Annotated in this window: 43 protein-coding genes and 1 tRNA gene; 28 read left to right on the forward strand and 16 right to left on the reverse strand. The window is 58.4% G+C overall.

The window, feature by feature from the left end; all coding sequences use genetic code 11:
• Window positions 1-151: 151 nt before the first annotated feature.
• Window positions 152-298: a hypothetical protein gene (locus tag A8B84_RS09710; protein WP_227513979.1), complete on the reverse strand. Its 147-nt coding sequence runs from the start codon at window positions 296-298 to the stop codon at window positions 152-154.
• Between the two features lie 125 nt (window positions 299-423).
• Window positions 424-1,626: a tyrosine--tRNA ligase gene (gene tyrS, locus A8B84_RS09715; RefSeq protein ID WP_064228569.1), complete on the reverse strand. Its 1,203-nt coding sequence runs from the start codon at window positions 1,624-1,626 to the stop codon at window positions 424-426.
• Between the two features lie 304 nt (window positions 1,627-1,930).
• Between tyrS and A8B84_RS09720 the strand changes: the two genes are divergently transcribed.
• Together A8B84_RS09720 and A8B84_RS09725 are read left to right on the forward strand one after the other, a co-directional pair.
• Window positions 1,931-3,340: an OapA family protein gene (locus tag A8B84_RS09720; protein ID WP_064228568.1), complete on the forward strand. Its 1,410-nt coding sequence runs from the start codon at window positions 1,931-1,933 to the stop codon at window positions 3,338-3,340.
• 7 nt (window positions 3,341-3,347) lie between these two features.
• Complete coding sequence (locus A8B84_RS09725; protein WP_064228567.1) at window positions 3,348-4,445, forward strand: anhydro-N-acetylmuramic acid kinase; 1,098 nt, start codon at window positions 3,348-3,350, stop codon at window positions 4,443-4,445.
• Between the two features lie 12 nt (window positions 4,446-4,457).
• Here the strand turns inward: A8B84_RS09725 and erpA are convergent, their stop codons facing one another.
• The 4 genes from erpA to argC all read right to left on the reverse strand — a co-directional run bounded on the left by erpA (window position 4,458) and on the right by argC (window position 7,156).
• Complete coding sequence (erpA, locus tag A8B84_RS09730; protein ID WP_201257883.1) at window positions 4,458-4,790, reverse strand: iron-sulfur cluster insertion protein ErpA; 333 nt, start codon at window positions 4,788-4,790, stop codon at window positions 4,458-4,460.
• A gap of 84 nt (window positions 4,791-4,874) precedes the next feature.
• Complete coding sequence (locus A8B84_RS09735; protein ID WP_064228565.1) at window positions 4,875-5,360, reverse strand: bactofilin family protein; 486 nt, start codon at window positions 5,358-5,360, stop codon at window positions 4,875-4,877.
• 1 nt (window position 5,361) lies between these two features.
• Window positions 5,362-6,102 carry a DUF6776 family protein gene (locus A8B84_RS09740; protein WP_064228564.1) on the reverse strand — a complete coding sequence of 247 codons (741 nt, stop codon included), beginning with the start codon at window positions 6,100-6,102 and terminating at the stop codon, window positions 5,362-5,364.
• Between the two features lie 16 nt (window positions 6,103-6,118).
• The gene (gene argC, locus A8B84_RS09745) at window positions 6,119-7,156 is read right to left on the reverse strand and encodes an N-acetyl-gamma-glutamyl-phosphate reductase (protein WP_064228575.1); all 1,038 of its coding nucleotides are present in this window, start codon (window positions 7,154-7,156) and stop codon (window positions 6,119-6,121) included.
• Window positions 7,157-7,310: 154 nt separating this feature from the next.
• Between argC and A8B84_RS09750 the strand changes: the two genes are divergently transcribed.
• The 6 genes from A8B84_RS09750 to A8B84_RS09775 all read left to right on the forward strand — a co-directional run bounded on the left by A8B84_RS09750 (window position 7,311) and on the right by A8B84_RS09775 (window position 13,514).
• Window positions 7,311-9,086 carry a chloride channel protein gene (locus tag A8B84_RS09750; protein WP_064228563.1) on the forward strand — a complete coding sequence of 592 codons (1,776 nt, stop codon included), beginning with the start codon at window positions 7,311-7,313 and terminating at the stop codon, window positions 9,084-9,086.
• Window positions 9,087-9,089: 3 nt separating this feature from the next.
• On the forward strand, window positions 9,090-9,512 hold the full coding sequence (gene hemJ / locus A8B84_RS09755) for a protoporphyrinogen oxidase HemJ (protein WP_064228562.1): 423 nt from the start codon (window positions 9,090-9,092) through the stop codon (window positions 9,510-9,512).
• Window positions 9,513-9,553: 41 nt separating this feature from the next.
• The gene (gene thiD, locus A8B84_RS09760; protein WP_064228561.1) at window positions 9,554-10,312 is read left to right on the forward strand and encodes a bifunctional hydroxymethylpyrimidine kinase/phosphomethylpyrimidine kinase; all 759 of its coding nucleotides are present in this window, start codon (window positions 9,554-9,556) and stop codon (window positions 10,310-10,312) included.
• Window positions 10,309-10,968 (forward strand): thiamine phosphate synthase, encoded by a 660-nt coding sequence (gene thiE, locus A8B84_RS09765; protein ID WP_064228560.1) that lies wholly within the window; start codon window positions 10,309-10,311, stop codon window positions 10,966-10,968. Before thiD ends, thiE begins: the two co-directional genes overlap by 4 nt.
• A gap of 15 nt (window positions 10,969-10,983) precedes the next feature.
• Window positions 10,984-12,264, forward strand: coding sequence for a glutamate-1-semialdehyde 2,1-aminomutase (hemL, locus tag A8B84_RS09770; RefSeq protein ID WP_064228559.1), 1,281 nt, complete (start codon window positions 10,984-10,986; stop codon window positions 12,262-12,264).
• A 329-nt stretch (window positions 12,265-12,593) separates the two neighbouring features.
• Complete coding sequence (locus A8B84_RS09775) at window positions 12,594-13,514, forward strand: lipase family alpha/beta hydrolase (RefSeq protein WP_064228558.1); 921 nt, start codon at window positions 12,594-12,596, stop codon at window positions 13,512-13,514.
• Window positions 13,515-13,548: 34 nt separating this feature from the next.
• Here the strand turns inward: A8B84_RS09775 and A8B84_RS09780 are convergent, their stop codons facing one another.
• From A8B84_RS09780 to A8B84_RS09795, 4 genes are all read right to left on the reverse strand, one after another.
• Window positions 13,549-14,820 (reverse strand): tetratricopeptide repeat protein, encoded by a 1,272-nt coding sequence (locus A8B84_RS09780; protein ID WP_227512751.1) that lies wholly within the window; start codon window positions 14,818-14,820, stop codon window positions 13,549-13,551.
• 104 nt (window positions 14,821-14,924) lie between these two features.
• A complete protein-coding gene (locus A8B84_RS09785) occupies window positions 14,925-15,299 on the reverse strand; it encodes a hypothetical protein (RefSeq protein ID WP_064228556.1) in 375 nt (124 codons plus the stop codon).
• Window positions 15,296-15,988 carry an anti-sigma factor family protein gene (locus tag A8B84_RS09790; protein ID WP_064228555.1) on the reverse strand — a complete coding sequence of 231 codons (693 nt, stop codon included), beginning with the start codon at window positions 15,986-15,988 and terminating at the stop codon, window positions 15,296-15,298. Before A8B84_RS09790 ends, A8B84_RS09785 begins: the two co-directional genes overlap by 4 nt.
• A gap of 10 nt (window positions 15,989-15,998) precedes the next feature.
• Entirely contained in the window at window positions 15,999-16,586 is a 588-nt protein-coding gene (locus A8B84_RS09795) for an RNA polymerase sigma factor (protein WP_162841251.1), read from the reverse strand.
• A 224-nt stretch (window positions 16,587-16,810) separates the two neighbouring features.
• On the opposite strand from A8B84_RS09795, the gene A8B84_RS09800 reads away from it, so the two are divergent.
• Window positions 16,811-17,746, forward strand: a complete 936-nt coding sequence (locus A8B84_RS09800; RefSeq protein ID WP_064228554.1) for a DUF4382 domain-containing protein — start codon at window positions 16,811-16,813, stop codon at window positions 17,744-17,746.
• Window positions 17,747-17,805: 59 nt separating this feature from the next.
• On the opposite strand, the gene A8B84_RS09805 is transcribed toward A8B84_RS09800, so the two are convergent.
• Window positions 17,806-18,387, reverse strand: a complete 582-nt coding sequence (locus tag A8B84_RS09805; RefSeq protein WP_064228553.1) for a tetratricopeptide repeat protein — start codon at window positions 18,385-18,387, stop codon at window positions 17,806-17,808.
• Window positions 18,384-20,714: a penicillin-binding protein 1B gene (mrcB, locus tag A8B84_RS09810; protein ID WP_064228573.1), complete on the reverse strand. Its 2,331-nt coding sequence runs from the start codon at window positions 20,712-20,714 to the stop codon at window positions 18,384-18,386. Before mrcB ends, A8B84_RS09805 begins: the two co-directional genes overlap by 4 nt.
• Window positions 20,715-20,871: 157 nt before the next feature.
• Between mrcB and A8B84_RS09815 the strand changes: the two genes are divergently transcribed.
• The 3 genes from A8B84_RS09815 to A8B84_RS09825 are packed head-to-tail and all read left to right on the forward strand — an operon-like array spanning window position 20,872 to window position 23,200.
• Window positions 20,872-22,422: a bifunctional aminoglycoside phosphotransferase/ATP-binding protein gene (locus tag A8B84_RS09815; protein ID WP_227512753.1), complete on the forward strand. Its 1,551-nt coding sequence runs from the start codon at window positions 20,872-20,874 to the stop codon at window positions 22,420-22,422.
• Between the two features lie 41 nt (window positions 22,423-22,463).
• Entirely contained in the window at window positions 22,464-22,832 is a 369-nt protein-coding gene (locus A8B84_RS09820) for a pentapeptide repeat-containing protein (protein ID WP_064228551.1), read from the forward strand.
• Window positions 22,829-23,200, forward strand: coding sequence for a Rieske (2Fe-2S) protein (locus tag A8B84_RS09825; RefSeq protein ID WP_064228550.1), 372 nt, complete (start codon window positions 22,829-22,831; stop codon window positions 23,198-23,200). The genes A8B84_RS09820 and A8B84_RS09825 overlap by 4 nt, the downstream gene beginning before the upstream one ends.
• Here A8B84_RS09825 and sfsA read toward each other — a convergent pair.
• Window positions 23,184-23,915 (reverse strand): DNA/RNA nuclease SfsA, encoded by a 732-nt coding sequence (gene sfsA / locus A8B84_RS09830; protein WP_064228549.1) that lies wholly within the window; start codon window positions 23,913-23,915, stop codon window positions 23,184-23,186. The genes A8B84_RS09825 and sfsA overlap by 17 nt on opposite strands.
• 179 nt (window positions 23,916-24,094) lie before the next feature.
• Here sfsA and dksA point away from each other — a divergent pair, with 179 nt between their 5' ends.
• From dksA to pgi, 11 genes are all read left to right on the forward strand, one after another.
• A complete protein-coding gene (gene dksA, locus A8B84_RS09835; protein ID WP_008940629.1) occupies window positions 24,095-24,535 on the forward strand; it encodes an RNA polymerase-binding protein DksA in 441 nt (146 codons plus the stop codon).
• A gap of 61 nt (window positions 24,536-24,596) precedes the next feature.
• On the forward strand, window positions 24,597-25,469 hold the full coding sequence (gluQRS, locus tag A8B84_RS09840) for a tRNA glutamyl-Q(34) synthetase GluQRS (RefSeq protein WP_064228548.1): 873 nt from the start codon (window positions 24,597-24,599) through the stop codon (window positions 25,467-25,469).
• Between the two features lie 50 nt (window positions 25,470-25,519).
• Window positions 25,520-25,696: a hypothetical protein gene (locus tag A8B84_RS21665; RefSeq protein ID WP_048497702.1), complete on the forward strand. Its 177-nt coding sequence runs from the start codon at window positions 25,520-25,522 to the stop codon at window positions 25,694-25,696.
• The gene (locus A8B84_RS09845) at window positions 25,686-28,649 is read left to right on the forward strand and encodes a sensor histidine kinase (protein WP_064228547.1); all 2,964 of its coding nucleotides are present in this window, start codon (window positions 25,686-25,688) and stop codon (window positions 28,647-28,649) included. The genes A8B84_RS21665 and A8B84_RS09845 overlap by 11 nt, the downstream gene beginning before the upstream one ends.
• Before the next feature lie 7 nt (window positions 28,650-28,656).
• Window positions 28,657-30,060: a sigma-54-dependent transcriptional regulator gene (locus tag A8B84_RS09850; RefSeq protein ID WP_064228546.1), complete on the forward strand. Its 1,404-nt coding sequence runs from the start codon at window positions 28,657-28,659 to the stop codon at window positions 30,058-30,060.
• 333 nt (window positions 30,061-30,393) lie between these two features.
• Window positions 30,394-30,738 (forward strand): hypothetical protein, encoded by a 345-nt coding sequence (locus A8B84_RS21880; protein WP_227512749.1) that lies wholly within the window; start codon window positions 30,394-30,396, stop codon window positions 30,736-30,738.
• Window positions 30,731-32,095: a polynucleotide adenylyltransferase PcnB gene (gene pcnB, locus A8B84_RS09860; protein WP_064228544.1), complete on the forward strand. Its 1,365-nt coding sequence runs from the start codon at window positions 30,731-30,733 to the stop codon at window positions 32,093-32,095. Before A8B84_RS21880 ends, pcnB begins: the two co-directional genes overlap by 8 nt.
• Window positions 32,095-32,592 carry a 2-amino-4-hydroxy-6-hydroxymethyldihydropteridine diphosphokinase gene (gene folK / locus A8B84_RS09865; protein WP_064228543.1) on the forward strand — a complete coding sequence of 166 codons (498 nt, stop codon included), beginning with the start codon at window positions 32,095-32,097 and terminating at the stop codon, window positions 32,590-32,592. The genes pcnB and folK (A8B84_RS09865) overlap by 1 nt, the downstream gene beginning before the upstream one ends.
• Window positions 32,593-32,651: 59 nt before the next feature.
• The gene (gene panB, locus A8B84_RS09870) at window positions 32,652-33,446 is read left to right on the forward strand and encodes a 3-methyl-2-oxobutanoate hydroxymethyltransferase (RefSeq protein ID WP_064228542.1); all 795 of its coding nucleotides are present in this window, start codon (window positions 32,652-32,654) and stop codon (window positions 33,444-33,446) included.
• On the forward strand, window positions 33,443-34,291 hold the full coding sequence (panC, locus tag A8B84_RS09875) for a pantoate--beta-alanine ligase (RefSeq protein ID WP_064228541.1): 849 nt from the start codon (window positions 33,443-33,445) through the stop codon (window positions 34,289-34,291). The genes panB and panC overlap by 4 nt, the downstream gene beginning before the upstream one ends.
• A 22-nt stretch (window positions 34,292-34,313) precedes the next feature.
• Entirely contained in the window at window positions 34,314-35,975 is a 1,662-nt protein-coding gene (gene pgi / locus A8B84_RS09880) for a glucose-6-phosphate isomerase (protein WP_064228540.1), read from the forward strand.
• Here the strand turns inward: pgi and folK (A8B84_RS09885) are convergent.
• Window positions 35,958-36,482, reverse strand: coding sequence for a 2-amino-4-hydroxy-6-hydroxymethyldihydropteridine diphosphokinase (gene folK, locus A8B84_RS09885; RefSeq protein ID WP_064228539.1), 525 nt, complete (start codon window positions 36,480-36,482; stop codon window positions 35,958-35,960). The two genes, pgi and folK (A8B84_RS09885), sit on opposite strands and share 18 nt — an antisense overlap.
• On the reverse strand, window positions 36,482-36,856 hold the full coding sequence (folB, locus tag A8B84_RS09890) for a dihydroneopterin aldolase (RefSeq protein ID WP_064228538.1): 375 nt from the start codon (window positions 36,854-36,856) through the stop codon (window positions 36,482-36,484). The genes folK (A8B84_RS09885) and folB overlap by 1 nt, the downstream gene beginning before the upstream one ends.
• 140 nt (window positions 36,857-36,996) lie before the next feature.
• Here folB and plsY point away from each other — a divergent pair, with 140 nt between their 5' ends.
• Window positions 36,997-37,587 carry a glycerol-3-phosphate 1-O-acyltransferase PlsY gene (plsY, locus tag A8B84_RS09895; protein WP_064228572.1) on the forward strand — a complete coding sequence of 197 codons (591 nt, stop codon included), beginning with the start codon at window positions 36,997-36,999 and terminating at the stop codon, window positions 37,585-37,587.
• 3 nt (window positions 37,588-37,590) lie between these two features.
• On the opposite strand, the gene tsaD is transcribed toward plsY, so the two are convergent.
• Window positions 37,591-38,646: a tRNA (adenosine(37)-N6)-threonylcarbamoyltransferase complex transferase subunit TsaD gene (tsaD, locus tag A8B84_RS09900; protein WP_064228571.1), complete on the reverse strand. Its 1,056-nt coding sequence runs from the start codon at window positions 38,644-38,646 to the stop codon at window positions 37,591-37,593.
• Window positions 38,647-38,884: 238 nt separating this feature from the next.
• Here tsaD and rpsU point away from each other — a divergent pair, with 238 nt between their 5' ends.
• The 4 genes from rpsU to A8B84_RS09920 all read left to right on the forward strand — a co-directional run bounded on the left by rpsU (window position 38,885) and on the right by A8B84_RS09920 (window position 43,114).
• Window positions 38,885-39,100 carry a 30S ribosomal protein S21 gene (rpsU, locus tag A8B84_RS09905; RefSeq protein ID WP_007153483.1) on the forward strand — a complete coding sequence of 72 codons (216 nt, stop codon included), beginning with the start codon at window positions 38,885-38,887 and terminating at the stop codon, window positions 39,098-39,100.
• 149 nt (window positions 39,101-39,249) lie between these two features.
• Window positions 39,250-40,977, forward strand: coding sequence for a DNA primase (dnaG, locus tag A8B84_RS09910; protein WP_064228537.1), 1,728 nt, complete (start codon window positions 39,250-39,252; stop codon window positions 40,975-40,977).
• A gap of 119 nt (window positions 40,978-41,096) precedes the next feature.
• Window positions 41,097-42,941, forward strand: coding sequence for an RNA polymerase sigma factor RpoD (gene rpoD, locus A8B84_RS09915; RefSeq protein WP_064228536.1), 1,845 nt, complete (start codon window positions 41,097-41,099; stop codon window positions 42,939-42,941).
• Window positions 42,942-43,037: 96 nt separating this feature from the next.
• Window positions 43,038-43,114 (forward strand) — tRNA-Ile (locus A8B84_RS09920).
• The last annotated feature ends 256 nt before the right edge of the window (window positions 43,115-43,370 follow it).

Here is a 43,370-nt window from a genome sequence, read left to right on the forward strand (position 1 = left end):
AATTTCGACGAGTCACTGTCCTGATATTTCATATCCGAAATACCTCGGCCAGCGCCCACACGAATTACTTGGTCAACTTTTTAAAGAGCGTTTGAGCTGTTGCTCAATCAAGGCCGCGTATTCTACATCGTTCCGCTGCCTTGTCAACCGTTTATTTTTCGATGTTTTCCGCTTCCGGAAAGCGCCGAAAAATGACCCGACTTACTGCTTGTTTCGAGGCGCGCATTCTACAGCGAACTGCTTGCCTGTCAACTGCTTTCTGAAGATTTTTAAAACTCATTTTCTTCAGCGCTTTCAAACAGTTATCCTTCGATTTCTGAGCCACCTCAGCGGTGCTCCCCTCGAAAGAGATGCGCATTCTACAGACCTGCCTGGGGGTGTCAACGGCGATTCTGAAAAAAACTCAAAATCGCCCAAAATCGATCACGCAGTAATCAGAACGCGGGCGATCTTCTTCTTGCCCGCCTGGATGACACAATCATCACCCTCTACAAACATCCGATCGCCTTCGAATTTCTGACCATCCACAAAGACCGCACCACGGCCCAGGACGTCTCTGGCTGCCGCGCCATTCTTTACCAAACCTGCCAGACGAAGCACTGACGCCATCGGAATCTCTGACTGCCCTTCCAGTGGCACCTCCACAGTCGGCACATTATCAGGAATCTCGCCAAGAGCAACGCGATTACCGGCAGACTTGTGGGCAGTGCGCGCTGCCTCCTCATCGTGGAACCGGGTAATAATCTCTTCCGCCAGCAACTTCTTATAGTCCTGCGGGTTGGCACCATCGGCGACAGCCTTACGGAACTCCTCCACCTCCGCAAGCGGCCGGAAGCTCAACAGCTCGAAGTAACGCCATAGAAGATCATCCGGCATGGAAAGCAGCTTGGTATACATCTCACCTGGCGAGTCATTCACGCCCACATAGTTGCCCAGAGACTTGGACATCTTCTGAACACCGTCGAGCCCCTCCAGAATCGGCATGGTAAGAATCACCTGGGGCGACTGGCCGTAGTGCTTTTGAAGAATTCGCCCCATCAGAAGATTGAACTTCTGGTCGGTCCCACCCAGCTCAACATCGGCCTCCATGGCAACAGAGTCATACCCCTGAACCAACGGATAGAGGAACTCGTGAATCGCGATCGCCTGCTCAGCCCTGTAACGCTTGGTAAAGTCATCCCTCTCCAGCATGCGGGCAACGGTGTACTGCCCCGCCAGCTTGATCATATCGGCGGCGCTCATCTTGTTCATCCAATCGGAATTGAACATGACGCGCGTCTTTTCAGGATCCAGGATTTTGAACACCTGCTCTTTATAGCTAACTGCGTTCTCGGCAACCTGCTGCTCCGTTAAAGGAGGGCGTGTGGCACTCTTGCCAGTGGGATCCCCGATCATCCCGGTGAAGTCTCCAATCAGAAACATCACTTCGTGACCGAGATCCTGGAACTGGCGAAGCTTATTAATAAGAACCGTGTGCCCAAGATGAAGGTCGGGCGCCGTGGGATCGAAACCCGCCTTGATCCGGAGCGGACGACCTTCCTTCAGTTTCTCGATAAGCTCATCTTCCGGAATGAGTTCGTCTACGCCTCGCTTGATTATCGCCAACGCTTCATCAATGGATGCCATGAACAACACGTCCCCGCTTTGATCTTGGAAAGATTCTGTCAGTTACAGACTTCAACAAAAGAAATCTGTGAGTTACCTGTCCCCCTGCTACAGTAAGCTGACCAGAAATTGACCAACACCGAGTTTGCAGGGCGGCGCATTATAACAACGCTGTCAAAAGAAATCCGGAGGATGGAACAGTAACCGTAATGTTCCACGCTGTCCCGCATGCATTTTATACGGTAATCTGTTGGACTATACTTGAACAACAGCTTTAATTAGGTAGTACAAGCTGCCGTAATGCCGATTAAAACGGGTGCGATACGTGCTAAAAATGTTTCCCAAAACTCACATTACCATTGCTGCTGCGGCCACGGTTGTTGTTACCGCCGCCGTCCTTATGAGCCCAAGCAGCAACGTTGAAGCGAAAAGGATGTCCTACGCTCTGGATCTGGAGCAGGGCACCGTTTCTGAAACAGGCGCCTCGACAGTGCAGGCGACAACCCCGGCCGCCCCTGTCACAGAAACCCAGCCGGAAGTATCCGAATCAGAGGTTGTGACAGAAGCCAGCCAGCAGGCGAACCTTGCTGCGCCGGAATTGCCCGCCGCCCCGAAAGAGCCCGAGCTCGACTGGCAAACCTTCGCAGTCAAGTCCGGCGACACCCTTTCTTCTCTGTTCAAGAAAGCCGGTTTCAATGACGGCATTATGCTCTCCGTGATTCACGGCGACGGCGAGGCGGACAAGCTACAGCGACTGTACGCTGGCGAAACTATTCGCTTTGCCACCTCCGAAGACGGCTCACTAGCAGCCATTGATCTGCAACGAAACCTTCTGGAGACTCTGAAGATTACGAAAGAGGGTGATAGCTTCAGCGGCGAGACTGAAGTTCGCAAACCGGAAGCACGGCCGGCCTTTGCGTCCGGCACTATCGACGGCTCTTTGTATCTTGCCGCTCGTGATGCGGGCCTCAATGACCGCCTGACCATGGAGCTGGCAGGCATCTTTGGCTGGGATATCGACTTTGTTTACGATGTCCGGAAGGGCGACCAGTTCGAAGTGGTTTACGAGGAACTCTACCTGGACGGCGAAAAGTTCGACACCGGTCGAATCCTGTCTGCCAGGTTTGTTAACCGTGGTGAAGAAAACCTTGCTCTGCTCTACACAGACAGCAACGGCGACGCTGATTATTACGCCCCGGATGGCAAGAGCATGCGCAAGGCATTCCTGCGCACGCCGATAAATGCCCGGATATCTTCTCCGTTCAACCTTCAGCGCCGCCACCCGGTGCTCGACGTTGTCCGCCCCCACGAGGGCACCGACTATGCAGCGCCTCCTGGAACCCCAATCAAAGCCGCAGGTTCAGGACGGGTAAAATTTGCCGGCTGGAAGGGTGGTTACGGAAGAACCGTTATCCTCCAGCACGGTGACAACATCACCACCCTTTATGCTCACATGAGCCGACTGGGCAAAGGCATCAAGAATGGCACCCGGGTCAAGCAGGGCCAGACTATCGGCCACGTCGGCTCCTCTGGAATGGTCACTGGCCCACACCTGCATTACGAGTTCAGGCTGAACGGGTCGCCGCGTAACTCGCGCACCGTCAAGCTGCCGGATGCCAAGCCCATTCCTTCTTCCGAAATGGCTCGATTCAAGAAGTTCACCGAACAACGAATCGCCCAGTTTGACGTTTTCCGCGAGAGCTACCAGCAACTCGCACTGGCTTCAGACGACTGAACGAAGAATGGAATCCTGGATAGGGTTGATGTCGGGCACCAGCATGGATGGCATTGATGCCGTGCTGGTGTCGTTCCAGAACAACACCGTTAAGATCCACGCCTCGCACACCACTCCCTACCCCGATCATATTCGCCACCGCCTGCTTGCCGCCAGCCAGAATCAGGCCGCACCCGACGAGGTCGGTGAACTAGACACTCTGGTCGGCACGCTGTTTTCCGAGGCGGCGCATGAGGTTATTCAATCTTCCGGCTTTGACCGAACGACGATTCGCGGCATTGGCAGCCACGGCCAAACGATTCGCCACCAACCCTCCGGCACAGCCCCTTTCTCCATCCAGATCGGCAATCCTTCCGTGGTTGCCGAAGCCACAAACATCACAACGGTCGCAGATTTCCGAAGAAGGGATATGGCCGCGGGAGGCCAGGGTGCTCCGCTGGTTCCAGCCTTCCATAAGGCCTTTTTCAGTTTGGATACCGAGAACCGCTGCATTCTCAACCTCGGGGGCATTGCCAACATCACCTGGCTTCCGGCAAGCGCGGACCTGCCGGCAACCGGATTCGACACGGGCCCAGCCAATGCATTGATGGATGCCTGGTGTCTGGACCAGACCGGGCTTCCGTTTGATAGCGATGGCCACTGGGCCAAAGAAGGTTCAGTCAACCAGGAGCTGCTTGATGACATGCTTTCCGATGCCTACTTCTCGAAGGCACCCCCAAAAAGCACGGGCAAAGAGCGGTTCAATCTTGATTGGGTCAAAACACTGGTAAGTCGCCACCCGGGCATTCCAGCGGAAGATATCCAGAGGACTTTGCTACAACTGACCGTTACCAGCGTCGTTAATCAGCTGCCTGAGACCGCAGACCTTCGGGTTTACGTATGCGGCGGTGGGGCGCGAAACCCGCTCTTGATGGAAGAGCTGGGCAAGGCACTGCCTGAAGCCCGACTCTCACTAACCTCGGAACTGGGTGTGGACCCTCAAATGGTGGAACCTGTGGCGTTCGCATGGCTGGCAAAGCAGGCGCTCGAAGGGAAGCCCGGGAACCTGCCGGACGTGACCGGGGCGGCCGGCCCTCGCATCCTGGGAGCCATCTACCCGGCCTGAAGCCTTTGCCAATCAGATGGAGAAGGAACTGCCACACCCGCAAGTGGAGCTGGCATTGGGGTTCTGGACCACAAACTGAGATCCCTGCAGGCCTTCCTGATAATCAATGGTGGCGCCCACCAGATACTGGTAGCTCATCGGATCAACCAGAAGAAAGACACCATCGCGCTCAATCACAGTGTCTTCCTCATCCTGGTGTTCATCAAACGAGAAGCCGTATTGAAATCCGGAACAGCCCCCGCCCGTGACAAAGACACGGAGTTTGAGTTCGGGGTTTTCTTCTTCCTCGATCAACTCACGTACTTTGGCAACGGCACTGTCACTAAAGAACAGCGGTGTGGCCATTTGTTGCTGAACTGCGCTCAAGTTCGCCTCCGGATTATCGTGAACAACTCAGGCGATTATGGTATTCCTGACTAAAACAATCAACTATTCGGACTTTCCACCATCGGCCGACTCCTCGGATCCCGAGTCCTCATCACCGTTGGCAACCTGCTTGTGCCCGGATCCGGCAGATTTGGCATCCTGGGATAGCAGACCGACAGGTTCCCGCTGATGTACCAGATTTCCGTTCACCGAGGCACCCATCGCCATCTCGATCAGGTTGTAGTACACGCTACCATTGATAGAGGCTTTTTCCGCCAGTTCAAGATGCGCCGATGCGTAAACATCACCGTTCACAGTACCGTTAATAATGACGTGGGGCGCGTTGATATCGCCTGTCACTTCGCCAACTTCCGAAACCCTGAGCACCGCGTCAGTGCCCTCATCAGCAACCACCTTCCCGCGAATACGGCCATCCACGTGAAGCCCACCGCTGAAATGCACATCCCCTTCCACGGTAGTCCGAGAGGAAATCAGAGTGTCAAAATGGCCGGTGGGCCGGCGCGGTTTCTGCTTTTTCTTGCCAAGCATGTCAGTTCTCCGTTAAATCGTCCCAGTTAAAGGTGCGCTCGGCTTGCGAGGATTTTCTTCCCTCCGCCTGGGCTACCACCTGGATCTCAAGCGGCTCAAATTCTTCCGGCAATTTCAGCGAACCTTCAACGTCCTGAAAATACCGGAAACGGAATTTCACACCGAGATCGGCTATATCCTCCGAGAGATCACGCAAAGCGATGACCTCTTTTTCTTCATCACGCAAACCGATGACATTGACCGCCACCACACCGGAAATGTAGCTCTTGTTGTTGCCGACCTGGGTCAGCACCAACTTGAAGTCATAGCTATCCCGATTACGGGCCGGAACCAGCGTAAAACTGTCAACCTGGAGCCCCTTGCTGGTTTCCGAAGGCGCCATGATGTTTTTATAGAAGGTCAGGTCCGATTGCAGTGATCCAATGCGGGTTTCCAGATCGACGATGGTTTTTCGCGCCTGGTTAAGAGCCTGCTCATCAATTGCGCGCCCTCGTTCCAGGTTGATCAGCTGTTGCCGGGCCTTGCGGAAATCCTCTCGCAGCGTTTCGACTTCATTCTCCAGTACCTGGTTGGACTCCTCAGCATTGGAGAACCGGAAACCACCCTGAGCCAGACCGGTTGCATAGCCGGCAATCGCCGCAACAACGGTAAAAACCAGCAGAATGGCCGTTCTGCGCAGGCGATAACCGGGGCGATGGCGAATAACGACATACTCTTCAGCAGGCTTTCGCTGTTCGCTCACAATCTTTCCCTGTGCATCAAGGCAGCAGCGCCGGGGCCTCAAGCCCCATGGTTTCTTTCAGGCCGAACATGATGTTCATATTCTGAACCGCCTGCCCCGCCGCGCCTTTCACCAGGTTGTCGATCACAGAGGAGACAATCACGATGTTGCTCTGTTCCTGCCTGTGCAGCGCCATACGACACTGGTTCGCCCCGCGCACACTGCGGGTTTCCGGATGGCTGCCAAAAGGCATGACATCGACAAAAGGCTCGTCGGCAAAACGCTCTTCAAACAACGCCTGCAGCCGATCAAAATCGGCCGGATTTTTCAGCTCGGCGTAGAGTGTTGCTTCAATGCCACGAATCATTGGAATCAGATGGGGAACGAAAGTCACGCCCACATCGCTGCCGGCCGCGCCGGACAGTCCCTGGCGAATCTCTGGCAGATGGCGATGGCCAGAGGCGCCATAGGCCTTGAAGCTTTCACCAACCTCACCGTGCAGCATGCCAATCTTGCCCTGCCGGCCGGCGCCGCTGGCGCCGGATTTGGCATCCGCAATCAACCGGGCAGGATCTACCAACCCTTGCTCCAGCAAAGGCAGGAAACCAAGTTGAACCGCGGTGGGGTAACAACCCGGGTTGGCAACCAGCTGAGCCGCACGTATTTCGTCCCGCACCACTTCCGGCAGACCATAGACCGCTTTTTCAGCCCATTCCGGGCTTTCATGGGCCATGCCGTACCAGTTAGCCCACACATCCAGATCCTTCAGACGAAAATCGGCGGACAGATCCACTACACGCACGCCGGCCGACATCAGTTCCGGAACCATTCTCATGGCTACGCCATGGGGCGTTGCGAAGAACACCAGATCGCAGGCTCCAAGCACGGCTACGTCAGGCTCAGAAAACGCCAGGTCGTAGTGCCCTCGCAAATTGGGGTACATATCCGCTACCGGCATGCCCGCCTCAGACCTTGAGGTAATGCAACTGACCGAAACTTCAGGGTGAACCGCGAGGATTCTCAGCAGTTCCACACCGGTGTAGCCGGTGCCACCAACGATGCCTACTTTAATCACCATTTTCTCCAGCGACGTCGTATCAGAATTAAGAGCTTTAACGCCGTAGTCTACCATGATAAACCAATGACTTATTGCAGCCCTCAGGGCGACCGTTACAATGTTGTCAGAATCCTTCTGACAGTCCACCCAAATCCACCGGACCTCTGGCCTCATGCAGAAAATCTGGCACCAGATTACCGAGCATCTGATCCCTGTTTTCCGGCGCCGGTTATCCGGTGTTGATGCTTTGCCGCAACTGGCCGTGCTCGGCCTGCTGTCCGGGTTGATTACCGGTGGCGTCATCCTGGTGTTCCGCCTGGCCATTGAGTGGCCGCTCGAGCATTTTCTTCCAGGCAATGGCTCCGAATCCTTCGAGGAACTGAATCTGCTGACCCGGGGGCTTCTCCCGCTCGCCGGGGCGCTCGGCCTGGGCTTGCTGATGCACCGCCTGGCCACCCACGACCGCAAGGTCGGGATCGTTCACGTTATGGAGCGCCTGAACTACCATCAGGGCTACATCTCCATACGCAGCGCAATTGTGCAGTTTATCTCGGGGGTGGCCACCGTGGTCAGCGGCCAGTCGGCAGGTCGTGAGGGGCCGGCCGTGCACCTGGGCGCGGCCTTTTCGAGCCTGATGGGACAATGGATGCGCCTGCCGAACAACAGCATCCGGACACTGGTGGCCTGCGGCTGTGCGGCGGCCATTTCAGCGTCATTCAACACGCCGATCTCAGGTGTCATTTTCGCCATGGAAGTGGTGATGATGGAATACACCATTGCGGGTTTCACACCAATCATTCTGGCGGCGGTAAGCGCAGCGATTGTTACCCAGGCGGTGTATGGCGCAGAACCGGCCTTCAGCGTGCCGGCGCTGACCATGAACTCGTTGACGGAGATCCCCTGGATACTGGCCATTGCCGTGATTATCGGCATCGCTGCGGCGCTGTTTATCCAGCTGGTCGACACCATGGGCAAGCACCACCACCGTCCGGTTTTGTTGCGCATTACCATTGCGGGCCTTCTGATGGTGCCATTCGCCATTTTCATTCCGGAAACCATGGGTATCGGGTACGACACAGTCAACGAAACCATTAATGGGGAGCTGGGGTTCTGGCTATTGCTCGGAGCTGGCGCCGCCAAGCTGGTGATCACCTCGCTTTCCATTGGTCTGGGCATGCCAAGTGGAGTGATTGGTCCCACGCTGTTCATGGGGGCAACCCTGGGCGGTGCCATGGGGTTGATTGGCGCACAGATTCTGCCGGAACACGCATCATCGGTTGGCTTTTACGCCATGCTGGGAATGGGCGCCATGATGGGTGCCGTGCTTCAGGCGCCGCTCGCTGCCCTGATGGCGCTGATGGAACTCACGCGAAATCCCAACATCATCCTTCCGGGTATGCTTATCATTACCACCTCGAGCCTGGTCACCAGCGAGGCCTTCGGCAAGAAATCACTGTTCCTGACCATCCTCAAGAACCAGGGGCTGAGCTACCAGAATTCCCCGGTAATTCAGGCCCTCCGGCGGGTATCGGTTGGTGCCATCATGGACCGAAGTATACTACGCACCGAGCGGCACCTGAGCGTCGAAGAGGCACGAAAGGCCCTGAAATCCGAGCCAAAGTGGCTGGTCGTTGAGGGCAGTAGCGGGCCCACCGCCCTGTTACCGGCCGTCGATCTGGCGAGATACCTGGAGGATACGGAAAAGCTGGTGGCCGAGGAGGAAGTCGAACCACCGGAGTCCATCGACCTGATGGACATTCCCGCCAATCGTCGTGACGTTGCCCCGGTACAGTACCAGGCCACCCTGGAGGAAGCCTTGAATGAGTTCGATGCAACTAACGCCGAGGCCCTTTACGTACAACGTCACGTGGCGCCCATGATCCAGCGGGTTTATGGCGTGGTGCTGAAAGCCGATATCGAGAGTTACTACCAATACCGACGGAGCTGACGAATGCTTTGGGTGAAAGCCTTCCATATTATTTCACTGGTGTGCTGGTTCGCCGGCATCTTCTACCTGCCCAGGCTGTTCGTCTACCATGCCGCCTGCGAGGACGAGCCCGGTCGTGAGCGCTTCAAGATCATGGAGCGCAAGCTTTACCGCGGCATTACCACACCCTCGATGGTCGCAACCTTTGTCTTCGGCGTCTGGCTGATCAGTTACAATGCATCCGGCTATTTCAGCCAGGGCTGGATGCATGCCAAGCTGTTACTGGTGGCAATTCTGATTGTTTACCATTTTTATTGCGGACACCTTGTAAAGGTCTTCCGGGACGACCAGAACACCAGAAGCCACGTGTTTTACCGTTGGTTCAATGAGCTGCCGGTCCTGATCCTGCTGGCCGTTGTTATCCTGGCAGTTGTCAAACCGTTTTGAGGAGCTGAGTCATTAAACGTTTTACCCGACCCCAGGTTCTTATTCTTTCCGGCCTCGACCCATCCGGCGGCGCCGGGATTCAGGCCGACATTCAGGCAGTCACCTCGCTGGGCTGCCATCCCTTGCCGGTTCTCTCGTGCCTCACCGTTCAGGATACCCGCAACGTGTATGGCGCCGAGCCGGTATCCGCAGACCTGATTCGCCAGCAACTCCAGTGCCTTGCTGAAGACACCCCCATTCACGCCATTAAAACCGGCGCCCTGGGCAACGCTGCGGTGGTGGATGTGCTGGTGGAGTTCATCCGTGAACACCCCGGTATACCAGTGATTACCGACCCGGTGATCAAGGCCGCAGGTGGGGGTGACCTGGCCGATGACGCACTGGTCAGCGCCATGAAAGAGAAGTTGTTTCCTCTGGCAGAGATGATTACGCCAAACGGTATCGAGCTGGCGATGCTCGGGGGCAGCGATAACCCTGATCAGGCCGCCGACAACCTGTTGCAAGGCGGGTGTGAATCGGTTTTGGCCACCGGAGGGCACGGCACTGGCGTTCACATTATCAACACCCTGTACAATCACGCGCCTGAACCCATGCGCTGGGAGGTTGAACGTATCGGCGGCGAGTATCACGGCACCGGCTGTACCCTGGCCGCGGCGATTGCCGCCGGCAGGGCCTCCGGTCTGTCCCCACGCGCCGCCATCTCCCAGGCCCAGAACTACGTTCATCGCGCCATACTGCACGCTCTGGAAGTGGGCAAAGGCCAGCCGGTCCCGGATCGAGGTATTCTGTGGGAACGATGAGTAAAGGGCTTCGTCCGGGCCTCTACGCCATCACGGACAGCGCGCTCACTCCACCGGAAACACTGATCGAATCGATTGAGGCAGCGCTTCGCGGCGGCGCGGTCATGGTACAATATCGCGAGAAACACGCGTCGATGGCCGAGAGACTTAGCCAGGCCAGGAACCTGCAGGCAGTTTGCCAGAACGCAGGCGTCCCGTTGCTGATCAACGACGATCCGGAGCTGGCGAAACGCGTGGGCGCTGCCGGAGTCCATATGGGGCAGACGGACGGCTCGCTGACCGCCGCCCGCGAACTACTCGGTGACCAGGCCATTATCGGCATAACCTGCCACGCCGATCTGGCATTAGCACGGGCCGGACTGGAGGCAGGTGCCGACTACCTGGCGTTCGGGCGCTTCTATACGTCGTCGACCAAACCCGGAGCACCGGCAGCATCCCCCGGGGTGCTGACCGAAGCCAAGAATTTCGGGCGCCCGCTGACCGCCATTGGCGGTGTAACTGTGGAAAACGGCGAACCCCTGATTCGCGCCGGGGCCGACATGCTTGCCGTGGTTGGCGGCCTGTTTGGCGGAGCCACTGATGACATTGAGCTGAGAGCCAAAGCTTTTGAACGCCTGTTCGCAAGCCATCACCCACTTTTTTCACTTCCCGAATAACAGGAGCCCAGATCCATGACGCACTCCGAAACCCTGTTCGAGCAGGCCCAGAAATACATCCCCGGTGGCGTGAATTCTCCGGTCCGGGCGTTTCGCGGTGTCGGTGGTACGCCCATTTTCTTCAAACACGCCCAGGGCGCCTATCTCTACGACGAAGACGATCAGCGCTACATCGATTACATCGGCTCCTGGGGCCCCATGATTCTTGGTCACGGTGACCAGCGAATCAAGGATGCCCTGCACGCCCAGGTCGACCTGGGCCTTGGCTATGGCGCACCCACCGCCCTCGAAACCGAGATGGCCAAGAAGGTGTGCGAACTGGTGCCCTCCATCGAACTGGTACGCATGGTTAATTCCGGCACCGAAGCCACCATGAGCACCGTTCGACTCGCCCGGGGCTACACTGGTCGCGACAAGATCGTAAAATTTGAGGGTAATTACCACGGCCACGTGGATTCACTCCTGGTAAAAGCCGGCTCCGGCGCGCTCACCCTGGGTGTACCGAACTCCCCGGGCATCCCAGCCAGCCTGGCCGAGCACACCATCACGCTGACTTACAACGACATGGACAGCGTTCGGGAATGCTTCCGGGAGATGGGCGACCAGATCGCTGCCATTATCGTTGAGCCGGTGGCCGGTAACATGAACTGCATTCCGCCGGTTCCGGGTTTCCTGGAAGGGCTTCGGGAAGTGTGCGACGAGCATGGCACTGTGTTGATCTTCGACGAGGTGATGACCGGGTTCCGGGTTTCCCTCGGCGGTGCCCAGGGACTCTACGGTGTTACCCCCGATCTCACGGCCCTGGGCAAGGTGATCGGTGGCGGCCTTCCGGTCGGCGCCTTTGGCGGCAAGCGGGAAATCATGGAGCACATTTCGCCACTCGGCCCGGTTTACCAGGCAGGTACCCTGAGCGGCAACCCCCTCGCCATGTGTGCCGGCCTGACAACGCTGAATGCGATCTCCGAACCCGGTTTCCACGACCGGTTGACCGAGAAAACCAATGCCGTTCGCGATGGCCTGAAAGAAGCCGCTGACGCCACCGGCATCCCGTTGACGGTGCAGAGTGCCGGCGCCATGTTCGGGTTCTTCTTCACCGAGGAAACCTCTGTCACCCGCTTTGACCAGGTAATGGCCTGTGAAGTCGAACGCTTCAAGAAGTTCTTCCAGGGCATGCTGAAGGAAGGCGTCTATCTGGCACCTTCAGCCTTTGAGGCCGGCTTCACCACGGCTGCACTGTCAGAACAGGACATCGCCGATACCATAGCGGCAGCAAAAAAGGTCATGGCGACGCTCTGATCTTTCGACTCTTCCCCACCGACGACCCCGCAGGTCTCAGCCTGTCCTGCGGGGCCACCTCAGTGACGAGCGTCACACTTCTACGGCGAACACACCCTCCTGGCCTCTTCTGCCGTTGACTTACCACCCCGACTGATCAAATGTTGATCTAATCTCTACCGAGATGCTCTGACGGCACCAATCTAACAAAGACAAGAATCAAGTCAGCGCACGGAAGCACTCGATCTGCCATGTTGCAGATGCAGTACGAGAAGATAGTCTCTGGAGCAACCCGTTAGGTTGAGCCGCAGTTTGAATAACAAACACAACATCAAACTGTAGGAACGACAATGAAACTCTGGATCCAAGCACTGGCCCTCGCCCTCACTGTGGCCTGGTCCGCACCCTCTGCCGCCTGGTGGTGGGACTCTACCCCTTCAAACTACACAGATACCCGTTACCCGGTTGTGCTGGTGCACGGTATGTTCGGCTTTGACTCCATTGCCGGCGTGGATTACTGGTACGGGGTCGCGGAGGATCTACGCAAATACGGCGCCGATGTCTACACCACCCAGGTGCCGGCCCTGGACAGCACCATCGCTCGCGGGGAAGCCCTGCTGCCGCAGGTACAGGCCATCGCCGCGGTGCATGGCAAGGTCAATCTGATTGGCCACAGCCATGGTGGCCCCACGGCCCGTTACATTGCCAGGGTGCGGCCGGATCTGGTTGCCTCGGTAACGTCCGTTGGCTCGCCCCATAAAGGCTCGCCGGTTGCCGACCTGATCTACGGCTCCCCTGCCGAAAGCCTCGCAGCCAGTCTGGGTAATGCGCTGGGCGGGCTGATCGACCTGCTCTCCGGTGGCGGTTACAACCAGGACCTGCGTTCCAGCCTGCAGTCCCTGACCACCCAGGGCAGCGCCGAGTTCAACAATTTTGCCCCTGCCGGCATTCCAACCACCGCCTGCGGTGAAGGTGCCTACTCGGCAAACGGCGTCCGCTTCTATTCCTGGGGCGGTACGGGGGTTCTGACCAACGTCCTGGATCCATCCGACGCGCTTCTGGGCACCACCAGCCTGGCCTTCGGCTTCAGCCAGAACGACGGCCTGGTGGGCCGCTGCAGCAGTCGATTTGGCAAGGTGATCCGGGATAATTACTTCATGAACCATCTGGACGAAGTGAATCAGGCCCTGGGGCTGCACAGCCTGTTCGAGACAGACCCGAAAGCGGTTTTCAAGCAACACGCCAATCGCCTGAGGAACGCCGGACTGTAATGGTTAGCTGGCCTTCTGGCTGTGCGTTGCAGAGCTAGAAGGCCCCTTCCAGGGTCAACATCAGCGTCTGGCGCTGATAATCATACTGGGACAGACTGCTTCTGTTGTCCCGAACCAGCCACTCCCCCCGGACCAGCCAACGGCTGTCCAGAGACTTCTCCGCCAGCAATCCGATCTCCAGACGGTTATCCTCCCGGAGGCCGCTCTCACCAACTGCGGTCACCACCTGATGGGCATCCTGGTATCGGCTGTGGCGAACCGAGCCTGTTGTTCCGAGAGCCAGGTCAGGATGCCAGCGATAGCGACCGGCAACCTCCAGGGTGTGGTGGGTGGGAGAGACACTGACAAATTCATCGGCGGTTCGCAGATCCCGACGGTTATTGATCTCCAGGGAGTATTCGCCGTCGAACCGCCAGGATCCAAGGTACTTGAGCGCATGGAGGCGCGCCCGATACCACTGACCGTCATAGGCCTCGAACCCGGAACCACCGTTCACGGTAGCGGCGGCCAGAATTATTCCGCACTGGTCAGGGGCTGCCGGTAGCGAACACTGCCGCCAACGATAAAACCCCTCAATGCCGGATCGGGTTTCAAGGGATTCACTGTCGAACCAGGATTTCACCAACGACACCAGTGCCCCGCGTTCACCTTCAGTCAGGGTCTCGGACCAGCCTATCCGTCCCTGTAATACCCGGGTATCGTATTCGTGGTTGGATGGGTGTTCGCGGGAATAGGCGGCCACATCGAGTGCGATTCTGGAGCGGGCGCCGACTGGTCGTTCGTAGTTTCCCGCAGCCAGTGCTTCGAGGAAACCGCCACCCTCACTGGACGCCGTATCCTCGGGCAAGCCGGCAATATTGGAATCGTAACCGCCGGAGATGCCCAGATAGCCACGAAAGGAGGGCTCGCTGGCCGACGGCGGGACTCCGCCGGCCAGTTTATTCAGCTGGGCCCGGGCCAACGCCCGGATTTTATCCGGAGCACTCTCTGCCGAGGCCTGTTCGAACCAGTGCCGGGCTTCGACAGGCTCGTCCCGGGCAAGCGCAACCAGACCAAGGTTATAGCGCGCCAGGGCGCCGTCGGAGTCATCCAGCAAGGCACGGAAGGCCGATTCAGCGGCGACATAATCGCCCAGCTGATAGCAGACAACGCCGAGGTTGTAGAAAAGAGAGGGGGATGAGAGGCCTGCATCAATGGCGCTCTGGAAGCGCTGTTTCGAAGCGTTCAGGTCTCCTGCTTCAAAGGCTTCAACGCCGGCACGGAAATCCTCCATGCCGGCTTCTGTTTCCGCCGCCTGAAGATTCATTGTGGGCACTAAAAAAAGGAACAGGGACAGGGCGCGCCAAAATACCAGCAAACAGGTTTCTCCGGATTAATCCACGCGGGGCAGGAACGGTTACATCTCCGGCTTCAGCGATCCAGCCCTGGTGCATCCGGCAGCTCCGGGCGTTCCGGACGCTCCGGCAACTCAGGCTTACCCTTGATCAGCTCTCGGGATTGCCTGGCTTTTTCGGACATGGATTCACCAAACTCGCGCCCCCTTTCTCGGGCTTCACTGGCCGCATCCAGCCCCGGGGAGCCAGACTTACCCGGATTGTCGGGTCTTTCAATAGCACGGGGCAACTCAATTTCCCGCACGACCGAATCGGTGAGCTCTGCATCGTCAGTCACCATGCGCATGGTAACATCCAGATCATCATTAGCCAGTGTTGTCGCTGGCACCCCAAACCCGATCACCAGCAACCCGACCACTTTTACGCTCACTGCAAACCTGTCACCTGTCATGATTCGGGATCCTCGCCCGTTCGTTGTGGGTAGTCGGGAATCGGGGCCCGAAAGGTTTTCTGGCGATCTCCGGTGTCCAGTCGGGCCACCAACTCACCGGCACCGGGAAAGAGGAGCTTCAGGGGTAGCGACAAGACGTTCTCCCCTGCATTGAGGCTTACCTTCCAGCTAAGTTCACGATGCCCTGGCCAGGAGGCCAGCTCCACATTCGGTGGTAGCTCCAGGGTAAGCGTAACGTTTTCCAGGGCTTCACCGGAACGGAAGGCAAGGCGCACGGTTTTCTCAACAGGTTCGGTAATGCCGGATACCGGGTTTTCAGCGGCATTTTCCGACGACGCGACAACAGGCTCGGCGTTGTCATTCACTTTATCGGGCTGGAACAGAAAACCCAGGCCAATACCCAGGGCAAGAGCCGCCGCAATGGCACCACCCAGCGCCCCGTGACTCCATCCGGACTTCGGATTGGCTGCGCCTCGGGCAGACGACAAGACACGGTTGTGGAAATCAGGAGACGGCTCAGGGATGCTAAATTGCTCCTGCAACGCCCGGTTCAGATCGCGCTCCGAGGCAAGCCACTCGCGACACGCCAGGCAGCCAGCAATATGCTCTTCCACCCGGTCATGAGCGGGGGCAGAAAGCTGGTTGTTGATGTAGGCAGGTAGATCCACCCGGATTTCGTTGCAGGACATTGTCTTCACCTCACTCCCCCACACGTCCAGCCGGTTCAATTGGTTCCAGCTCCCGCTGCAATTTCTTTCGCAGGGCCGCCCGACACCTGTGTAGCCGCGATTTTACGGTCCCCAGCGGGATGTCCAGCACCTCCGCGATGTCCTCCTGGCGCCAGCCGTCCACATCATGAAGCAACAACAGGGTTCGCTGATCGGGTGTCAGGGTCATCATCACCCGGTCCAAAACCGGCCCCAGGCGAGACTGCTCCAGTTGCAGATCCGGTCCAACGTTGTCCGACTCAAGACTGTCCAGCCAGTCAGCCTGGCTTTCCGTACCGACCAACTCGGTCAACGGGCGGTCACTCTGACGGTTCTTACGCCGAACCTGGTCGATAAACTGCCGGTAGAGCACCCGGTTTAACCAGGGCCGTAACTGGTCAACGCTTTCCAGCTCATCAAGCTTTGGGAATAGCTTGACCACGACATCCTGAACCAGATCCTCGGCATCCTGTTGCTGACCGGCCAAACGGTAGGCAAACCGGTACATGGCGTCCAAGTGGGGCTTCACCAGGGCGTCAAAACGCCGGGACTTCGAGGGCTTGAAAGGAAAAATTGCCAAAGCCGTTGTTTACCTGCGTGGGTTCATGCCAGCGGCGCAGTCTATATCAAATAGCTGGGCCGATGCATTTGCCGAATTCCCGATCTGACAATTCAACGATTGCCGGGACATTAGGGAACGTTAACAAAAATCCCGGAACTCTGCTCCCAACAAGTGCGTGGTATAGGGGTCAGGTAGCGATGTTGCTTCGCTATGATTCCAGCAAATAAACCTTGGAGGTTTATATGAAACGTTCGATCCAACTTCTTGCCATTTCGACGCTTGCTGCAGGCATGGCGGCCTGTGGTGGCAGTGGTAGCGACAGTTCAGCGTCTTCGGGCACCGGCACGGTTTCCTTCGGAATTACCGATGCCCCGGCCATGGACCTGAGCAATGTCACCATTGCGTTCACGGAAATTCGTTTGAAGCCCGAGAATGGTCAATGGGTGGAATTTCCTCTTGAGGGGTTCGAACAGGTAAACCTGCTGGATCTTCAGGGTGGCCTGAGCGAACCACTGATTACGGATGAAGAAGTACCTGCCGGCACCTACACCGAGCTTCGGCTGATTGTCGACACGGACAACTCCTTCGTAAAGCTCGAATCTACAGGTGACAGCGAGTACACACTGGCAGTGCCGTCTGGCGAGCAAAGTGGCCTAAAGCTGAAGGGCAATTTCCTGGTGGCCGCAGACACAACTACCAATTTCACCATCGACTTCGACGTGCGCAAGTCCATCGTCGACCCGCAGGGTAACGCCCTGGCTAACTATATGCTGAAACCGTCCCTGAGACTGGTCAATAACCTTGAGGTTGGCTCTATACGTGGTGAGGTGGACGTCGCCCAAATCACTTCCACTCGTATGGCGGATGAAACTCTGGCTGACTGTCAGTACGACGGCGCTGTTTACGTCTTCTCCGGTGAGAATGCCGAAACCTCGGATCTGAACGTAAACAACGAGGAAGGCAATCCTCTGATGATTGTACCGGTTGAGCTCGACGATGAATCAAGCCTCTACAGCTACACGGCAGCATTCCTGCCAGAGGGTAACTACACCATCAGTTACAGCTGCCAAGAGGATAACAACGAGCAGGATGACAACCTAGACTTCGAGGGAACACAGAGCCTTGAGGTTGTTGCCAACCAGACAACCGAAGCCGAGCTGATTCCTCTTGTAGAATAAGCCGTTTCCCCGGCAGGCGGTCTCTGAACAACGGGCACCGCCTGCCGAGCAAAACAGAGTCACAGCGCGGCGGCTCTCGCCTCCGCCTGATCCGCACCCGCCACATTCCCGCGAGCACGACGGATATCCGCCAGCAACAGCCAACCTGCTCGCTGCAACCGGGTATCACTTCCGGCCAGGGACAAGCCCTTCAAAGTGAACTGCTCTGCTGAGCCCAGCTGATCACCCGCCACATAGGCTTCAGACAGTTTGAAATACACCTCGGCAGAACGGGGAGCAATCCGCTGTGCGCGCTCCAGACGGGCGATGGCCCCTGAGACGTTACCTTGTGCCAACAGCTGATCGGCCTCACGCACTAGGCTGAGCGCCGCGGGCGAAAGGCCATCCCCGGTTTCCCGATAGCTGGGGGAACTGGAACGGGAAGGTTCCCGGGTTTCCGGAGCCGCCTCTGGCTGTTCGCTCTTGCGCCACACGGGGGCTTCGCTTTCTTCGCTATCAGTACTGGTTCTGGGTGGTTCCGGCGCCTTGGCCGGCTCACTGCCGATCGGCACGTAGATTCCGCCTCCTGGCCCGGAAGCACAACCGGCCACGGACAGCAGCGTGGCGATCAGGGCAGTCCTTAACGAAATACGGTCAATCATTGAAACAGTCCTTCAAACCAGCCCCGGATACGACGTTCCAGATTTCCGGAGCACGAAATTGTCTGCGTGGGTTCGCTGCCGGCAATGTACGGCAACAGTCGGGCATTATCGCAGTATTCGTCCGTCAGTGCCTGCTGCTCCGAATTCACCCAGTGATAATTTACTCCGTCGGGCACCACAGGCGAAAAGCCGTGCTGTGGAACCTGCGCCATAAACCTCGACCAAACCGGCAAGGCGCCACTGGCCCCGGTCAATGATGTGGGGCCGTTATCATCGCGCCCGACCCAGGCCACTGCAAGCAGGTCGCCACTGAATCCGGCAAACCAGGAATCCCGGCCATCGTCGGTGGTTCCGGTCTTGCCTGCGAGGGTGAGTTCCTGGGGCACTGTGTAGTAGGCAGAACGGCCTGTCCCTTCCTGCATGGTTTCCTGCATGGCGTATTGCACCAGGTGCACGGCGGAGGGATCGGCAACCTGCTCAACTTCCAGGCTGTAACGGGATAAGGCCTCACCGCCGGCATCCGTCACTTCCCGGATGGTTCGCAGCGGGGTATTGAAGCCTGAGGTCGCCAGCCCCTGATAGATCTGCGCAACCGTCACCGGGCTCATTGAAACCGAGCCCAGAAGCATCGACGGGTAACGGGAAATCGGGGTATCAACCCCGAACGCCGTCAGAGTCTCTCGCACCCGGTCCACACCAATATCCAGCCCGACGCGCACGGCCGGCAGGTTATAGGAGTGTGACAGAGCCTTATGCAAGGGAACTTCGCCCCGCTCCTCACCATCGTAGTTCTTGGGCTGCCAGCGTTTGCCATCATCGAATTCCAGGGTAAAACTCTTATCCAGCACCGGCGTGGTCAGGGTATACCTTTCCGGCTCCTGCAGGGCCGACAGGTAGATAAACGGCTTGATCAGCGAGCCGATGGGGCGGTTGGCATCCAGTGCCCGATTGAAACCGGCGAATTGCGGGTCCCGGCCACCCACCAGGGCCAGCACCTCCCCGGAATCCTTCGCGGTTACCACGAGAGTGGCCTCCAGCGCTTCGGCATTCTGCCCGCCGCCCAGCCTCGGGAGGGTATCGGTTACCGCATACTCCGCCGCATACTGGATAGCGGGGTTCAAGGTAGTGAAGATTCGCAGACCTTCACTGCGGAGATCCTCTTCCTTGTAGTCACGCGCCAAGTGCCTTCTGACCAGATCAATGTAGGCGGGGTAACGATTTTCTGAATAAGACGGCCTCTCGCTGACGCCCAGCGGCAATCCACGGGCCCTGGCCGCGCGGCCCGGCTCAATCAGGCCTGCCTGTTCCATTTCAGAAATCACCAGATTCCGCCGCTCTGTAGCACGCTCGGGATGACGGCGCGGATTGTAGTAGCTGGGCCCCTTTACCATGCCAACCAGCAACGCGATCTGATGCACATCCAAATCCTTCAGGGATTCACCAAAATAGAACTGGCTGGCCAGACCGAAACCATGAATGCTGCGTGTGCCGGCCTGTCCGAGGTAGACCTCATTCAGGTAGGTTTCCAGGATGTCGTCTTTTTCATAGTGCAACTCCAGCAACACCGACATCAGGGCTTCGTTGGCCTTTCTCACCAGCGTCTGCTCGCGAGTAAGGAAGAAGTTCTTCACCAACTGCTGGGTCAGCGTGCTGCCACCCTGAACGATTCGCCCGGCCTGGATGTTGGCCAGCATGGCCCTACCGATGGAGAGAGGCGCAATGCCGAAATGATCGTAAAAGTTGCGATCCTCCACCGCCATCAGGGTGGTTGGTAATAACGCAGGCACTTCATCCAGTTGAACCAGTACCCGATCTTCTTTATGTGCCGGATAAATACCGCCAATCTGGGCGGGCTCAAGCCTGACAATCGGGGCGTTGTCGCCTTCAATCACCGAAAAGCCCTGAACCCGATCGCCCGAGATCGACAAAGAGATCCGGCGCCGAGGCTCATCGCCGTCCGGGAACGAAAAGCCCCGTGTACTGATGACGAAGCGATTGCCACTGCGCTGGTAACTGCCGGATTTTTTGCCGTCGCCTTTGCGGAAACCGGAGAGGCTCAACTCCCGTTCGAGAGCACTGGCACTGACGCTGGCACCATCGAAAAGCTCCAGCGGACGGGCGTACACCCGGGACGGGACTTCAAAACGCCGGCCCTCGAAACGGGAGGTCACCACGGCATCAAGGTAAACCATCCAGCCTGCCAGCAAAACGAGACCGATGGCACATAACCGGAACATAAAACGCCAGAACCACGGCCGACGACCGTTGTTCGAAGAACGTCTGGAGGGCTTTCGCCTGGGGCTGGAGGATGCTTTAGATTTTTTCATGGCGCGATTATAACGAAGGGAGCGGTGAGTAAGGCAGGCCAACCATGTGTTATTTCTGTAATCTGCCCGTTATGATAGGGCAAGAAAAATCAATGAGTTCAGGGAACGCGAGGAGAACACGGTGAGTGAGACATCCCCAGGCAATCTGATTCTGTCGATGCAGAATCCAGACCTGTACGACCATCCTGTCGATGGCTTTCAGGTTATCGAAACTCACATCTCTCAGGTGATCCTGACCGGTAACTACGCCTACAAAATCAAGAAGCCCATGGATTTCGGCTTCCTGAACTTCTCCACCCTTGATCGCCGAAAGCATTTCTGCGAGGAGGAGCTCAGGCTCAATCGACGGCTCGCCGAAAAACTGTATTTAGAAGTTGTGCCCATCACTGGTACGCCGGAAAACCCGGTCCTCGGTGGCGAGGGCGAAGCTTTCGAATACGCCATCAAGATGCGCCAGTTCGGCCAGGATCAGCTTTTCGATCGCCTGCAGGAACAGGGGTATCTGGCACCCGAACTGTTGACCGATCTTGCCCGTCAGGTCGCCGCCTTCCACGACCAGTTGCCGCCAGTGCCAGATGACAAACCGCTCGGCACCCCGGAAGCGGTGTTTGCCGCCATGCAAGAAAACTTCGACCAGATCCGTCCGATGATTGACGATTCGGATCTGCTTATGCAGCTCGACAACCTACAGGCCTGGACCGAATCCACCTTCGAGCGGCACCGGGAGCTGATCGCCCAACGCCGCGCCAGCGGTATGGTCCGGGAATGCCACGGCGACCTGCATCTGGCGAATATCACCCGCTTCGAGGGTGAGGTCACCGTTTTCGACTGCATCGAATTCAACGAACCCTTTCGCTGGATCGATGTCATCAACGATCTCGCCTTCCTGCTGATGGATCTGGAGTCCCGTGGGGAAAGCGCCCTGGCCAACCAGGTGCTCAATACGTACCTGGAATACCGGGATGACTTCGAGGCGCTGCCGTTGCTGCCCCTCTACAAGGCCTACCGCGCCATGGTGCGCGCCAAGATCGCGCTGTTCACCATGGGCAATCCCGGAATCACCGACACAGAAAAAGCCGACCTGATGCAGCGCTATCGCGACTACGCCCAGTTGGCAGAGGATTACGGCACTATTCCCAACCACTACCTGCTGGCAACCACCGGGCTATCCGCCAGCGGCAAGACCTGCGTCAGCGCCGCCATGGCGAACGAGCTGGGGCTGATACGCCTGCGCTCCGATGTCGAGCGCAAGCGGCTGCACGGGCTGGCGCCACTGGAGAGCTCCCGCTCACCGACCGGTGGCAACCTGTACACCGAGGAAGCAACAGAGAAGACCTATCAGCGGCTGGCCAAGCTTGCCAGTCACGTTCTGGCAGCCGGCTTCCCGGTGATTGTGGACGCCGCCAGCCTGAAACAGAAAGAGCGGTCATTGCTGGCATCCGTAGCCGAAAATCAAGGTGTACCCTTTGCCCTTATTCATTGCGAGGCACCGGAAGATCTGCGCCGGGAATGGATCCGCAATCGCAAGGGTGATGCCTCCGAGGCAACCGAGGAATTGCTGGACGCCCAGCAAACCTGGTTTGAGCCGTTGACCGCGGATGAGAAGAGCCACACCATCCATCTTCACACCGATCAGGAGCATGTTGCGGAAGCCGTGGCTGACCGTATCCGGCAACATCTGGGCATTCCCGGCGGCAAAGCCGGTTAAGAACAACATCAGGCGCCTATGGGGCGAGTGCGAGGTTCGGTATGGACGATAAAAGCGAACACGAAGTACATCAGATCAGCCATCCGCTCTACGATATTCTTCGTAGCGAGGACATCCAGGCATTCAATGCCGAAAAGGCAAAGCTCACGGAGTTGCCCAGTTTCGCCCATGGCGATTTCCGGGGCCTGGATCTGAGGGGGATGGACGCCAAAGGGCTGGATTTCCGTCACGCCTACTTTCGCGGAGCCGACCTGCGGGGTGTGGACTTCTCGAAATCCAGGATGGAAGGCTCAAGCATCGCCAGCGCCAAGATTTCCGGCTGCTATTTTCCGCACCGCCTGGACGCCGATGAAATCGTCATGTCCCTGAACCACGGGACCCGCATGCGCTACGCCATCTTGCCAAAATGAACAGTAACCCAAACGCCTGGCAGCCCGTCTGTCCCGCATCCGAGCTGGCACCGGGCCAATTTGTCGAATTCCGGCTCCGGGAGAAGGCCCGGGAGCCGGAAGGCATGCCGTTAACCGGCTTCCTGTTCCTCGATGGCAGTACGCCCCGCGCCTATCTGAATATCTGCCCGCATCTGGGCGTCGAGCTGAACTGGATACCGGGCCGGTTCATGGATTCCGACAACCTGTTCATCCAGTGCTCGACCCACGGTGCCCTGTTCAAGCCCACCGACGGCGAATGCATTGCCGGCCCCTGCCAGGGCGATGCACTCACCCAGCTGGCCCTGCGGGAGCGGGACGGCCAGATCGAGATCAGACTTCCAGAATAACCGGCACCGATTCGGTCAGCGTCAATACGCCCGTTGGCGTGCCATCGCTCTCGCTCAAATCGGCGCGATAGGCGATCACTTCCACACCCGCGTCGCAGGCCTGCCGCAGCAGCTCACCGTATTTGCGATCGATATGGTCGGCCGGACGGACGGTTTGAATGCCGGTGTGATTGACCACGAAAAACAACACCGCGCGATCACCCTGCTGGACCTGGGCCATCAGCTCACGGAGGTGTTTCTGGCCGCGCTCGGTCACCGCATCCGGGAAGAAGCCCTGACCATCCTCCGCCAGCGTGACATTCTTGACCTCCACCCAGGCATCGGCAGCCGTGTCATGGCCGGAAAGCAGCAGGTCAATCCGGCTTTTCTCCGTGCCATATTTGACCTCGGCGCGGCACTCCGGATAACCGGCCAACTCAACCACAGTACCCGCCAGCACGGCCTCCCGGGCCTGATTGTTAGGCCGGGCGGTGTTGACGCAGGCCAGCTGCCCCGGCGACGTCTCTACCAGTTCCCAGGTGTACTGGAGCTTGCGCTTGGGGTTGTCGCTTCGGCTGAGCCAGACCCGGGCATCCTCCGGCTGACAGCCCAGCATGGAGCCGGTGTTCGGGCAGTGGGCGGTTACCTCCAAGCCATCCGGCAGCCGCACGTCTGCCAGGAAGCGTTTGTAGCGGCGGATAAGCCGGCCTTCAACGAGGGGTTCTGGAAACTTCATGTGATCTCCGTACAAAAGTCGATGTCACAAGGCTGGCACCCCCGTGACTAATCTGCTATTTTCCGCAAATTCCCGTTTCAGGACGAATGCTTCATCCAGGGTATAACCGCGCAGCCACGGGGGCTCACGCGGAGGGAAGCAAACCGTTCTTGTGAAGTACAAACAAGAGGCCGGGTTCAATGGCAAATACTGCAGAACAACCACGCGAACGTTTTACCAACTTCACCCCCTATGAAATGAAGAAGGGTGAAGAGTACATGAGTGCGGAAATGCTCCAGCACTTCAAGGATCTGCTGCTGCAATGGAAGCAGGAGCTGATGGAAGAAGTCGACCGCACCATGCACCACATGCAGGAAGACGCCGCAAATTACGCGGATCCCAGCGATCGCGCAACCCAGGAGGAAGAATTCAGCCTGGAACTGCGCACCCGCGACCGGGAGCGGAAACTGATCAAGAAGATTGACCAGACCATCGACCGCATCGACAAGGACGACTACGGCTTCTGCGATCAGTGCGGTGTGGAAATCGGTATCCGCCGTCTGGAAGCGCGCCCGACTGCAACCCTGTGCATCGACTGCAAGACTCTGGCCGAGATTCGCGAACGCCAGACCGGCATCTGAGCCAACCACTCAACAGCTGCCGGCCGTGGGCAATTCCCGCCCCGCCGGCTGACTGACCGCCATGAACAACCCTTTGTATCGGGGCCGCTTTGCGCCCTCCCCGACCGGCCCGCTGCATTTCGGCTCACTGGTTACCGCACTTGCCAGTTTCCTGGAAGCCCGCAGTCAGGGCGGCCAGTGGTTTATCCGCCTGGAAGACCTGGATCCTCTGAGAGAGCCGCCGGAAGCTACCGGGCAAATTCTCGCTAGCCTGGACGCCCACGGCCTGTTTCCCGACGAGCCGGTGCGGTTCCAGTCCAGACGCCACGACGCCTATCAGGATGCCATCGACCGATTGCTCGAAAGCGGCCACGCCTATCGTTGCCAATGCTCACGCAAGGAGTTGCAAGCCAACGCGGGGCGCCACCCCAATCACTGCCGTAGCCGCACAGCATTGGACGGTGACCGCCCATACGCCATCCGTTTTGCCCTCGAAGACGAGGACTGCCACTGGCAGGATCTGCTGCTCGGGCCACAACAGCAGGTCGTAAAGGCAGAGCTTGATGACCCGGTAATCCTCCGCAAGGAAGGATTCTACGCCTATCAGCTTGCTGTGGTCGTTGATGACATTGATCAGGGCATCACGGACGTGGTGCGTGGCTCCGACCTGCTGGACATGACGGCGCAACAGCAGCAGATTTACCGGGCCCTGGGCGCCCATCCCCCACGTTGGCTGCACATCCCGGTCATACTCAATGAGCAGGGCCAGAAACTCAGCAAGCAGACCCATGCCCCGGCTCTGAACGACACAACGCCTGTCGAGAACCTGTTCGGTGCGCTTGTTGCCCTTGGCCAGAATCCGCCTGCTGACCTGGCAACCGGCTCGCTGGAATCCCTGCTGGAATGGGGCCGGAAGAACTGGCAACGGGGCGCCATCCACCTGACATCCCGGTGAGGGACATGGTATAAAGCCCTTCTCACACCTCAGCGCGGATAGCATGCCTGATGTATATCTACCGTCTGGTCTTCCTGTTGGTATTGGCCATCTATATTTTTTCGCCCAACATCCTTGACTGGTGGACTTCGCCGGGAAACGTCTGGTACAGCCCCTACATTATCTGGGCAGGGCTGATTGCCATCGGTTTCTGGCTGGAATGGCGGCGGGACCCCAATGAGTTTTAGTGCCTCCGGCCTGCTGCTCGCCAGCCTGCTGTATCTGATTCTGCTGTTCGGAATTGCCTGGCTTACCGAGCGGGGCATGGTGCCCAGACGCTGGGTTCGCCACCCTCTGGTTTACGTGCTCAGCCTGGGCGTGTACGCCGGCATCTGGGCAGTCTACGGCGCCGTTGGCATGGCCGCCGAATCCGGCTACGGCTTCCTCGCCTACTACCTGGGGATCAGCGGCGCCTTTCTGCTAGCACCGGTACTTCTGAACCCGGTCATGAGGATTGGCCGCGCCTACCAGCTAACCTCCCTGGCCGACCTGTTTGCCTACCGCTACCGGAGCCAGTGGGCGGGAACCCTGGTCACCCTCTGCTCCGGCGGCGCCATTCTGGCTCTGCTGAGCATGCAGATTCAGGCGGTCGCCACCTCTGCCAGCATCCTGGCGCCGGACACTTCCCCCAAGCTGATCAGTGTGATGTTCAGCATGATCGTGGTGCTGTTCGCCATGCTGTTCGGGGCGCGTCGTGACCAAAATTCCGAAAACCATCAGGGCCTGGTCCTGGCCATCGCCTTCGATTCCCTGGTCAAGCTGACAGCCCTGCTGGTGCTTGGGGGCGTGATCCTGTTCGGGGTCTTTGACGGCATGAACGGCCTGGAGCGCTGGCTGGATAACCGCACCTCGCCAGCCGCCACCATGACCCTGAGCATTGACGACGGCAGCTGGCGGGCACTGATGCTGATGTCCTTTGCAGGAGCCCTGGTACTGCCACACATGTATCACATGACCTTCAGCGAAAACCCCTCGCCCAAGGCACTGGCCAAAGCCAGCTGGGGCCTGCCGTTGTACCTGTTACTGCTCGGCCTGCCGGTGCCCCTCATCCTCTGGGGCGGCCAGGCATTGGAAGTCACCACGGGGCCCGGCTTCTTTGCGATCGGGGCTGCCCAGGCGCTGGAAAGCCCTGCACTAACGCTGCTCATGTACATTGCCGGCCTATCCGCAGCCAGCGGCCTGATGATCGTCAGCACCCTGGCGCTGGCGGGCATGGCCCTGAACCATGTGGTATTGCCACTGAAGACTCCGAAAGACCAGGGCGACATCTATCGCTGGCTGCAGTGGATCAAACGTCTGCTCATCGCGGTGATCATCTTCCTGGCGTTGCTGTTTCATGAGGCCGTGGGCAAGAATCTGGATCTGTCCATTCTCGGCGCTATTTCCCTGTCGGGCACGTTGCAACTACTGCCGGGTGCCCTGGGGGTGATTTACTGGCCGGAGGGCAACCGTCGCGGTTTGATTGCCGGCCTGATTGTCGGATTGACCATCTGGGTGGTTACTCTGGTACTGCCGTTCTCACATACCGCCAACCTGCTGGCCTGGCTCGATGCTCCACTGATACCGGATTACAGCAACTGGCATATCTTCACGTTCGTCAGCCTGACCGCCAACATTACCGTGTTCGCGCTGATTTCCATCCTCAGCACCAGTACCAGTGAAGAGAACAGCGCAGCCCAGGCCTGTTCACTGGGTGCCCTTTCGCGCCCGCAGCGCCGTGAACTGCTGGCCACCTCCTCCTCTGATTTTGTCCGGCAATTGGCGGAGCCTTTGGGCTATGGCGTCGCCCGGCGGGAAGTGGAGCGGGCACTGGGTCAACTGAAACTGCCCAATGTGGAGTACCGGCCGTATCAGCTCAGACGACTACGGGACCAGGTGGAAATCAACCTGTCCGGCCTGCTCGGCCCTTCTGTCGCCCGGGATATGGTCAAACGCCACCTCGGCTTCAAGCCCATGGCCCAGGGTGGCACGGCTCAGGACATTCGCTATGTCGAACGCGCCCTCGGTGACTACCAGAATCGACTGACCGGACTGGCCGGTGAGCTGGACAACCTTCGCCGGCATTACCGCCAGACCCTGCAGAACCTGCCCATTCCCGCCTGTTCGGTGGGCGAAGACGGTGAAATTCTGATGTGGAACCACGCCATGGAGGAACTCACCGGCATTACCGCCGATGATGTGGTCGGCGCCAGGCTGATGGCCCTGCCCGAGCACTGGCACCTGCTGCTTGAGGACTTCAACCGTGGGCCGGACCTGCATCGCTACAAGCACCGACTGGACCTGCGGGGCAAGCCCCACTGGCTGAACCTTCACAAAGCCGCATTGAGCGGACCGGACCACACCGAAGGCGGAAGCATCATCCTGGTGGAAGACCAGACCGAAACCCGGCTGCTGGAAGATGAATTGATGCACAGCGAACGGCTGGCATCGGTGGGCAGGCTGGCGGCCGGTGTCGCCCATGAGATAGGGAACCCCGTGACCGGTATCTCATCGCTGGCCCAGAACCTGAAACTGGAAACCGATAACCCGGATATTCTCGACACGGCAGACCAGATCCAGCAGCAGACCCGGCGTATCTCCACCATCCTGCAGTCGCTGATGAACTTTGCCCGCACCGGCAATCATGCCCAGGCCAACCGGTACGAGCCGGTGACGATACACCGCTGTGTCGAAGAATCGATCAACCTGCTTTCCCTGAGTGACAAGGGGCTGGGCATTCACTACATCAATGACTGCCCACCCTCGTTACAGGTACTGGGCGATGAGCAGCGTCTGGTCCAGGTCTTCGTCAACCTGTTGGCAAACGCCCGGGATGCGTCACCGGAAGGCGGCACCATCCGGGTCAGTGGAAAGGGCGATGGCTACTCCGCTATTATCGAAGTGGTTGATGAAGGCTCCGGCATCCCCGGGGATCAGCTCGATCATATCTTCGAGCCGTTTTACACCACCAAGGCCCCCAACAAAGGAACCGGTCTTGGCCTGTCGCTGGTGTACAGCATTATTGAAGAGCACTATGGCAACATTCAGGTGGACAGCCCGGCGAACGCCGACACCGGCCGAGGAACCTGCGTGAGGCTGAGATTGCCAGCCTACGAACCGGAAACCGGCAACATTGCCATCAGCCAGAACCAAAGGTCTTGAGACTCCTATGCCTCGCATTCTGATCGTGGAAGACGAAGACATTATTCGCTCGGCAGTGCGCAAACTGTTGCTGCATGCCGGCTATGAAGTCGCCGATGCGGCCTCCGTTGAGGAAGCCGAACAGCACCACGAACCGGATCAGTTTGATCTGATCATTTCCGATCTTCGCCTGCCAGGAGCGGCAGGCACCGAATTGATCAACCGTGCACCCAATACACCGGTGCTGATCATGACCAGCTACGCCAGCCTGCGATCCGCCGTGGACTCCATGAAAATGGGCGCCGTTGAGTACATCGCCAAGCCGTTTGACCATGATGAGATGCTGGCCGCTGTGGAGAACATTCTGGCCCGGCGGCCCTCTGCCCGCAACGCGGATGATGACTCGGCACCAGCCACAGAAACGCCCGAAAGCAGTGATCCGGCCAACATCATGTTTGGCCAGTGCGAGCCAATGCAGCGGGTATTTACCCTGATCCGGAAGGTGGCTCCGACAGAAACCACCGTGCTGATTCAGGGCGAATCCGGTACCGGTAAGGAGCTGGCCGCCCGCGCCCTGCACCTGCTGAGCCCACGCGCAGCCAAACCACTGATTTCGGTAAACTGCGCGGCCATCCCGGAGAGCCTGATTGAGTCGGAACTGTTCGGCCATGAAAAAGGCGCCTTCACCGGCGCGGTCTCGGCAAGAACCGGTCTGATAGAGGCCGCCGATGGCGGCAGCCTGTTTCTGGATGAAATCGGCGAACTGCCGGCCGAAGCCCAGGCCCGGCTGCTACGGGTTTTGCAAGAGAGCGAGATCCGGAAAGTTGGCTCGACCCAGAGCCGCACCGTGAATGTGCGGATGATTGCGGCCACTCACCGTAACCTCAAAGCCATGACACGAACCGGGGAGTTCCGTGAGGACCTGTATTATCGGTTGAACGTTATGCAGATCCGGATCCCTCCTTTACGTGAGCGCCAAAGCGACATCCTCGGGCTCGCCCGCCGGTTCCTGAAACGCCAGGGCGAGAGAATGGGCAAACCCAATCTCAATCTCAGCCCGGAGGCCATGCGCGTCCTCGAACGCCACCGCTGGCCGGGCAACGTGAGGGAACTGGAGAATGCGATCGAGCGCGCCACTATCCTGTGCGATGGCGACGTTATTACGCCCGCCCTGCTGGACCTGGACAGCGAAGCTGGCGACGAACACATTCCCGAAACCCTGGTAGACGGCAACAACGAGCAGACTCGCACCCGAGAGGTGGATTCCTCCAACGACCTTTCCCTGGAGGACTACTTCCAGCATTTCGTTCTGGAAAACCAGGATCGCATGAGTGAAACAGAGCTGGCCCAGAAATTGGGCATCAGCCGAAAATCTTTGTGGGAGCGTCGCCAGCGTCTCGGCATCCCCCGGAAAAAATCCTCGGGCAACTGAGCCGAGCATGGTGTGAACCCGGACTCAGTTGTTACCCCATGTTCCTGTCGGTAACACTCCTCTTGAAAGTAACGTGATCTCAGTAACACTTAGGTTGAATACGGGGTAACACTTATGGCCTACAAAATCGTAAGGCATTGTTAACCAAGAAAATTTAAAAACTGGCACACGGACTGCAACCTATATGGCGCACAACAACAAAAACAAGAGTGACAAAGCAGCGCCAACAACAAGAACAAAAAGCTGCAGAGAACGTTCGGTAACAAAAACAACAACAGAACGTGAGCGAACTGAGTGTTTTGGGTACTTTGCTTTTTAGTGGTCCCACGGCACGTGCGAGTTGTAGATGTAGAGAAGAATCACCTTGGAGGTGACACTGCAGCTACTCCAAACCCGCCCGATGTCTCTGACCGCTCTGTGTATTCAAAGCTTTCCGTTTGCACTGCTGAGATGCCCCTTTATGGGGATATGCAGTGGGGTACAAAAACCAAGAAAAATCCCGGCAAAAACAAAAACAATGCAGATCGTCAACGCTTTGAGGGCGGATTCGTGAGAACGGATCCGCCTTTTGATTTTCTGGGCCCCGGAACGGTAATCCACGGCAAACGTGTGCAAATCCTGCTCAAACCGTTAAACTCTCGGTTTTTGCTCATCGCAACCACGGATTTCAATGCCTAAACGACTCGTCGATAAACTCCGTTCCTTTATGCCCGGCAACGGTAAAAAGAAAGCCCGCACCTACCAGCGACGGGAAATTCCCCGGGACCAGCATAACGTCTCACGCTCGGTGATCAGCGAACCTGCAAAGAAGGTTTTGCATCGTCTGAACAAGTCAGGCTACGAAGCCTACCTTGTGGGAGGCGGCGTCAGGGATATCCTGCTGGGCGGAAAACCCAAAGATTTTGACATTGCGACCAACGCCACACCGGAGGAAGTTCACGACCTGTTCCGCAACTCCCGGTTGATCGGACGGCGGTTCCGGATTGTCCACGTGGTGTTTGGCCGCGAAGTGATTGAGGTGACGACTTTCCGGGGCAACGCCGCGGAAGCCGAAACCGACGCCGATGATGATGATCGCAGGACCAGTGAACACGGCCTGCTGCTGCGCGACAACGTGTACGGCAACCAGGAAGAGGATGCCCTGCGTCGCGACTTCACCGTCAATGCGCTGTACTACTGCATCCGCGACTTTACTGTTATCGATTTTGCCAATGGCATCGAGGATCTTCGTAACCGGCAACTTCGTCTCATTGGCGACCCGGAGACCCGCTATCGGGAAGATCCGGTGCGCATGCTTCGGGCTATCCGGTTTGCCGCCAAACTCGGCTTCGACATTGAACCCGAAACCGAAGCCCCCATTGGGGAACTGGCCCCCTTGTTAACCCATATCCCTCCGGCCCGTCTGTTTGATGAAGTCCTGAAACTGTTTTCCGCAGGCCACGGTGAAGCCACTTATGACCTGCTAACCCGTTACAATCTGCTGGAGCCCCTTTTCCCCGAGACGGTCAGGGCCATTGAGGCCGGTGAGCCGGACGAGCTGATTCGCCAGGCCCTGAGAAACACCGACGCCCGAATTGCCCAAGGCAAGTCGGTTACGCCTTACTTCCTGTTTGCCGCCATGCTCTGGCCGGCACTCCAGGCCGAGTGGCATCGCAGGCAGGACAATGGTGACCCGGTCCAGCCGGCACTGCACGGCGCAATCGGAAAAGTTATTGGTCGCCAGGTGCAGGCGACCTCGATTCCGAAACGTTTCTCCGGCCCCATGAAGGAAATCTGGGAACTCCAGATGCGCCTGCCCAGGCGACAGGGCAAACGGGCCTTCGCCACCATGACTCACCCCCGTTTCCGGGCCGCTTACGATTTCCTGCTGGTTCGTGAGGCGTCTGGCGAGATTGAACCCGGGCTTGGACAATGGTGGACCGAGTTCCAGCAAGAGGACGAACGGGGCCAGGAGCGGATGCTGTCGCAGCTGAGCACGGATGCGCCCAAAAAGCGTCGTCGCCGTCGCAAACCGGTCAAACGCCCCACCCAGTAATGATGACAGACGCCTTTATCGGTCTTGGCAGCAACCTGAAAGAACCGGCGGCCCAACTGGCCCGGGCAGTCTCCGCCCTGGCCACCCTGCCGGAGACCGTTCTGGTGGCCCAATCGCCGTTTTATGCCAGCCGCCCGGTCGGCCCCCAAGACCAGCCGGACTTCGTGAACGGTGCCGTCTGGCTGAGCACATCGCTGCTGCCACACCAACTACTTGACGAACTGCAGAGCATCGAACAGAAGCACGGCCGAGAGCGGCTTCGGCACTGGGGCCCCCGCACGCTTGATCTGGACATATTGCTCTTCGGCGACCAGGTGCTGGATGATGAGCGCCTCACCGTACCCCATCGCGAGCTCCCGAACCGGGACTTTGCACTCCAGCCCCTGCTGGATCTGAAGGCCGACCTGGCTCTGCCTGATGGCACCGCCATTGCCGAACTGCGCAGCCAATGCCCCGACAACGGCTTGCGCAAGCTTCCACCGGCGGATTACCCTTAACACTTCAACGCCGGCACCCCGGCACGCCCAGGCCCATCCACCCAAAAGGCAAGGATTCTATGGCTGTTACCATCAATACCCTGCGTGAGTTCAAGCAGAAGGGCGAAGCCTTCGCTGCCCTTACCTCCTATGACGCCACCTTTTCCCAGGTGGTCAGCGAAGCGGGCGTTCACGTAATCCTCATTGGCGATTCCCTCGGCATGGTGCTGCAGGGGCATGACAGCACCCTGCCGGTGACCATGGATCAGATGGTGTATCACGTCAGTTGCGTGGCCAAAGGTAACCGCGGGTCTCTGATCATGGCTGACATGCCCTTCATGAGTTACGGCACCGTTGAGTCTGCCCTGGAAAATGCTGCGGAACTGATGCGCGCCGGCGCCCACATGGTAAAGCTTGAGGGTACTGACTGGATGAAAGAGACCATCACGGCTCTGACCGAGCGGGCCGTGCCCGTGTGTGCGCATCTGGGCCTGACCCCGCAGTTCGTCAATAAGTTTGGCGGCTACAAGGTCCAGGGCCGTGATGAAAAGGCAGCCGAAATGATGATCGAGCACGCCTGCGAACTGGAAGCGGCCGGCGCCGATGTCATCCTTCTGGAATGCGTCCCTGCGCCCCTGGCGGCGCGCATCGCCCAGGCCGTTAGAGCACCTGTTATCGGCATAGGTGCGGGTCCGGATACAGACGGCCAGATTCTGGTTTTGCACGACATGCTCGGCATTACCAGCGGTCGCAAGCCTCGATTCGTCAAGAACTTCCTGGCCGAGACAGATTCGATACAGGACGCTCTGCAGGCCTACGTGAAAGCCGTAGGCGAGCGCACATTCCCCGCTGAGGAGCATACGTTCAAGGCATGAGAACCGTACATTCCCTGAAAGAATTGAGAACCATCCTCCGCGGCTACCGCCAGCAGGGAAAAACCATCGGCCTGGTTCCCACCATGGGCAACCTGCACGAAGGCCACATTTCGCTGGTGCGCAAAGCGGCCGAAATGGCGGATGTTGTGGTGACCAGCATCTTCGTGAATCCGATGCAGTTCGGAGCCGGTGAAGACCTCGAAACCTATCCCAGAACCCTGGCCGAAGACCAGGACAAGCTTGCTTCGGCCGGAAACACGCTGGTATTTGCCCCCAGCGCCGAGGAAATCTACCCGGAGGGGCTGGCGAAACAGACCCAGGTGGTTGTGCCGGATGTCAGCGATGGCCACTGCGGCGCCAGCAGGCCTGGCCATTTCGAGGGTGTTGCCACGGTGGTCACGATGTTGTTCAACATGGTGCAACCCGACTTTGCCGTATTTGGCGAGAAAGATTTCCAGCAACTCGCCGTAATCCGGAAACTGGTCCGCGACCTGATGATCCCCGTGGATGTGGTGGGAGCCCCCACCGTGAGAGAGGACGATGGCCTGGCAAAAAGCTCACGCAATGGCTACCTGACACCTCAGGAGCGGCAGATTGCGCCGGCGGTCCACCAGACCCTGCAGGCCACGGCGGGCAAGATCAACGATGGTCGTACAGACTTTCAGGCGCTGGAAAGCGAAGCTGAGAAGAGTCTCGGGGACGCCGGCCTCAGGCCGGATTACTTCAACATCGTCAACAGCCAGACGCTCAAGCCGGCCACAGCCGAGGATCGGGACATTACCATCCTGGCGGCAGCCTTCCTGGGCACGACCCGTTTGATCGACAACCTGTCCCTGACCCGATAAGCCAACAGAAAAGGACGCTCTGATGCCCGCACATCCTGCAGTACTGACCTCGAAACCCGAATGGCAGACACTGAAGGAACAGCGAGAACGCCTCGACGGCCTTCTCATGAAGGATCTGTTCGAGCAGGATCCCGGGCGGGCAAAGCGCTACTTTATTGAAGGCGCAGGTCTATCACTGGACTTTTCCAAGAACCGGATTACTGATGAGGTGCTGGAGGCATTGCTGGCGCTGGCCAGGAGCTGCAACCTGGAAGCCCGACGGGACGCATTGCTCCGGGGCGAGCGGGTTAACGTTACCGAGGACCGCCCGGCCCTGCACACCGCACTGCGCAATCCTGGAACTGAGACAATCACGGTAGACGGCGAGGACGTGGTCGCTGAGGTTCAGAGCACCCTCACTCGCATGGAAACCCTGGTGAACGATGTTCTGGATCAGCGTCGCACCGGATACACCGGCAAACCTTTCACCGACGTGGTAAGCATCGGAATCGGCGGCTCCTACCTGGGCCCCAAATTGGTAGGCGAAGCCCTTCAACCTTACGCCCAGGCCGGCATTCGCTGCCATTACGTGGCCAACATTGATGGCACAGAAATCTGCGAGACACTTCGCCAGGTACATCCGGAAACCACCCTGTTCCTGATCCAGTCGAAGTCGTTCCGTACCCAGGAAACCCTGGAAAACAGCAAGGTGGCGCGGCAGTGGTTTCTCGATCGCTGCGGTGATGAACAGGCGGTATCGCAGCATTTCATGGCGGTGACCGCCAACGTACCGGCGGCGCAGGACTTCGGCATTGATCCGGACAACGTCTTCCCGATGTGGGACTGGGTAGGCGGTCGTTACTCGCTCTGGTCCGCCATCGGGCTTCCCATTGCCTTCAGCGTTGGCATGGCCAACTTCCGGGCATTGCTTGCCGGTGCCCATGCCATGGACCAGCACTTCCGTGAGGCGCCACTGACAGAAAATCTGCCGGTGATCATGGCCATGCTGGGAATCTGGTACAACAATTTCTGGGGTGCCGAGACCCACGCGATCCTGCCCTACGATCACTACCTGCGCAGCCTGCCGGACCACCTCCAACAGCTGGACATGGAAAGCAACGGCAAGAGCGTGACCCAGGGTGGCGACGCCCTTGCCTGGCAATCTGGCCCGGTCATCTGGGGTGGGGTTGGCGCCAATGGCCAGCACGCCTATCACCAGCTGATCCACCAGGGCACCCGTCTGATTCCGGCGGATTTCATCATCCCCCTGAAAACCCACAACCCGGTGGCCACCCATCACGCAGATCTGTTCGCCAACTGCCTGAGCCAGTCCCGGGCCATGATGGCCGGAAAATCGCTGGACGAAGCCAGGGCAGAACTGGCCGCGGAGGGTCGGACCGAAGCCGAGATTGAACAGCTTGCCCCTCACAAGGTCATCCCGGGCAACAAACCCAGCAACACCCTGACCATGAAAAAGGTTACACCGGAGACCGTGGGCGCACTCATTGCCCTCTACGAGCATCGCACCTTCGTACAGGGGGTGATCTGGGATGTGGATTCGTTTGATCAGTGGGGCGTGGAGCTCGGGAAACAGTTGGGCAAGTGCATCCTGCCGCGCCTGCTCGGCGAGAAAGGCGGCAACCAGGCCAGCGACAGCTCGACCGACCACCTTATTGAACGGTTCCGCTCAACCGGCGGCGATTGAAATCTGCCGGCCCTGCCAGTTGAAATCCACCGGCCAGAGCCTCTGGCCGGTGCTGTATTCCCGCCACAACTGGCCGTAGGATTTACCGCACACCGGATGCGTTTCCTCCGGCGCGATATAAGCCAGCGGGCGCAGCACGAAGGCGTTTTTCAGAATCTCCCCCCGGGGCAGCTCGACGCCCTCTATCCGGCCGACCGCATCGCCGTAGGTGAGAATATCCAGATCAAGGGTTCGCGCGCTGAATTTCGGCACATCCCGACGGCGGCCGTTCTCGGCTTCCAGTTGCTTGAAACGCTGTGACAACTCAGCAACCGGCAGGGTCGTATCCACACCCACCACCAGGTTCAGAAACGGAGACCCGTCAAATCCGACTGCCTCGCTGTCATAGACTGGGGAGATGATCAGTTCACCAAACCATGCAGACAGGGCATCAAGCGCGGCAGTGACATAACGCTCCCTGTCCACGTTGCTGCCAATGCTGATGTAAACCCGGACCTCCGCTGCCATTACCGCACTCCTGTCTCAGTTTTCTCTCCCCGCTCGATCCGCACGCCCACCGCCTGTGCGGCGGGAACGGCACCCGGCTTGCGTATCGCCAGCCGCAACCACTTGATGCCGAGTTCATCCTGCAGAGTTTTCGCCAGGACCTCCGCCCCGTGTTCAAGCAATTTCGGCCTGAGCGCCTGCAGGCAGGACTCGACCCGGGTACTGACGGCAGCGTAATCCAGGGCATCGGCCACATCGTCTGTCTTGCCCGGCACGCTGTTGTCCCAGGCCATTTCCAGATCAATCACCAGGCTCTGGGTGACTTCCCGTTCCCAGTCGTAAACTCCGACCACGGTTTCCACAACCAGGCCTTCGATCAATACGGTGTCTGCCAAGGGTGCTCCCGGATTCTTCAACTCTTTGGTGATTGAATAACGCACAACCAGGGGATACTGTGAACAGGCTGGCCTGTGCTTTCAGGGCGGGCATTTTCGCACACATTCACCAGATACGTCTTTGCTTCCGGGCCCATAGCATGCTTCCCAGTGATCCGGTGTTAACGGTTTTGCTCTGCGCCGCCGCTTATGTGGCAGGCTCGATGCTGTTTGCCCTGCCGGTCTGCCAGCTCTGGAAGCTACCCGATCCCCGGGCCCAGGGCTCTGGCAACCCGGGTGCCACGAACGTCTACCGCACCGGCGGTTGGCCGCCGGCCCTGGTGACTCTTTCGCTGGATGCGGCCAAAGGCTGGTTGCCCGTATGGCTGGCCCATGCCGCCGGCCTTTCGGTGATGGTTCAGGCCGTCGTTGCCCTGTGTGCTGTCACCGGCCACATGATCCCGATTTTCTATCGATTCAAGGGTGGGAAAGGTGTGGCAACTGCGCTCGGCGCCGGCCTTGCTCTGGCACCGATCACAACGCTTATGATGGCTGCGATCTGGATGCTGGTTATCTGGCGGTGGCGCATTTCAGCCCTGGCCTCCCTGGTGGCGATTGTCAGCGGCCCACTGATCAGCGCCTTCATTGAACCGGAAACCCTGCCCCTGTTCGGCCTGCTGGCCCTGCTGATCGTCGTTCGCCACCGCAACAACCTGATCCGGCTGGCCCAGGGCCGCGAAGCCGGGCTTTAATCATCAGTCCACCAATCCGGTGGATCGAGGTTCGTTGATCGGTGGCAGCGTGTTCATGGGCCATCGGGGCACTGCCACAATACGCTCACCATCCCGCTGGCCTGCCTTCATGCGCTGGGCGCCGGCGTAGGCGATCATCGCACCGTTATCCGTACAGAATTCAGGACGGGCGTAAAACACGTGGGCTTTGAGCTTGCCGGTCATTTTCTCCAGGCCTGCTCGCAGCCGTTTATTGGCGCTGACCCCCCCGGCAATAACCAGTCGCTTGCAGCCTGTCTGCTCCAGGGCCCGACGGCATTTGATGGTCAGTGTGTCGACCACAGCGGCTTCAAACGCCAGGGCGATATCCGCCCGGGTCTGATCATCCAGTCCACCCGACTCGCGTGCCGCATTGACGGTATTGAGCGTGAAGGTTTTCAGACCGCTGAAACTGAAATCCAGCCCGGGCCGGTCGGTCATTGGCCTCGGGAACCGGTAACGGCCTTCGGTACCCTTTTCCGCGAGTGCCGCCACGCGGGGGCCACCCGGATAGTCCAGACCGAGCATCTTGGCCGTCTTGTCAAAGGCCTCACCGGCGGCATCGTCTACCGATTCGCCCAGCATTTCGTACTCGCCAATGCCATCAACCCTGACCAGTTGGGTATGACCACCCGAGACCAGCAGTGCGACGAACGGAAACGCAGGTGGATTATCTTCCAGCATGGGCGCAAGCAAATGCCCTTCCATGTGGTGCACGCCCAACACAGGAATACCAAGGGCGAAACCCAGGGCATGGGCCACCGAGCCGCCCACCATCAGGGCGCCCACCAACCCCGGGCCCGCAGTGTAGGCCATGCCCTCTATGTCTGCCCGACATTTGCCCGCGTCTGACAGTACCTGGTCGCACAGGGGCAGCAGCTTGCGGACGTGATCCCGGGACGCCAGCTCAGGCACAACACCACCGTAATCCGCGTGCATGTCGATCTGACTGAACAGGGCGTGCCCCAGCAGCCCCGTTTCGGTGTCATACAGCGCTACGCCGGTTTCATCGCAGGAGGTTTCAATACCTAGAATCAACATAATGTCGGGCCACATTGGTTGGCAGAAATGAAAACGACGCGCATTTTAGCAGAAACCCGAAACCCACTGGCAGATTCATCGAACAAACATTGACCTTGCTATAACGCAGGCGCTATCATTGCCGCCCTAAAATATGCACTGGTCGAGTTTTAGCCAATCTGACCAGGGATCGAGAACCGGTCTGGCCTTGCCAGACGGACAAAATTGAAACCGAATCTATCAGGTAGGTGATTTTCGAATGCCAGCTGTTAAAGTGAAAGAGAATGAACCGTTTGACGTAGCACTGCGTCGCTTCAAGCGTTCCTGCGAAAAAGCGGGTGTACTTTCTGAAGTACGTCGTCGTGAGCACTACGAGAAGCCGACCGCTGTTCGTAAGCGCAAAGCAGCCGCTGCCGTTAAGCGTCATCTCAAGAAGCTTCAGCGGGAACAGCGCAAGTTCGAGCGTCTGTACTAAGTTTTATCTGACGCCGCTTGACTGCAAAGCACTGATTGCCTGTACAGCCGCAGGCTGCACAGAGCGACTCAAAAATGCCGCCGAGGCCTGGCTTCGGCGGCATTTTTGGCTATTGGCCAACTCCGATGACGGCCTGATGTGGAGCCCCCATGAGCGGACTGATCCCTCAACAGTTTGTTGAAAACCTGCTGGATCGTATCGACCTGGCAGAACTGATCGGTTCACGCATTACGCTCAAGAAAGCCGGAGCCAACTACAAGGCCTGCTGCCCGTTCCACGACGAGAAAACACCCTCGTTCAACGTCCGGCCGGACAAGGGCTTTTACCACTGTTTCGGTTGCGGCGCCCATGGCGATGCCATCAGCTTTGTCAGGGAGTTTGAAGGCCTGGGCTTTACCGAGGCGGTTGAGGAGCTGGCCAAACGGGTGGGGCTGGAAGTGCCTTACGACCGGGCGGCCAAGCAGGAAATCCAGCAGGCGCGAACGTTAACCGACGCCCTGGACTTTGCCAGCCGTTTCTACCAGTCATCGCTCAGGGGTCAGCAAGGCGCCTATGCGCGGGACTACCTGCAGCAGCGGGGCCTGGACAACAGCATCATCGAGCAGTACCAGGTGGGCTACGCCCCTTCAACCGGTACCGCGCTGTTTGATGCCGCCAGCAAGGATCTGCAGGGCCCGCTGATTGAAACCGGGACGGTTTCCGACAAGTACGGCAGGCCCAGGGACCTGTTCCGCAACCGGGTAATGTTCCCGATTCGCAACACCCGGGGCAGAACCGTTGCGTTTGGCGGCCGCACCCTGGGGGATGACAAGGCGAAATACATCAACTCCCCGGAGTCGGATGTATTCCATAAAAGCCGCGAGATCTACGGTCTGTTTGAAGCCAAGCAGGCCATCCGGCAGCTCGACAAGCTGCTGGTGGTTGAGGGCTACATGGATGTGATCGCCCTCGCCCAGCACGGCATTCACTATGCGGTTGCAACACTGGGCACGGCGACGAACCAGGACAGCCTGACAGCCCTGTTGAAGCAGGTAAGGCACATTGTGTTCTGCTTTGATGGCGACCAGGCCGGCTTCCGGGCCGCCGACAGGGCCATGGAAAACGCGCTGGAACTGATGGCCGACGGCCTGCATCTTCAGTTTCTGATGCTGCCCCAGGGCGAGGACCCGGACACCCTTGTGCGCAAAGAGGGGCCCGAGACGTTCCAGAAGCGCATTGAAGGGGCAACACCTCTGTCACGGTATTTGTTTGACCGGCAGAGCGAAGGCTTGGACCTGCAACTTCCGGAGCACCGGGGCGAACTGCGAGCCAGGGTTGAACCTCTGCTCAACAAGATGCCCAGAAGCACCCTCCGGGATGCCATGTGGCACGAGATGCTCCGTCTTTGTGGTGGCCGGAACCAGTGGCAGAACCGCCAGCCCGGACAAAAAGGACGGTGGAACGGCGAGCGACGGGACCGGGTTTCCGAAGATCGCATCGATGTGAAGCTTAGCAAGGACAGCATTCTGTGCCTTGCCCTGCTGGAAGCGCCGGACCTGGCCACCGAGGTGACCGAACTGGCCCGCAGCTCCCGGCAGTTCAATCAGGCCCGGAATTTTGCCGAGTGGATTCTGGCAAACAATATCCGGGACCGGAAAACACTGGTTCGCACGCTGGCACTGGATACGAACGCTCGTGAGCGGTTTTACCACCTGTTTGACGGAATCGAGCATATTCCGGCGCGGGAGAGCACACTGGCCGCCGCCCGGGAGCTTCTGAGCCCAAACGAAGAGGCATCCCGCCAGCAGCGGCTTGCCACTCTGTTGAGAAACCTGTCGAGCCTCACAAGCGAGGAACGACAGGAGCTGAGAGCCCTGAGCGGTGGCACCGGGGACTAGCAGCACTTGAAACTTGATGCACTGATCACCATCTAACCATTCGGTGGCAGAGCAACTGAGCGACAGCTATAATGGCTGTTTAACTTTTTTCCTTCTAAAAGCGAGTTCACAGGGTGTCTATGTCAGGCAATTCGCAAAAATCACGTTTGAAAGACCTCATTGCACGAGGCAAGGAACAAGGTTACCTGACTTACGCCGAGGTAAACGACCACCTCCCGGAAGACATTGCCGACCCGGATCAGGTCGAAGACATCATTCGCATGATCAACGACATGGGTATCCAGGTGTGCGAAGAAACACCAGACGCCGATACCCTGCTGATGACCGAGGGCGACTCCACCGCTGACGAAGCCGCCGCCGCTGAAGCCGCCGCCGCTCTGGCCGCCGTTGAAACCGATGCTGGCCGCACCACGGATCCGGTGCGCATGTACATGCGCGAAATGGGTACCGTCGAGCTGCTGACCCGCGAAGGCGAAATCGTTATCGCCAAGCGCATCGAAGAAGGCATCCGCGATGTGATGGCCGCCGTTGCCCACTTCCCGGGTACTGCCGGCACAGTCATTCAGGCCTACGACCGTATTCTCGAAAACGAAGGCCGCATCAGCGACATCGTAACGGGCTTCCTCGATCCGGACGACGCCGAGCCGTTCATGGGTGAGGAAACTACCACCGAGAGTTCCGACGATTCCGATTCCTCGTCCGACGATGACGACGATTCCTCGGAAGAAGAAACAGATAACGGCCCGGATCCGGAAGAAACCCGCCTCCGGTTCGAGTTGCTCAACGAAAAGCTGGATGCCGCCAACAAGGCCCTGGCCAAGCACGGCCGTTCCGACAAGAAAACCCAGGAAGCCCTGAACGAGCTGGGCCAGGTATTCGCACCGTTCAAGCTTGCCAACAAGGCGTTTGACGAGCTGGTCAACGTGGTTCGTTCCACCAACGACCTGGTTCGTGAGAACGAGCGCGCGATCATGCAGATCTGTGTTCGCGAATGCAAAATGCCCCGCAAGGACTTCATCAAGTCGTTCCCGGGCAATGAGACCAACCTGGATTGGGCCGAGAAGATCGCCAAGAGCAAGAAGCCCTACGCAGCCCCGATGGCCGAGCGTATTGACGAGATTGTTCGCCTGCAGAAGCGGATCCAGAACGTTCAGACCGAAGTGGATCTGGACGTTGCTGACATCAAGGAAATCAACCGTCGCGTTTCCATCGGCGAGGCCAAGGCCCGCCGCGCCAAGAAAGAGATGGTCGAGGCGAACCTGCGTCTGGTTATTTCCATTGCCAAGAAGTACACCAACCGCGGCCTGCAGTTCCTGGACCTGATCCAGGAGGGCAACATCGGCCTGATGAAGGCAGTCGACAAATTCGAGTACCGTCGGGGCTACAAGTTCTCAACCTACGCCACCTGGTGGATTCGTCAGGCCATCACCCGCTCTATCGCGGACCAGGCCCGCACCATCCGTATTCCGGTGCACATGATCGAGACCATCAACAAGCTCAATCGGATCTCGCGGCAGATGCTGCAGGAGATGGGTCGCGAACCCACGCCGGAAGAACTGGGCGAGCGCATGGAAATGCCTGAGGACAAAATCCGCAAGGTATTGAAGATCGCCAAAGAGCCGATCTCCATGGAGACTCCGATTGGCGACGACGAAGACAGCCATCTGGGTGACTTCATCGAAGATATCCAGGCCCTATCCCCGGTGGATTCCGCCACTGCCGAAGGCCTGCGCGAAGCCACCCGCTCGGTACTGGCCGGCCTCACCGCCCGCGAGTCCAAGGTTCTGCGGATGCGCTTCGGTATCGAGATGAACACCGACCACACCCTGGAAGAAGTCGGCAAGCAGTTCGACGTCACCCGGGAGCGGATCCGTCAGATCGAAGCCAAGGCCCTGCGCAAACTGCGTCACCCGTCACGCTCCGATCACCTGCGCGGCTTTATCGACGATCAGGGCAACGGATAAGCACCACAACAGTAGCGGGCGCCACACCTCACCGGTATAATGGCGCCCGCTTTGTTTCCCCCCAGGAAACACCTTTCAAAACAGCATTCGCTGAACGGGCCTATAGCTCAGTTGGTTAGAGCAGGGGACTCATAATCCCTTGGTCGCTGGTTCGAGTCCAGCTGGGCCCACCATATTTCAATGACTTACCAGCCAACGCCTTAGATTTCATCCGAATGGTGTCAACCAACTGTCAACAACCATTAGTTGACAGGAACACCTTACAAGGTGCAGGTTTTGCTCCCAGATACATAAGTATCCGTCGATGCCAAGTAATACTTGGGCGACAAGTCCTAAGGCCGCTTTTTGCGGCCTTAGTTGTTTCTAGACCAAGAAAATTATGCACTCGGAGTCTGTCAACGTAGATGTCGCGTTTAAGTCATCAGCTCT

The sequence above is a fragment of the Marinobacter sp. EhC06 genome (assembly GCF_001650915.1).
Taxonomy (GTDB): Bacteria; Pseudomonadota; Gammaproteobacteria; order Pseudomonadales; family Oleiphilaceae; genus Marinobacter.

Coding starts and splice junctions, on each gene's coding strand:
- tyrS (WP_064228569.1), bottom strand. CDS start 1,626: ATGGCATCCATTGATGAAGCGTTGGCGATAATCAAGCGAGGCGTAGAC.
- A8B84_RS09725 (WP_064228567.1), top strand. CDS start 3,348: ATGGAATCCTGGATAGGGTTGATGTCGGGCACCAGCATGGATGGCATT.
- erpA (WP_201257883.1), bottom strand. CDS start 4,790: ATGGCCACACCGCTGTTCTTTAGTGACAGTGCCGTTGCCAAAGTACGT.
- A8B84_RS09735 (WP_064228565.1), bottom strand. CDS start 5,360: ATGCTTGGCAAGAAAAAGCAGAAACCGCGCCGGCCCACCGGCCATTTT.
- A8B84_RS09750 (WP_064228563.1), top strand. CDS start 7,311: ATGCAGAAAATCTGGCACCAGATTACCGAGCATCTGATCCCTGTTTTC.
- hemJ (WP_064228562.1), top strand. CDS start 9,090: ATGCTTTGGGTGAAAGCCTTCCATATTATTTCACTGGTGTGCTGGTTC.
- thiE (WP_064228560.1), top strand. CDS start 10,309: ATGAGTAAAGGGCTTCGTCCGGGCCTCTACGCCATCACGGACAGCGCG.
- hemL (WP_064228559.1), top strand. CDS start 10,984: ATGACGCACTCCGAAACCCTGTTCGAGCAGGCCCAGAAATACATCCCC.
- A8B84_RS09775 (WP_064228558.1), top strand. CDS start 12,594: ATGAAACTCTGGATCCAAGCACTGGCCCTCGCCCTCACTGTGGCCTGG.
- A8B84_RS09780 (WP_227512751.1), bottom strand. CDS start 14,820: ATGAATCTTCAGGCGGCGGAAACAGAAGCCGGCATGGAGGATTTCCGT.
- A8B84_RS09785 (WP_064228556.1), bottom strand. CDS start 15,299: ATGACAGGTGACAGGTTTGCAGTGAGCGTAAAAGTGGTCGGGTTGCTG.
- A8B84_RS09790 (WP_064228555.1), bottom strand. CDS start 15,988: ATGTCCTGCAACGAAATCCGGGTGGATCTACCTGCCTACATCAACAAC.
- A8B84_RS09800 (WP_064228554.1), top strand. CDS start 16,811: ATGAAACGTTCGATCCAACTTCTTGCCATTTCGACGCTTGCTGCAGGC.
- A8B84_RS09805 (WP_064228553.1), bottom strand. CDS start 18,387: ATGATTGACCGTATTTCGTTAAGGACTGCCCTGATCGCCACGCTGCTG.
- mrcB (WP_064228573.1), bottom strand. CDS start 20,714: ATGAAAAAATCTAAAGCATCCTCCAGCCCCAGGCGAAAGCCCTCCAGA.
- A8B84_RS09815 (WP_227512753.1), top strand. CDS start 20,872: ATGCAGAATCCAGACCTGTACGACCATCCTGTCGATGGCTTTCAGGTT.
- A8B84_RS09820 (WP_064228551.1), top strand. CDS start 22,464: ATGGACGATAAAAGCGAACACGAAGTACATCAGATCAGCCATCCGCTC.
- A8B84_RS09825 (WP_064228550.1), top strand. CDS start 22,829: ATGAACAGTAACCCAAACGCCTGGCAGCCCGTCTGTCCCGCATCCGAG.
- sfsA (WP_064228549.1), bottom strand. CDS start 23,915: ATGAAGTTTCCAGAACCCCTCGTTGAAGGCCGGCTTATCCGCCGCTAC.
- dksA (WP_008940629.1), top strand. CDS start 24,095: ATGGCAAATACTGCAGAACAACCACGCGAACGTTTTACCAACTTCACC.
- gluQRS (WP_064228548.1), top strand. CDS start 24,597: ATGAACAACCCTTTGTATCGGGGCCGCTTTGCGCCCTCCCCGACCGGC.
- A8B84_RS21665 (WP_048497702.1), top strand. CDS start 25,520: ATGTATATCTACCGTCTGGTCTTCCTGTTGGTATTGGCCATCTATATT.
- A8B84_RS09845 (WP_064228547.1), top strand. CDS start 25,686: ATGAGTTTTAGTGCCTCCGGCCTGCTGCTCGCCAGCCTGCTGTATCTG.
- A8B84_RS09850 (WP_064228546.1), top strand. CDS start 28,657: ATGCCTCGCATTCTGATCGTGGAAGACGAAGACATTATTCGCTCGGCA.
- pcnB (WP_064228544.1), top strand. CDS start 30,731: ATGCCTAAACGACTCGTCGATAAACTCCGTTCCTTTATGCCCGGCAAC.
- folK (WP_064228543.1), top strand. CDS start 32,095: ATGATGACAGACGCCTTTATCGGTCTTGGCAGCAACCTGAAAGAACCG.
- panB (WP_064228542.1), top strand. CDS start 32,652: ATGGCTGTTACCATCAATACCCTGCGTGAGTTCAAGCAGAAGGGCGAA.
- panC (WP_064228541.1), top strand. CDS start 33,443: ATGAGAACCGTACATTCCCTGAAAGAATTGAGAACCATCCTCCGCGGC.
- pgi (WP_064228540.1), top strand. CDS start 34,314: ATGCCCGCACATCCTGCAGTACTGACCTCGAAACCCGAATGGCAGACA.
- folK (WP_064228539.1), bottom strand. CDS start 36,482: ATGGCAGCGGAGGTCCGGGTTTACATCAGCATTGGCAGCAACGTGGAC.
- plsY (WP_064228572.1), top strand. CDS start 36,997: ATGCTTCCCAGTGATCCGGTGTTAACGGTTTTGCTCTGCGCCGCCGCT.
- tsaD (WP_064228571.1), bottom strand. CDS start 38,646: ATGTTGATTCTAGGTATTGAAACCTCCTGCGATGAAACCGGCGTAGCG.
- rpsU (WP_007153483.1), top strand. CDS start 38,885: ATGCCAGCTGTTAAAGTGAAAGAGAATGAACCGTTTGACGTAGCACTG.
- dnaG (WP_064228537.1), top strand. CDS start 39,250: ATGAGCGGACTGATCCCTCAACAGTTTGTTGAAAACCTGCTGGATCGT.
- rpoD (WP_064228536.1), top strand. CDS start 41,097: ATGTCAGGCAATTCGCAAAAATCACGTTTGAAAGACCTCATTGCACGA.